Origin of the sequence: Allorhodopirellula solitaria (genome assembly GCF_007859855.1) — a bacterium.
Taxonomy (GTDB): Bacteria; Planctomycetota; Planctomycetia; order Pirellulales; family Pirellulaceae; genus Rhodopirellula; species Rhodopirellula solitaria.
Window position 1 is genome coordinate 24,515 of sequence record NZ_SJPK01000019.1, and the last position, 43,755, is coordinate 68,269.

Annotated in this window: 32 protein-coding genes and 1 pseudogene; 17 read left to right on the plus strand and 16 right to left on the minus strand. The window is 54.6% G+C overall.

Annotation, left to right across the window (positions count from 1 at the left end):
• Positions 1–481: hypothetical protein (locus CA85_RS25460; RefSeq protein WP_222435499.1), on the plus strand; the 481-nt coding region annotated here is incomplete at its 5' end.
• A 163-nt stretch (positions 482–644) separates the two neighbouring features.
• On the opposite strand, the gene CA85_RS21875 is transcribed toward CA85_RS25460, so the two are convergent.
• Entirely contained in the window at positions 645–947 is a 303-nt protein-coding gene (locus CA85_RS21875) for a hypothetical protein (RefSeq protein ID WP_146393494.1), read from the minus strand.
• Between the two features lie 3 nt (positions 948–950).
• Positions 951–6,590, minus strand: coding sequence for an RHS repeat domain-containing protein (locus tag CA85_RS21880; protein ID WP_222435500.1), 5,640 nt, complete (start codon positions 6,588–6,590; stop codon positions 951–953).
• A 28-nt stretch (positions 6,591–6,618) separates the two neighbouring features.
• On the opposite strand from CA85_RS21880, the gene CA85_RS21885 reads away from it, so the two are divergent.
• From CA85_RS21885 to CA85_RS21905, 5 genes are all read left to right on the plus strand, one after another.
• A complete protein-coding gene (locus CA85_RS21885) occupies positions 6,619–6,951 on the plus strand; it encodes a hypothetical protein (RefSeq protein WP_146393496.1) in 333 nt (110 codons plus the stop codon).
• 556 nt (positions 6,952–7,507) lie between these two features.
• Positions 7,508–8,299 carry a hypothetical protein gene (locus CA85_RS21890; protein WP_146393497.1) on the plus strand — a complete coding sequence of 264 codons (792 nt, stop codon included), beginning with the start codon at positions 7,508–7,510 and terminating at the stop codon, positions 8,297–8,299.
• A gap of 3 nt (positions 8,300–8,302) precedes the next feature.
• Positions 8,303–8,992, plus strand: a complete 690-nt coding sequence (locus tag CA85_RS21895) for a hypothetical protein (protein ID WP_186775125.1) — start codon at positions 8,303–8,305, stop codon at positions 8,990–8,992.
• A gap of 27 nt (positions 8,993–9,019) precedes the next feature.
• Positions 9,020–10,384, plus strand: a complete 1,365-nt coding sequence (locus CA85_RS21900; protein ID WP_146393499.1) for a hypothetical protein — start codon at positions 9,020–9,022, stop codon at positions 10,382–10,384.
• A 58-nt stretch (positions 10,385–10,442) separates the two neighbouring features.
• Complete coding sequence (locus tag CA85_RS21905; RefSeq protein ID WP_186775126.1) at positions 10,443–11,855, plus strand: hypothetical protein; 1,413 nt, start codon at positions 10,443–10,445, stop codon at positions 11,853–11,855.
• 126 nt (positions 11,856–11,981) lie between these two features.
• On the opposite strand, the gene CA85_RS26225 is transcribed toward CA85_RS21905, so the two are convergent.
• Both CA85_RS26225 and CA85_RS25170 read right to left on the minus strand, forming a co-directional pair.
• Complete coding sequence (locus CA85_RS26225) at positions 11,982–12,443, minus strand: alpha-1,2-fucosyltransferase (protein WP_391564935.1); 462 nt, start codon at positions 12,441–12,443, stop codon at positions 11,982–11,984.
• Between the two features lie 190 nt (positions 12,444–12,633).
• The gene (locus CA85_RS25170; protein WP_186775128.1) at positions 12,634–12,804 is read right to left on the minus strand and encodes a hypothetical protein; all 171 of its coding nucleotides are present in this window, start codon (positions 12,802–12,804) and stop codon (positions 12,634–12,636) included.
• Between the two features lie 182 nt (positions 12,805–12,986).
• Here CA85_RS25170 and CA85_RS21915 point away from each other — a divergent pair, with 182 nt between their 5' ends.
• Positions 12,987–13,760, plus strand: a complete 774-nt coding sequence (locus tag CA85_RS21915; RefSeq protein WP_146393501.1) for a phytanoyl-CoA dioxygenase family protein — start codon at positions 12,987–12,989, stop codon at positions 13,758–13,760.
• A complete protein-coding gene (locus CA85_RS21920; protein ID WP_146393502.1) occupies positions 13,757–14,947 on the plus strand; it encodes a Gfo/Idh/MocA family protein in 1,191 nt (396 codons plus the stop codon). Before CA85_RS21915 ends, CA85_RS21920 begins: the two co-directional genes overlap by 4 nt.
• A gap of 943 nt (positions 14,948–15,890) precedes the next feature.
• On the opposite strand, the gene CA85_RS21925 is transcribed toward CA85_RS21920, so the two are convergent.
• The 3 genes from CA85_RS21925 to CA85_RS21935 form a co-directional block, all read right to left on the minus strand.
• Positions 15,891–16,967 (minus strand): transposase, encoded by a 1,077-nt coding sequence (locus CA85_RS21925; protein WP_146393503.1) that lies wholly within the window; start codon positions 16,965–16,967, stop codon positions 15,891–15,893.
• Between the two features lie 710 nt (positions 16,968–17,677).
• Positions 17,678–17,974: a hypothetical protein gene (locus CA85_RS21930; RefSeq protein WP_146393504.1), complete on the minus strand. Its 297-nt coding sequence runs from the start codon at positions 17,972–17,974 to the stop codon at positions 17,678–17,680.
• Positions 17,975–18,026: 52 nt separating this feature from the next.
• Positions 18,027–23,834, minus strand: coding sequence for an RHS repeat-associated core domain-containing protein (locus tag CA85_RS21935; protein ID WP_146393505.1), 5,808 nt, complete (start codon positions 23,832–23,834; stop codon positions 18,027–18,029).
• Between CA85_RS21935 and CA85_RS25175 the strand changes: the two genes are divergently transcribed.
• The 4 genes from CA85_RS25175 to CA85_RS21955 all read left to right on the plus strand — a co-directional run bounded on the left by CA85_RS25175 (position 23,800) and on the right by CA85_RS21955 (position 25,929).
• On the plus strand, positions 23,800–24,273 hold the full coding sequence (locus tag CA85_RS25175) for a hypothetical protein (protein ID WP_186775129.1): 474 nt from the start codon (positions 23,800–23,802) through the stop codon (positions 24,271–24,273). The two genes, CA85_RS21935 and CA85_RS25175, sit on opposite strands and share 35 nt — an antisense overlap.
• Before the next feature lie 438 nt (positions 24,274–24,711).
• Positions 24,712–24,990 carry a glycosyltransferase gene (locus CA85_RS26230; RefSeq protein ID WP_391564936.1) on the plus strand — a complete coding sequence of 93 codons (279 nt, stop codon included), beginning with the start codon at positions 24,712–24,714 and terminating at the stop codon, positions 24,988–24,990.
• The gene (locus tag CA85_RS25180; protein ID WP_186775131.1) at positions 24,932–25,273 is read left to right on the plus strand and encodes a hypothetical protein; all 342 of its coding nucleotides are present in this window, start codon (positions 24,932–24,934) and stop codon (positions 25,271–25,273) included. The genes CA85_RS26230 and CA85_RS25180 overlap by 59 nt, the downstream gene beginning before the upstream one ends.
• Before the next feature lie 467 nt (positions 25,274–25,740).
• A complete protein-coding gene (locus CA85_RS21955; protein WP_146393507.1) occupies positions 25,741–25,929 on the plus strand; it encodes a hypothetical protein in 189 nt (62 codons plus the stop codon).
• Between the two features lie 166 nt (positions 25,930–26,095).
• Here the strand turns inward: CA85_RS21955 and CA85_RS21960 are convergent, their stop codons facing one another.
• From CA85_RS21960 to rfbB, 4 genes are all read right to left on the minus strand, one after another.
• Positions 26,096–27,121, minus strand: coding sequence for a glycosyltransferase (locus CA85_RS21960; RefSeq protein WP_146393508.1), 1,026 nt, complete (start codon positions 27,119–27,121; stop codon positions 26,096–26,098).
• 250 nt (positions 27,122–27,371) lie between these two features.
• A complete protein-coding gene (locus CA85_RS21970; RefSeq protein WP_146393510.1) occupies positions 27,372–28,244 on the minus strand; it encodes a sugar nucleotide-binding protein in 873 nt (290 codons plus the stop codon).
• 157 nt (positions 28,245–28,401) lie between these two features.
• Positions 28,402–29,295 carry a glucose-1-phosphate thymidylyltransferase RfbA gene (gene rfbA, locus CA85_RS21975; RefSeq protein WP_146393511.1) on the minus strand — a complete coding sequence of 298 codons (894 nt, stop codon included), beginning with the start codon at positions 29,293–29,295 and terminating at the stop codon, positions 28,402–28,404.
• Positions 29,285–30,343 carry a dTDP-glucose 4,6-dehydratase gene (gene rfbB / locus CA85_RS21980; protein WP_146393512.1) on the minus strand — a complete coding sequence of 353 codons (1,059 nt, stop codon included), beginning with the start codon at positions 30,341–30,343 and terminating at the stop codon, positions 29,285–29,287. Before rfbB ends, rfbA begins: the two co-directional genes overlap by 11 nt.
• Before the next feature lie 355 nt (positions 30,344–30,698).
• Between rfbB and CA85_RS21985 the strand changes: the two genes are divergently transcribed.
• On the plus strand, positions 30,699–31,298 hold the full coding sequence (locus tag CA85_RS21985; protein ID WP_146393513.1) for a class I SAM-dependent methyltransferase: 600 nt from the start codon (positions 30,699–30,701) through the stop codon (positions 31,296–31,298).
• Between the two features lie 410 nt (positions 31,299–31,708).
• A pseudogene (locus CA85_RS21990) lies at positions 31,709–32,845 on the plus strand (ISAs1 family transposase).
• Positions 32,846–32,935: 90 nt separating this feature from the next.
• Here the strand turns inward: CA85_RS21990 and CA85_RS21995 are convergent.
• Together CA85_RS21995 and CA85_RS22000 are read right to left on the minus strand one after the other, a co-directional pair.
• On the minus strand, positions 32,936–33,751 hold the full coding sequence (locus tag CA85_RS21995; protein WP_146393514.1) for a hypothetical protein: 816 nt from the start codon (positions 33,749–33,751) through the stop codon (positions 32,936–32,938).
• Between the two features lie 433 nt (positions 33,752–34,184).
• Entirely contained in the window at positions 34,185–34,832 is a 648-nt protein-coding gene (locus CA85_RS22000) for a hypothetical protein (RefSeq protein ID WP_146393515.1), read from the minus strand.
• 1,241 nt (positions 34,833–36,073) lie between these two features.
• Between CA85_RS22000 and CA85_RS22005 the strand changes: the two genes are divergently transcribed.
• Positions 36,074–37,558, plus strand: a complete 1,485-nt coding sequence (locus CA85_RS22005; RefSeq protein ID WP_186775132.1) for a hypothetical protein — start codon at positions 36,074–36,076, stop codon at positions 37,556–37,558.
• Between the two features lie 475 nt (positions 37,559–38,033).
• On the opposite strand, the gene CA85_RS22010 is transcribed toward CA85_RS22005, so the two are convergent.
• The 3 genes from CA85_RS22010 to CA85_RS22020 all read right to left on the minus strand — a co-directional run bounded on the left by CA85_RS22010 (position 38,034) and on the right by CA85_RS22020 (position 41,370).
• The gene (locus CA85_RS22010) at positions 38,034–38,276 is read right to left on the minus strand and encodes a hypothetical protein (protein WP_146393517.1); all 243 of its coding nucleotides are present in this window, start codon (positions 38,274–38,276) and stop codon (positions 38,034–38,036) included.
• A gap of 982 nt (positions 38,277–39,258) precedes the next feature.
• Positions 39,259–40,326: a site-specific tyrosine recombinase XerC gene (gene xerC / locus CA85_RS22015; RefSeq protein ID WP_146393518.1), complete on the minus strand. Its 1,068-nt coding sequence runs from the start codon at positions 40,324–40,326 to the stop codon at positions 39,259–39,261.
• A gap of 129 nt (positions 40,327–40,455) precedes the next feature.
• Positions 40,456–41,370 (minus strand): hypothetical protein, encoded by a 915-nt coding sequence (locus CA85_RS22020; RefSeq protein ID WP_146393519.1) that lies wholly within the window; start codon positions 41,368–41,370, stop codon positions 40,456–40,458.
• Positions 41,371–41,639: 269 nt separating this feature from the next.
• Here CA85_RS22020 and CA85_RS22025 point away from each other — a divergent pair, with 269 nt between their 5' ends.
• On the plus strand, positions 41,640–42,209 hold the full coding sequence (locus tag CA85_RS22025) for a hypothetical protein (RefSeq protein ID WP_146393520.1): 570 nt from the start codon (positions 41,640–41,642) through the stop codon (positions 42,207–42,209).
• A 284-nt stretch (positions 42,210–42,493) separates the two neighbouring features.
• Positions 42,494–43,693 (plus strand): DDE-type integrase/transposase/recombinase, encoded by a 1,200-nt coding sequence (locus tag CA85_RS22030; RefSeq protein WP_146393521.1) that lies wholly within the window; start codon positions 42,494–42,496, stop codon positions 43,691–43,693.
• Positions 43,694–43,755: the final 62 nt, after the last annotated feature.

Genomic DNA, 43,755 nt, shown 5'->3' on the forward strand with positions numbered 1-43,755 from the left:
GGCCAAGAAGAGCGGCGCGAAATGCTTCTCCAAATTTCGCACCAATTCGGCCAACACGCCAAAATCACCGCCAAATCCCTACAGTCTCAATTCGGCCAAAAATGCGACATCAAAAAGGCCGGTAACAGATGAATTGGGTTGTGTGCTGCGCATTCATCGCCATCGCGCGACCCACGATCCAGTGCGTAGTGCCAACCAAAAAATGGAGGCGATGCGTTCCGAAACTTCGCCGTATCATGCCAGCATCGAGGCTGTGGAATCACTTACCGTCTGCCGCCATGTTCGGCTGATGGAATTCCAAAAGCGATACCGGGGACTAAACTGTTACCCGCCCACCGCGTTGGTACGAGTCCGAAGCGTCTCAGTCACAAGGGTGCCGTTCAAGCGCTCAATGCCTTTGCAGAAAACCTTCAAGCTGAAAGCGAACGTATTGATGCGCTCGAACAGGCATTGCTGCACTCGATTGCCGACCATCCGATAGGCGACCGAAAACCGAGAATTCATCCCCGTGAAATTAAGCGCCGACCCAAACCATACCCCACGATGAAACAGCCACGCCACGCCTCCCGAAGGTCAGCGGCATGAAGGACTTACGGCTAATACTCGCGGCATTCACGCATGACCCATTTGGCTTCTCCCGATACTCAGAATCCTCCTTTGACAGTAACTGAACCGTCTTTCTCGATCTTGCAGAAAAGCTCATCACCAATTGTGGCAGGCAAAAAACGGTAATGAACGGTCCATCCTTTCTTTCCACGATACAATTGGATTTTGTAATCGCGTCCTTTACGTTCCTTCGCCGTTGCGTTCAGGGTTTTGGCAAACATCTCGACAATCGCTTTGTCCGAAGGCGATAGTTTAACGTGATCCTCGTTCGTCGTTGCAGCATGTGCAGGCGCGAACAACATTGTTGTTAGCATGATGCAAATGATGGTTGTTTTGAACATTGATTAGTCTCTAGTCAAGATATGAATACAATTGACGGCTAGCCAATCAGTGAGATCGTCACGTTCATCTTTCATCGCTTCCTTGCATCTTCCTTCTGGCGCGCCATCGATAGCGCGAAGTAAATCTTGAACAGATTGAATCCGAAGCTCACACTCCCTGTCCTTCATGTTAACTTCAGGTTTCGGCATTCCTCGATCGATTCCTTCCTTAGGGCATTCAACATCTTTGAAGTGCTCTCGCTCGTGATCAATTACGATTCGCTCCAATGCTGGACACTGGCCTGGCATGATGTTGCGTGCTTTGATCCCGAAAAAACAAGGGCATTTGAGTCCATCGTTGCAAATGACTGTTCCAACACTATTCTTCCTTATATTAGGATCGGCCAAAGCAACTCTACAAGCTTCATCGCAGTCGATTTTATCAGAGTAGTTACAAGCAGCCGCTGGTTCCATTGCTTCAATTAATTCAGTTGACAATCCTGCCGAATCGGAATAGATAACGGGCGCTGAGCTGAGGAATTCGTACAAGCCATAGGGACTCCCCTCATACCCGATGGGGTCTCTGGAGCTAAACCTGCCTAGCAACGCGTCGTACCAACGGTTCCGGAAGTAATACAGCCCAGCAGCCGGTGTCCACTCGCGGCTGGTGTGCGTGTAGTGGACGCCGTAATTGCTGATCGCTCGCGGCGTGAAGTTGGCTTCAAAGATGCTGAGGTTGCCGTACGGGTCGTACTCGTAGCGTTCTTGCACGCTACCTGAATCACTCACAACCGCCGTCGTATTCCAGTTCGCATCGGCAAGGTAGTACAGTCGCTCGGTCAAGAGTCCTCCCGACGGCGAGATGTCACGGTCGCGGAGTACGAGATCATCTATGTAACGCATGCCCCACACATATTGTCGGCGAGGCGTGTTGGAGGTGTCGACGTGTTCCTCGACACACTGCCAGGCGTCGGTGAAGTAGTACTCACGCGTCCGAGCGAGTGTTCCCGAGGTGTACTCCTTGGCAGCGACGCGGAAGTTGCGGCCGTCGAACTGGTTTTCTAGGAGCACGTTCGATGTCGCGTCATCAACCAGCTTCGTCATTCGGTTCCACGCATCAAACGTCGCAGTCATCGTGGCGTCGGTACCCAGGTCAGGCCGAGGGTTGGTGGTCGTGTTGCCATTCTTGTCATAGGCAGGCGTGGCCCAGATGTCGCTTGGCGTGTTGCTGATGTCGGTGATCTCGTTGACTTCGTTCGCCGTCCGCGTTTGATTGAAATCCCAGGTACCGTCCCCGTTCTCGTCCTGCCGGAATTCTTTCCAGTTACCAGTCGGGTCGAGCGTCCAGCATTGGGCGGCGTCGAGCGTCGTGATCGCGGTGTGCGTGCCGTTGAGCTGGCCACGTTGAGCGGACTGCAGGCGATGGAGCCCGTCATACTGATACAGCCAGTCGTGCTCTCGATTGGGATCGGATGGGTTTTCTCGCCAAGTGCGGTTACTGGCCCGGTCGTAGCCGTATTCGACCCGGGACAGATCGGTGCCTGCCGAGACATCTCGCCAGCGAACGCCCTTTACTCGACCGAAGCGATCCAGACCGCTGTAGATGTCGCCAGTGTCGGGGTCGGTCGACAGGGTTGGCGAGATCAGCGTGTAACGTAGATCGGCCTGTGTGCTGTCCTGTTGGACGAAGGTGCCAGAACCCAGGTATTCGTAGGCGGCTAAGACGGTCGAATCATCATCGATCAGGCTGGACACCTGGTTCAGTTTATCGGTGATCGAGCCACTGCTGCCGTAGTTGAGCGTGACTTCTCGCCCGTTGGGATAGAGCGTGGCGGTGGGACGCAGCACGTTGCCGCTGCCATCGGTGTACGACCGTCCCACGCTCGGTGTCGAGGCGGGGTTGACCGCGCCGCTGTGCGACTGGAACGTTTTCGTCACTTGTCCGAACCCATCGAACTGCCGGGTGATTTGATTCTCGATCGATCCGCTGCCGACCGACGAGTTATTATAACACGTCACCGCCGAGACATTCCCGCGAACGTCGTAGGTTTGCTCCACCCGGCGGATGGTTCCGTCGACGCCTGCACCCAAGGTCGTCACTCGGTCCTGCGTCTGACGACCGAGGGCGTCAAAGTCGTACTGGCGGGTCGAACCGTTTTGATCCGTGAGGCTGGTCCGCTGGGACTGGCGGTTATACGTGTAGCTGACGCTATCAGACGTGCCGGTTGAATCCGGGTAGATTTCACGACGCAGCAGACTGCTCGACGCGATCGCGCTGTCTGACAGTGTGGTCCCGTAGATGTACTGCGTCACCTGATTGCCGGTGGAGGCGTTGACGGCGGTGAGTGTTTTGAGATCACCATCGGGTGTGTAGGTGAACTGCACGGTTTGGTTCTGATCGTCCGATGCTGTGCAGGCAGTGCCGGTGCTCGAGCTGGCCGGTGGATCGACCAGGTTATCGATCGTTTCGCTCTGGCGACTGGCCGCATCGTAAATTGTCCGCGAAATCTTGCCGGCAGGGTCGATATTGTCGCGCCGTCGACCCGCGTTATCGTAGACTTGCCGGGAGACGAGGATCGTATCGCTGCTGGAGGGGATCGTGGCCGAACGGGTCAGGGCCGTGCCACCGTTGGTTCCATACTCGGCCGAGGCGATCATGCGGCCCACGGCGTCCGGATAGCTCGCTGAGTACTGAACGCGTGCATTCGGCGTCGCCGAGGGAGAGCCCAACTCACCGGTCTGGGCGGCCGAAGCATTGTGGTATCGCTGCCGCCTGGAGGCTTGGATCGAGTTTCCCGCATCGTCGTAAGCCATGTCCGTTTGCGAGAGGATCACGTCGCCGGTGACGTTCAAGGCATCGGCATAGGTCGTGTCGTTGCCATAGCCGGTATACGAGTGGACCATCCAGCCCGTGCTGTCGAAGACCTGTTTGGTAAAGCGGCTCGAACCTCCCGTCATGGATTTGACCGGGTTGCCGACCGCATCGAACCAGGTATTGCTAGTGATCGGGTTGCCGACCGTGCCCGTGTTGGGATCGACTGCATAGCGAATGGACTGGTAAACCCGTCCCAGGTTGTCGTACTTGGTTGCATTCCGGGAGACGAGATTACCGCTGGCGGAAGTATCGTAGCGGTCGGACTGGATCACCCGGTTCAGGTTGTCGTAGGTGACCCGTCCAAAGGCATCGAGTTCCCCGTTGGTGTCCACGCGGCGATTGCGCCAGTCATAGGTGTACGCGGTGGTGCGGGTGTTGACGCCATCGACGTAAGCGATCTGACTGGTCAGGTTGTTATCGCCCCCGTCATTGCCGTTGTCGAAGACAGAGCCGCTGACCTGCACCATGTTGTTGCCCGAGGCACCGCCGCCGGTCGGGTCGGACTCGGTGGACCCGGTGTCATTGGTGCCCACAAAGATCGCGATGACGTTGTCGCGAACGTCGTGAACACGTTGGCTGATGGTGCCGCCGGGGGAAATCTGCAGGTTCTGCCGCTTCTGGCTGTCGTAGCCGTAGGTTGTCTGGTTGTAGTTGGTCCCACTGGTTCCTTCGCCAGAGGCCGGGATGGTGTGATAGATGCGAGTCGACGAGACCAGACAGCAATCCGTGTACTGCCAGCTGGTCCAACGGGTGAACGAGGCCTGTGAGAATGTATCGGTCGGCTGCAAGCGGCCCGAGGTTGATCCACGCGACACTTGGATCTGCTCCAGAATATTGCCGCGTGCATCCCGTTGCTGGATGTTGACTGGGTTGATCAGCGTGTTGGTGTAAGCAGGTGCCGTTCCAGTGGCATAACCGCTGGCGGTCCAGGTCGCGTGCTCAGCATCTTTGTAAACCGTCCAGCGGGCACGTCGCACCGCAGTGGCTGTACCGCCGATGTCGATCGTGTGGACAGGGCCCAGTTGTTGGGTTGTGCGTCCCCGTGAATCGATCTCGTAATCAGAAATCAAGTGTTTTCCACCGCCGCTCGGTGTGCTCCAGCCCGCTGGCACGCCGGAGAGCATCGAGGTGTCGGCATCGTTAATTCGCTGCAGCATCGCTCCGAGAACTTGATCGTAGAACATTCGCGTGATGAACCCGCGGGCGTCCATGGACCACGTCAGGTTACCCCGTTCGTCAAAAAATTGCTTTTGAGTCGTCGCGGTATTGGGACCGTTCTGTGCTGTCGTCACCACAGGTAACGTCGCCGTTCGCTGCTTGACTTGGACCGTGTCGGTATACCACTCATAGGCGTAGGTCGTAGCAAGTCGATCCGCACCGGCATCGTCGCGGAACTGAGTTTGCTTGGCGATCGGGTAGATTGTAGCTCCGCCACCCGTTCTTTCGGTGTATTCCAGTTCGCTTTGGATGACCGGTGTGCCGCCGCTACCCTGCTTCAGCGATGTCGACTTCAGATATCCAGCAGCGGCACCACCGCCCGTCGTCGAGTAGTAACTACGCAGCTTGATAAGGCCCTCATTGGATCGCAGCGTAATCCCTAGGTCCGCCTCATCAGGGTCGTAACTGACGACAGACGAAGGCAAAGCTGTCTCGATGAGTCGCCCCGCGTCATTATACTTATCAGCCGTCAACCACTGATCTGACCCGGAGGTGAGCACACTGAGCAGGCCCTGTCCGATGAAGTTGGTATAGACCGTATTCACGGAACCGCCTGGACGAGTCTCGGTGGTCTTGCGGCTCCAGTGATTATAATCATCGGTATTCAGACTCTGCTCATAAGCAAAGCTATACGTGAGTGAGCCGCGATCAACGATCTCTTTGGTCACCCGACGCTGCGCGTCATACTCAAAGTAGTACTTGGAATACTGCAGGAGCACACTGTTGCTGACCGCGGTGGGGTCGAGTGAATCGGCCAGCAGATCTTCGTAACCATCCGGCTCGACGACGTATCGCAAGCCGTGCTGGAAACCTTTCGGATCGGATGTTTTGTAGTAGCGATAATAGCTCTGCTTGACATTGACCCACGTCGCCCCGGACGGCTCCTGGATGCGAACACGCATCAGGTCACCCGAGGAGCCGAAGCTGTTCGAGCCGTCGTAGTATTCATACGTCACACGGCGGATGTTGATCCAGCCGTCCGTGTTGACCTGGCGGCGGTAGGTCACCGAGGTGGTGAGTCCCATGCCATTGAATTCATATTCAAATTGGGTTGTGGTGGTGTCGCTGCCCACTACAGTTTCACGCTGAATGGTCTGGATCCGACCAGATGCAGAGTATGCAACTACATCGGTCTGCTGTCCCGATACGTCAATCATCCCGGTCAATTGACCAGGCAGCGGCTGCGCACTAGAAGCAGCCGAAGAGGATGAAGACGAATCACACGGTTCATCACCAAAATCTTTAAAGAACCAGATCTCACCGGAGGGTTGAGCCAAGACGTATCGACGCGAATCACAGTCGTGCGTCAGCGTGGATTTACCGCCGTAACGCGAAACGAAGGAGACGTCGCCACCGGATTCGACGCGGTCAAACCACAACGCGTTGCGTGTGCTGCGAACAAACGCGATAGCCCCGCCTGGCCCTTTGAGCAAGTAAGGCCAAGCTTCGAGGAGCCAGTTATAGCCCAGGCCTACGTCACTCTGACCTTGCAGTTGATTGCTGTACTGACGCCGCTGTGCCCAGGGACCGCCCGCACCCATGGCTTGCATGTCAGTGACTTCAAGCTGCAATTCACCGTTAAAGTTGCGAACGGGCCGCTTGCTGGTTGAATCAACTCCTCCGCTTGCCTCATCACACTTTTTACATTCCTCTTCGCCACTTCCTTCGGACGGCAAATCGCAGGTTTCAGGTGGCGTCGGATCAGGCTCAGGCCCTGGACCTTGCCAATTACTTGACGATGAACTCGACAGCCAGGAACTGCTCGACGAGCCTCCGCTCGACGAAGAGCTCGCATGCGAACTCGATGAAGAACTTAGCGAGCCGCTGGAGGATGAGCTACTCGAATTGAGTGAACTGCTGGAACTCGAAAATCCGCCACTGCTGCTGGAACTCATAGATCGACTTTTCCGACTCAGGGAACTGCTTCAGTAAGCACCAGTGTTGAGGCATGATGAGACAAAGTCAACCGATAAAACTGGCGGGGGGTGGCGTTTTCTTAAGAATAGCATCCAGGTCCAGTGACGACGGGGCTCTTTAACGACGCATTCCGACGGGGCAATTGTCCCGATTTCGGCGAGAAATTGCCGCCTAGTCAAACCCACCGATTCCGCTGACACCGCCTCATTTTAAAGTATCTTGATCAAAAAACCGACGTCATCCACCGTGAATCCGAGCCAACTGACAGCTCCACTTCGGCAAGGCGCGGTTGTCGTGACATAGGATCGTCCGTCAAGCCAGATCGAAACCCACCAAGCTACGCCAACCGCCACGGTGGAAGCCCCAGTCGCACACGACAATTCTGCTCGCGGCGCACGCTGGCAAGCTGTAGCGATTATACCAGTACTTCACCGGCTGATTGGGTGGGGTAGAGATTTATCGCGTAAACTGATTGCGCCAGCCGCGCCGATTGTCGATGACTTGCCTTAAGAAACAGTCCTACGGATTGGATCGGATATTCAGGGATTTGAGTGCGTGTTGGATTGGAAACATGAAGCCAAAATTTGCCCCCGTAGTAATTTTGCTGGGCATGATGACTGGATGCACTTCGGTAACCAGCACGCTGCTCAATCGAATAGAAACTGATGAACTCATCGGCAACTCGAATGGAGTTCCTAAGAAGCATTGCGAGACTCGACCTTACAAGGGAGTCCCCATTACGATGCGTGTCCCAACGCACGTCGATATCGCCATCTACGAGAAGATCTACTTCTCGTTGGAAGACGCTACACTGCGTCCACTCTTTAGTGAGAACCGCCATCTTGGTCTCGTTACTGATCTAATCTACACGGACAAGGTCTTTACCGTGGATGTGAAGCGTCCCGCCGCGGGCACTTCAGACTATAAGATGGAGTTCGGCGAGAAAAATGACCTCAATGACAATCGGCAGTACTTCAAAACGCTGGAAAACAAAATCGTTGACGAAACGATCAAGGATGTCACGGGCGCCATCAACACCATCTTCGAAGCAATTCCCACGGCAACAAGAACTGGGACCGACAACGGGCCCCCGCCAGCAGTTCTCTACTTCACGGAAGATCGCATGGTAGCTTGGAAAAGATTCGACATTGACACGATAGATTTTGAAGATCAAGTCGCCTGCTTCGTCGCCCAGCACATGAACAACTGCCATAGGTGTGCAACCGATGTTTTTGAAGGAGCGATTATCTCGGCGTCCAATGACGCAGGCCCGAACGACGATGGCATACTTTCTTTGCCCCAGGATATGGTATCACGTCGGATCGAAAGCGACCAATACGCACCAACTCAATTATTGGAGTAAGATATGCGATCCACTATTACGCTGACTGCCAGTTTACTCGCATTGACATTAAGCGGGTGCATGTCGTTTAGCAGCACCGCCTTGAATCGATTCGACGACAATACTTTTTCCGCCGAATCCAATGGACAGGAAAAAATCTTCGGTCAAGCGAGGCCATTTAAAGGAATTCCGATCACGTTGAAGGTTCCTACACACTTAGATATTTACGTTGACGAAACGTACTTTGTTAAACTTTCAGCGGAAACCGCCACCGAGCCACTTGAGGGCAAGGCTCGACTGCTGAGCATTCGCCCGGAGGTAGTCAAAAGTGACAAAGTGTTCATCGTTGATTTTAAACGACCGGGTAGCGGAACGCTGGATGTCAAAATGACCTTTGACCAGGACGAACAGTATTTCAAGTCGATCACAAGCTCGCTAGAGGACACCACGATCACAGATACTGCCGAGTTGGTGAGCACCGTGATCAAACAATTTGGAGCCTTCTCGGTTTCCACCGGCGCGGAGCAAAGTACCGTCGACGCGCTGAAAGCCAAGGGCATTTACCGCGATTCTCGAGTGGTCGCCTACAAACGGTTCGACATCAATTCACAAACGTTCGAGCAAGATGTTGAATGTTTTGTCGAGACGCATTTGAACTCCTGCGATCGCTGCGGCACTCGACCGGATTATGATCAAACGGTAGATCTTCGATAGTTATTCTTGCTCGATGAGGCTAATTACATGGCACACAAACAGCCCCTATCGATCTTAGATTGGTTGCTAGAGGTCGATGGCATTGGCGAAAAAACCGCCCAGGCTATTCTCGCGGAATATGGGGAAAATACCTCGCAAGCACTGATTGAGGATCCTCACGCGGTCGCCAAGGCAATTCGAGGGGTATCGCTTTCGCGAGCCAACAACGCCGCGAAAATGATGCGGAAGATGCTCGCGACAAGCGGCGAGCCTGCCAGGACTGATGGCCGACAGGATGAAAGCCAAATCCGCGATTCGCTGAGTCAATTTCATCAGATCGATGCGATTGACAATGCGCCCGAACGGCCGCTTGACAACGATGCGGTTCGGACGGCCATGCTGGAGCGTTGGGGGGAAATTTTTGCCGAACGCCGTCGCGCCCAAGAGGTATTTTCTCGACATAAACACGAATTGATGGAGCGACCCAACGTGCGCGGTACGCATGTCGGATTTCGTCGGCGAAGGTTCGGCGGAGATAAGGCGATGATCTCAAGTGATCTAGAATGTTGCATTCGCGTTCATGTCGAATTCAAACTTGATCCAAACGACCCTCGGTTCATTGATCCACGGATAGCTCAAATGCTTCCAAAAGAAATTGAAGGCGTTCCAGTTGACGTTGTGGAGAGATCCTACGTTACTTTTGATCCACCGAATTCATCCGCGTCCGCAGCAATCGCGACGGGCTACGAGAACCCCATTGTTGGTGGCATTCAGATTGCCAGGGACAATAATCATCAAAACGCTGGTACTTTAGGTGGAATTGTCTTTGACGGATTTCGCCCAGTATTCATCACCAATTTCCACGTCGCCGGATCGGAAGGTGAGGCAATCGTGCAACCGGCCGACTGCCAAACGCCCGATGGGAGTTCGGCGATCATCGGCAAGGTGGTCCGCGCGAGCGTCCCCTCGGTGGATGGCCAGCGGCAAGTTGATTGCTCAATCATACGCCCAGGCCCCATGAATCGCGAGTTTAAGCGAACGATCAAAAACATCGGCTTACCTGACCAGTATCTCAGCACGAAATTGACGTGGCCGGACGAGCACCGCACTTTTGCGTTCAAGATTGGCGCGGTCAGCGGACGGACCAATGGCATCGTACAGAGCGTCAATGCCACCGTTCGATTGAATGGCATTGATATGGACAACCAGATATTGGTTGAGTCGGTCGACGATAATCCCATGCTGCTGCCAGGTGACAGCGGATCTTTGTTGTTAACCGAAGCAACGGATCATTCCGTCTTCTACGTGGTTGGCCTCGTTCACGCAAAAACCAATGATTCGGGTGCTCTCGTCGCATCACACATTGATGATGTCGAGTCAACCATGGGCGTCAAAGTCTCGCTGGCTCAATAAGCATCGTTGTTTTCAGTACGCAGTCAAAACCCGGCAACACTTTCGACGGATGGAAATCATGACAAAGATTCACGACGCGGACTTGCGTCTAGCGCCATCGGTTGTGTTGCTTTTTTTGTTGACTGGATGCCATATCGGGGGAGTTCGACAGCGACCGTTGTTGCTGAAACATTCAACTCAGCCATCCGGTACGGTGACGACCGGCGGAACGTTTGCGGAAGCGAAGACATTGGCAATCGGCGACGAGGGGATGACGTTATCTGAGGCAATTCAGAAGTCTATTCGACCAGGTGTCGCCGACCGTGTCTCGCGGCAACTGGCGGGAGGTGCAGATCCCCGGATGTTGCCGGGGATTTCTAGCGCAGAGTTGACGGCGGCAGAGGCTCCAAAGCCAAATTTCAAGGTAGCCAGAGCATTGGACAACTTAGTGATAGCTGCTGAGCAGGGCGCGTTTGATGGTGACGTGACTCATAATGAGCGTTTCGTGATAATCTCCAGCATTTTTGAGGGCGTCGTGCCAGCTGAGTCGTCGGCAGAAAAAACCGAGAAACTCGCAGAGTTGATCGATACGCCAAAGAGTATCCAAACGCTGCGATCGGAGCACCGGCCTGGTGAACTAAACAGTCAACAAAATGCTCTTTTGAAGGAGATTGCCGCGATCATTGCTCCAAGTGCCATGGGTGAGCAGTCCGCAACCGTTAGTACTGACGCTTCCACCAATGTTGTTGTTGGTTCATCTCAGAGCGAAAGCAGTGCGAAGGCGGAACTCTGGCGTCTTCAGAATGGACTCTACTCTGAATACGATAACGTATATATCGTTCAGTTGAAGCGTCAAGGCGATCCCGTTCGCAACTTTCCTTTGGAACTCATTCGGATGACTCCGGCAGGCGACATTGAATTGATTGCGGGCGACCATGTTGGCTTGGTTGGCTATAGCCAGACCTCACTGGGTCAACGCAATCAGACTGGCGGCATCAGCAGCAGGCAAACGTCGGCAAGACTAACTGGCTTCGTGAAACGTGAAGAGCCGATCGGTTCAGCGACCACGGTTTCAAGCATTTCATCGAGGGCAAGCGAATCGAACTACGGTTCCATCATCGATCTGATGGTTTTGCGGCCAGTCCTGCCTAACGGCGGCAACGAAGAATATTGGTTTCCTCGCGTAAGAAGCGGTGTCTATACATCGCTGACATCATTCCAACAGGACAATCCGCAACGCATTATCGGCGGGGACGAGGTGCAGTTCTCAGCACTGCGGTTGCATCCTCTTGTTCGTGGTAGCCAAATCCGAGGCCGTGTTCGAGACCGGATGTCGATCGAAGCCGAGAAAGGAATGTTGCGAGAAGCCCTAGACCGAAAGTCAGAGTACGAGAAGAGTTTCGTTGAGCGGGCGAGTGTCATCCCTGGCGTTCCGGCGATAATGGAAGCTTGTAGTCAACTGAGTGGTATGCTCCCGGGTTTTGGTGGCTAATTCGTTTCACTGCGTCGAACTACATCGCGAACGTTGTCCCTGCGAAACGTCAACGCGTCATCTTGACTGTAGTGAAGCAGGCCATGTTGCGTTAGCCTATCCCACTCCAGAGTACAGTTTGCGAGATTAGCTTGAGTGGATAGTCCATCGCGAAGGCCAAAAGTCTTTCTCGTCTTCCTTGCGAGCATCGCTGAAGTTTCGTAGCGGGCGAATAACTCGGGACCCATTCCGCTCTCCAAGCCACGCTTGCCACCACGAAAAGGTGGAATTGCTGATAATAAAATCATCGCAACTGGCACCAAGACAAAGTTGCTCGATCGCCGTGAGGCCCTCCGCAAACACGAATCCGAGTCCATCGAATGCGTCTCGGCAATAATTAAAATCGTCACTGGTTACGAACACTTCACGGTCATTGCCCAACGACGCCAATGCCTGGAGGTAAAAATCTTTGCTTAGCTGAAAGTATTTCCAGTTGTTGACGAAATCACCACGCCGCACTGACAGCAACGTTCGTCTTTGACCCGCGTTCCTAAATCCCGCCAACGTTGCGCGAGACAATTCGTCAGTGAAACGAAACTGACTCTTCACGATGTGCGTAGGGTAGCGTCTGGTAGGACTGCTGCTGGCGGCGCTCGTTGACGCGGCGAAATTCAGCTCTCGCTTATCTTCAGTGTAGCAAAGTGTAGCTAATCTCCGTTATTTCATCTTAATTTGGGTCACTTTGCTGCAATTTGCAATCGCCGAAAATCACGCTGGAAATGCCTTTTTCGTGGCGTTTTCATTCGATCATCGTTGCGAAGCATCCCTGATCGTCGGTCAAAATGAACACCACGTTGCGAGGTTTGACGTCGTCCCGCTTGTCGACCGGTGGCAGGTCGGCCGCCCGCACACCCTGTGATGTGGCAAACAAGAGAGCGAGCGTGAACGGAACCGTCAGATGCAAACGCATGCGAATATATCTCTAGTAGGATCTTGGGGAGTCAACGGCATCGTCGCCTGTTGAAGAATCGTGCCGGATCCAGTGTACGCTCTGGTGAGTGCGCGCACAAATCATCTGCGGGCGAGGTTCACGCATGGAATCAATCGAGATACAATCCGAGCCCACGGCCGAATTCTCTCACAGGTGGTCAGATGCCTAGTACCGAACAAATCCAGGCTTTTCAACGCGATGGGTACGTGTTGTTACCCGCTGTCTTTGATGCCGACGAGATGGCCGGATTGCTGCGTTATTCGAAGGCCGATCGCGCGCTCGATCGCGAGGCGAAAACTCGTAAAGATGCAACAGGCGGAGAGAGCCGCTTGGCCGTTCGCGACGACCTCGATGACGAATCCATGTACACAGCCGTGGTGCGTTCACACCGAATCGCTGACACGATGGAATCACTGCTCGGGTCAGAGGTGTATCACTATCATCACAAGATGATGCTCAAGGAACCTCGTGTGGGCGGAGCCTGGGAATGGCATCAGGACTACGGGTATTGGTACAATTTCGGTTGCCTGTATCCCGACATGGGCAGCGCCTTGGTTGCCGTCGATCACGCCCATCGCGAGAACGGTTGCCTGCAGGTGCTCAAGGGATCGCACAAGATCGGTCGTGTCGATCACGGCAAGTCCGGCCAACAGGTCGGTGCCGATATGGAACGCGTGGAACATGCGATGAAGCACCACGAGTTGGTCTACTGCGAGATGCAGCCCGGTGACGTTCTTTTTTTCCACGCGAATCTGTTGCATCGCAGTGACAAGAACGAGAGCGAGCACCCGCGTTGGTCACTGATCTGTTGCTACAACACTCGCCACAACGACCCCTTCGTCTCGGGAAAACATGCCAGCTACCAGCCTTTGCAGCGGTGGGATGACGAGCGAGTGCGAACACGATTGACGTCGCCGTCGGGGTGCTCCTCATGACCGGCATTGCCATGCTCGGGACCGGCTTGATCGGTTCCTGCTACACACAGGCATTGCATGGCGGGCGGAGTCGCGACCATGTGGACCTCGTCTATTCTCGTTCGGCAGAGAAAGCGGCTGCGTTTGCCTCCACGTGGAACGTGGCTCGCTCGACGACGAACTTGGCCGAAGCGGTCAACGACCCGGGTATTGATGTCGTGGTAGTGGCGTTGCCGAACGATCTGCACGAGCAGGCAGTCACCGCTGCAGCCGGAGCTGGCAAAGCCGTGCTGTGTACCAAGCCGCTGGGACGCAACGCTGCCGAGGGGCTGCGGATGCTACGCGCGGTGGAAGATGCAGGCGTCTTTCATGGCTATCTGGAAGATCTCGTCTATCCACCGAAAACCCTCAAGGGGCTGCAGTCTGTCCAGGCCGGGGATCTCGGCAGAGTCCTCTGGGTGCGATCCCGCGAAACCCACCCCGGCCCACACAGCGACTGGTTCTTTGACAGGGCTCGCGCCGGCGGCGGGGCCATCATCGACATGGGCTGCCACTGCATCGAAATCGCCCGATCTTTTATTGGAAAAGAGGTACGCCCAGTCGAAGTCGTGTGCTGGGGAGATACCCAAGTCCATCCGATCGAATCCGAAGACCATGCGGTGGGGATGGTTCGCTACGAAAATGGTGCCATCGGGCAATTCGAAGTGAGCTGGGCATTCCGCGGCGGCATGGACCTGCGGGATGAAGTCGCCGGTACCGAAGGCACCTTGTGGCTGAATCATTGGCTGCGAACGGGCATGGAAATGTACTCGGCGAAAGAATCGACGCAGTACGTTGCTGAGAAGTCCGAGAGCAGCAGAGGATGGATGTTCCCCGTCGGTGATGAAGTTGCTGCGTTGGGATACACCAACATGTTCGCCGACATGCTCGATGCGTTTGAGCAAGGGCATGAGCCCGCCGAAACATTCTACGATGGCTATGTTGTCAATGCGATCATGGACGCGAGCTATCGGTCCATCGATACCAAACGCTGGGAACCCATCGACCTGCCGCTCTGGCACGGCCAGGGGGCCAACGAAACAAGCCGTCTCTCGCGAGCATTCGACAAAGATCACGAACTGGTCAAACGCGAGCGGATGCCCGACGGCAAAACCAAGCTGATTCTCCGCAACACTTTGACCGGCGAGATCAGCCAACGCGTGCAGTGAACACCACGCCGCCGCCCATCGCATGATGTCCTTCCTCCAATCAGTCGGAACTGTCCGGTTTCGGATCCAGGGCCGAATAGGGGATTTTCTTGGCTCATCCGACGGAAGCGTGCGCGGAGCACAGGGGGAAGGTTTTTTCTAGGCATGGCTCAAGTATCCAATAATCTTACAAAAATGCGTCCCTGACGAACGAATGTCCGCCAGGGACCGGCAACACCATTGGCGTACCATCGACCGAGATATCCCTTGCCAAGCCAGCACCTCTGCAGAGCTCGGCTCGAATGGCGTGGACTTAGGGCTTTTCTGGTGGTTTCACGGGCTCGACCGCGATCCGCTTGGCTCGGCTGGGTCGAGGCTTTTTTAGCTTGGGATATTTTGATTGATTTCGGCGTTTGAGCTCGCGAGGTTCCTGGCGACCGGGGCGATCTCGGACCAGCCGGGAAGTTGCCGACAGCACGATCCACATTAAATCGTTGGACGTTTCAAGCTTCCCATCGCAAAACCCACAAACGGGCTCTCCAAAATACTCAGCAATTCGGCAAAACGACCAATTCGGGCCTCAAATCCATACAGTCATAATTTGGCAGAAAGTGCGACCGCAATTCGGTCGGTAACACTTAGGTCGGGGGCTTTGCGCCGTTTTGGCAAGATGCTTGCTGCTGACAGACCCTCTGAGCGGTCTACTTCGCGACTGAACTGCTTTCAAACCGATCGCATCGCATCATGCTTTCGAAATCGAAATTTCCGTCAGCCAAGATCAGCCGACTTTTGTCACGCGTGTCTCCATGCGGAAGGCACGCGACAGACAATTGAAACCAGGTGCATCACTGGCGAAATCGGCGATCTGATACGGACGGCGCCAGCAAAAATTGCTGAACGGTTACTGACCGCGCAGCGGGCACCGCGACGGCTGACTGCGAAATCAAAAGAATGGGGTGTCGGTTCAGACCGAAGAGAGGCCTAGCGGGTTTTCGCGGGCACACAACCAGCCCTGACCGCGACGGCACGCTTCACCCGCGAGACTCTCCGGCGTGCCCGCCGCCCGCTTGAAGATGCGACCAAACTTTCGCACCACGTCGCACCAACCGTGAGTGTCCAATCCGATCCGCTGCAAGATCGGGGTCAGGTGATCTGGAATGCTACCGATCTTATCAGCACGTAACTGGCGTCCTGTCCAATCGAGCAATTCCAAATACCTCGCCATCGATACCGGTAGGAATCCCTTGCTGCTGGCCCGACGCCCCGAAGTTTCAACAGCAGGCCCCGTCGCATCGGACTGTTCGTCAATCTCGATCGGACTCATCCAACCGCTACGTCGCCGTCGACGACTCCGCTCCCACTCGTGAGTGCTGGGCCGACTGCGATCCTCCCGTTCGCTCAGATCGTCGATCCGATCCTTTGCTCCGGTGTAGTCGCTGGTCTCCGGAGTTTCCGCCAAGGCAGCACGAATCGGATTCAGATCAACGTACGCCGCACAGACGAGTAAACTGGATTCATCGAGCAAAATTTGTGCTCGGTATCTTCCTTCCCAAAAGTGGCCGGTAACTGAATCCTCGGCGTTGCTACGTCGAGCAATATTTTCAGCCGTGCAGCGCATCCACCAACTGATATCGGACAGTCGCGAGCGTCTTTCAGCCAGCACTTCAGGCTGATTGAGAATCATGTCCAGTTCCGGCTTGCTGGGGTCGGCGGGCGAACCGTCATCATTTCGCCGCCGAGGAAACAACCGCAACCAACGCCGGGCCACCTCCTCGTCGGACCAGGCCGCCACAACGTCTGGGCGACTGCGAAGAACGAGGTGAATATGGTTATGCATCACCGAAAAAGTCAAGCAATCCACAGCGAAGACCGAAGCTAGGAACTCTAGCCGATCACGAATCCAACCTCGCCGGTGCTCGTACGAATTGCCCGTCAACGGGTCGTCTCCACAGAGAAACGCTCGGCGCACACATCTCTGAATGCAGTGAACCACCTGGACTTCGGATGGATCGAGAACTTCACCACGAGCTTGACGAGGCATCAGATCGACTCCACAAAGAGGAACATCAGGGCCGCATAACCGTTGCGACCACCCTCATAGTACGCTCTTGAGCAGGACGGTCAAGCAGAAATTGCCTGTCCCTTTTTGCTCTCCTTCGGTGCGGTCTTCGTTCGTCGCAAAGCCTCCTCACTGCGCCTTCCCTGCGCTGCCGTCGCTACGACCCGGCGAACGCGGCGTCGGCCTCGCTTCGCTGGCCTTCCTTGACCGCGTTCGCCGGGCGGCATCCTGCCGCCGGGCTTAAATCATGCGGCGACGTCCTGTCGCCGTCGTTCAGCGATCTATCGGAGGGTGGCGGCATCCAGCCGAAACAGCCGCGACGCACTTCGTGTGCGTCGGTGCGTCCGCTTCGCTTGTCGGAAGAACCAACGCCTGAGCGGCTTCGTGCCGCAAGTGTGGCGGACTTCCTGTCCGCCAACGAAAAACGGCAGCCTGTCGGCTACCGCTTCAATGCTCAACTCCGGTGCAACTAGTGGCTAATCGGTGTCCGACACCTTTGGTCTCTCTAGGAAGACGAGGGAAGCCATCAGCAACCACTGAGTGCGCCTGGGCCGGGCCAATTTTGCCGGGTACGTAGAGAGAACGCCGCTTGCTACGCTTCAGGACCCTGCGAATCCGCCGAAATGCTCGTAAAACAGCGTAGACAATGCCATTCGTACCGGACACCTTAATCTTATTTAATCTTCTTCGCTTTAAACGGCTACTGGCACGAGCATATAGATCGCAAAGATGATCGCGGCGACAATAGCCGCTACAAACGCTCCAAGCCAAGCGACATCACCACTAGAATTTTGATCATACGCGAAGCTCGCGGCACTCAAAAGTATGCCGATCGGAAAAATTGCAAGAACTCCAACTCCCACAAAAATGCTTGCAATAGTCTTGCTTCTCATCGGACCATCCAGCAAAGGCACTGAACCCGAGGCAAACGCAAACATTCCTGAAAGCGTGATCGCTAGAATGACAAGCGTACGAATACTATACTTCACCGTAAGCACCTTTGCGCCCGATCCACTCGAAAGCGAACGAGGTTGACACCAGTTAATACACGGAGAAAAAACCATAGCAATGTTCATCGATTAGATCCCATACCTCCTGAATCCGCGCCTCAATCTCTGACTCGCAAATTGCGTTCCCTCCGCATCTGCGGATATTACTCTGGAGGCAATGCAACTCAACACGATATGCACTGCACTCCGATTTATTCAAATTCCACCGATGAACCCCACCTCGCTTTAGCTCGGTCACATTCGAGCCTGTTTTGCAATTAACTGCTCCAGGGACATGGTCGTTCTCGTGCGCCTTGATACAGTCGACGCGAATTTGCTGGACAATCGGCATCGTGATAATGCGTGGAATATTTTGTTTCCAAGCACAGGACACTGTCCGACCATCACAGCAAACAATGCCACCTTGATCCGTTCCGGCAAGTCCGCTGTTAAAGGCCTGATCGCAGCATTCTTTTTCCGTTCGCCGGGGGGGCTGCCGCCCTCCACCAAAAGCGATTGGGCAATACTTAAAGAACTCGTTGATAACCGGGATTGGGATGCCGGTTTGTGGCTCGGTCCACTGCTTTCCACTTGGGTCAGTCCTTCTCAGTGGATTTGAAGAAACATACTGATACAAATCACAGGAACCGCCTCTGTACCCGATAGGGTCTCTGGAGCTAAACCTACCCAGTTGCGCGTCGTACCAGCGGTTCCTGAAGTAGTACAGCCCGGCATCCGGCGTCCACTCGCGGCTAGTATAAGTGTAGTGAACCCCAAAGGTGCTAACAGCTCGCGGCGTGAAGTTGGCCGCGAAGATGCTCAGGTTACCGTACGGGTCATACTCGTAGCGTTCCTGAACGCTACCCGAATCGCTCACCACCGCGGTCGTGTTCCAGTTCGCATCGGCCAGATAGTACAGTCGCTCGGTCAAGAGTCCACCCGAGGGTGAGATGTCGCGGTCACGCAGCACGAGATCGTCGATGTACCGCATCCCCCACACGTATTGGCGACGTGGCGTGTTCGACGTATCGACGTGTTCCTCGACACACTGCCAGGCGTCGGTGAAGTAGTACTCACGCGTCCGAGCGAGTGTTCCCGAGGTGTACTCCTTGGCAGCGACGCGGAAGTTGCGACCATCGAACTGATTTTCTAGGAGAACGTTCGAAGTCGCGTCATCAACCAGCTTCGTCATTCGGTTCCAGGCGTCAAACGTCGCCGTCATTGTCGCGTCGGTGCCAAGATCAGGGCGGGGGTTGGTCGTCGTGTTCCCGTTCCTGTCGTAAACGGGTGTCGCCCAGATGTCGCTTGGCGTGTTGCTGATGTCCGTAATCTCGTTGACTTCGTTCGCAGTCCGCGTCTGATTGAAATCCCAGGTACCGTCGCCGTTCTCGTCCTGCCGGAATTCTTTCCAGTTACCCGTCGGATCGAGCGTCCAGCATTGGGCGGCGTCGAGCGAAGTGATCGCGCTGTGCGTGCCATTAAGCTGGCCACGTTGAGCGGACTGCAGGCGGTTGAGTCCGTCGTATGCGTACAGCCAGTCGTGCTCCCGGTTGGGATCCGACGGGTTTTCTCGCCACGCGCGGTTACTGGCCCGGTCGTAGCCGTATTCAATTCGGGACAGGTCGGTGCCTGCCGAGACATCTCGCCAGCGAACGTCTTTTACCCGACCGAAGCGGTCCAGACCGCTGTAGATATCACCAGTGTCGGGGTCCGTCGACAGGGTTGGCGAGATCAGCGTGTAACGCAGGTCTGCCTGCGCGCTGTCCTGTTGGACGAACGTAGAGAGGCCCAGGTAGTTGTAGGCGGCCAAGACGGTCGCATCATCATCGATCAGGCTGGACACCTGGTTCATTTTATCGGTGATCGATCCACTGCTGCCGTAGTCGAGCGTGACTTCTCGCCCGTTGGGATAGAGCGTCGCGGTGGGACGCAGCACGTTGCCACTGCCGTTGGTGTACGACCGTCCCACGCTGGGTGTCGAGGCGGGGTTGACCGCGCCGCTGTGCGACTGGAATGTTTTCGTCACTTGTCCGAACCCATCGAACTGCCGGGTGATTTGATTCTCGATCGAGCCGCTGCCGACCGATGCATTATTATAGCAAGTCACCGCCGAGACATTCCCGCGAACATCGTAGGTTTGCTCCACGCGGCGAATGGTTCCGTCGACGCCTGCGCCCAAGGTCGTCACCCGGTCTTGCGTCTGACGACCGAGGGCATCGAAGTCGTACTGGCGTGTCGTACCGTTTTGATCCGTGAGGCTGGTCCGCTGCGACTGGCGGTTATACGTGTAGCTGACGCTATCGGACGTGCCCGTCGAATCCGGGTAGATCTCTCGACGCAGCAGGCTGCTCGAGGCGATCGCGCTGTCTGAGAGTGTGGTCCCGTAGATGTACTGCGTCACCTGATTGCCGGTGGAGGCGTTGACGGCGGTGAGTGTTTTGAGATCACCATCGGGTGTGTAGGTGAACTGCACGGTTTGGTTTTGATCGTCCGAGGCCGTGCAGGCAGTGCCGGTGCTCGAACTGGCGGGTGGATCGACCACGTTATCGATCGTATCGCTCTGGCGACTGGCCGCATCGTAAATTGTCCGCGAAATCTTGCCGGCAGGGTCGATACTGTCGCGCAGTCGACCCGCGTTATCGTAGACTTGCCGGGAGACGAGGACCGTATCGCTACTGGCGGGAATCGTGGCCGAACGGGTCAGGGCCGTGCCACCGTTGGTTCCATACTCGGCCGAGGCGATCATGCGGCCCACGGCGTCCGGGTAGCTCGCTGAGTACTGAACACGTGCATTCGGCGTCGCCGAGGGCGAGCCCAACTCACCGGTCTGGGCAGCCGCAGCATTGTGGTAGCGCTGCCGTGTGGTGGATTGGATCGAATTTCCCGCATCGTCGTAAGCCATGTCCGTTTGCGAGAGGATCACGTCGCCGGTGACGTTCAAGGCGTCGGCATAGGTCGTGTCGTTGCCATAGCCGGTATACGAGTGGACCATCCAGCCCGTGCTGTCAAAGACTTGTTTGGTAAAGCGGCTCGAACCTCCCGGCATGGATTTGACCGGGTTGCCGACCGCATCGAACCAGGTATTGCTGGTGATCGGGTTGCCGACCGTGCCCGTGTTGGGATCGACTGCATAGCCGATGGACTGGTAAACCCGTCCCAGGTTGTCGTACTTGGTCACATTTCGGGAGACCAGATTACCGCTGGCGGAAGTGTCGTAGCGGTCGGACTGGATCACCCGGTTCAGGTTGTCATAGGTAACCCGACCAAAGGCATCGAGCTCCCCGTTGGTGTCCACCCGTCGATTGCGCCAGTCATAGGTGTATGCGGTGGTGCGGGTGTTGACGCCATCGACGTAAGCGATCTGGCTGGTCAGGTTGTTGTCGCCCCCGTCATTGCCGTTGTCGAAGACAAATCCGCTGACGTGCACCATGTTATTGCCCGAGGCACCGCCGCCGGTTGGGTCGGACTCGGTGGACCCAGTGTCATTGGTGCCCACGAAGATCGCGATGACGTTGTCGCGAATATCGTAAACACGTTGGCTGATCGTGCCGCCGGGCGAAATCTGCAGGTTCTGCCGCTTCTGGCTATCGTAGCCGTAGGTTGTCTGGTCGTAGTTGGTCCCACTGGATCCTTCGCCAGAGGCCGGGATGGTGTGATAGACACGTGTCGACGAGACCAAGCAGCAATCCGTGTACTGCCAAGTCGTCCAGCTCGTGAACGACGCTTGCGAGAACGTATCGGTGGGCTGCAAACGACCGGAAGTTGATCCTCGCGGCACTTGGATCTGCTCCAGAATATTCCCGCGTGCATCCCGTTGCTGGATGTTGACCGGGTTGATCAGCGTGTAGGTGTAAGCAGGTGCCGTTCCGGTGGCGTAGCCGCTGGCGGTCCAGGTCGCGTGCTCAGCATCTTTGTAAACTGTCCAGTGAGCACGTCGCACCGCAGTGGCCGTGCCGCCGATGTCGATCGTATGGACAGGGCCCAGTTGCTGGGTGGTGCGCCCCCGTGAATCGATCTCGTAATCAGAAATCAAGTGTTTTCCACCACCACCGCCGCTCGGTGTGCTCCAGCCCGCTGGCACGCCGGAGAGCAGTGAGGTGTCGGCATCGTTAATTCGCTGCAGCATCGCTCCGAGAACTTGATCGTAGAACATTCGCGTGATGAACCCGCGGGCGTCCATCGACCACGTCAGGTTACCCCGTTCGTCATAAAACTGCTTTTGAGTGGTCGCGGTATTGGGACCGTTCTGGGCTGTTGTCACTACTGGCAGCGTGACCGTTCGCTGCTTGACTTGGACCGTGTCGGCGTACCACTCATAAGCGTAGGTCGTATCAAGTCGATCGGTGCCCGCATCGTCACGGAACTGGCTCTGCTTAGCGATCGGGTAGATCGTGGCCCCGCCGCCTGTTCGTTCGGTGTATTCCAGTTCGCTTTGCAGCACCGGCGTGCCGCTGCTACCCTTCTTCAGCGATGCTGACTCTAGGTAACCGGTAGCGGCACCACTCCCCGTGGTCGCGTAGTAGCTGCGCAGCTTGATGAGACCCTCGGTGGATCGAAGTACGATCCCCAGGTCCGCTTCACCCGGATCGTAGCTGACGACAGCCGAAGGCGAAGCAGTCTCGATGAGGCGCCCCGCGTCATCATACTTATCAGCGGTCAGCCATTGGTCTGCACCGGAGGTGAGCACACTGAGCAGGCCCTGCCCGATGAAGTTGGTGTAAACCGTATTGACCGAACCACCCGGACGCGTCTCGGTGGTCTTGCGGCTCCAGTGGTTGTAGCCATCGGCGTTCAGACTCTGCTCGTAAGCGAATCCATACGTCAATGAACCGCGATCAACGATCTCCTTGGTCACTCGGTGCTGCGCATCATACTCAAAGCAGTACTTGGCGTATTGCAGGAGCACTCCGTTGCTGACCGTGGTTGGATCGAGCGAATCAGCCAGCAGGTCTTCGTAACCGTCGGGCTCGACGACATATCGCAAGCCATGCTGAAAACCTTTGGCGTCACCCGTTTTGTAGTAGCGATAGTAGCTCTGCTTGACATTGACCCACGTCGCCCCCGAAGGCACCTGAATACGCACACGCATCAGGTCACCCGAAGAGCCGAAGCTGTTCGAGCCATCGTAGTATTCGTACGTCACGCGGCGGATGTTGACCCAGCCGTCCGTGTTGACCTGGCGGCGGTAGGTCACCGAGGTGGTGAGCCCCATGCCGTTGAATTCATATTCAAATTGAGTCGTGGTGGTGTCGCTGCCCACAACCGTTTCACGCTGAATCGTCTGGATCCGCCCCGAGGCAGAGTAGGCAACCACATCGGTCTGCTGCCCTGATACGTCGATCATGCTGGTCAACTGACCTGGCAGCGGCTGGGTACCCGAATCGCTCGAGGATGATGTTGAGCCGCAGGGTTCGTCACCAAAGTCCTTGAAGAACCAAATCTCACCGGAGGGCTGCGTGAGGACGTATCGACGCGAATCGCAGTCGTGCGTCAGTGTGGATTTACCGCCGTAGCGTGCTACGAACGAGACGTCACCACCGGATTCGACGCGGTCAAACCACATCGCATTGCGGGTACTGCGAACAAACGCGATCGTCCCGTCTGGTCCCTTCAGTAGGTAGGGCCACGCTTCGACGATCCAATTATAGCCCAGTCCCACTTCGTTCTGACCCTGGAGTTGATTGCTGTACTGGCGTCGCTGTGCCCAAGGGCCACCGGCTCCAAACGCCTGCAGATCCGTGACAGCCAGTTGCAATTCGCCGTTGAAGTATCGGACAGGACGCTCGCTGGTTGAATCGACTCCTCCGCCTTCCTCATTGCATTTTTTGCACCCCTCTTTATCGCTGCCTTCGGCTGGCAAATCGCAGGTTTCAGGCGGAGTCGGATCGGGCAAGGGTCCTGGGCCTTGCCAGGGACTGGATGATGAACTCGACGGCCATGAACTGCTTGACGAGCCCCCGCTCGAAGACGAAGAGCTGAGCGAGCTACTGGACGATGAGGATCCTGTTGAACTGCTCGAAGAGCCACCACCCGAAGAAGAGCTCGAGTACGAACTCGATGAAGAAGAACTGAGCGAACCGCTCGAGGATGAGCTGCTCGTTGAAGGAGAGCTACTCGAAGACGATGATCCAGATGAAGAACTACTGGAACTCGAAAAACTGCTACTGCTGCTGGAACTCATCGATCGACTCTTGCATCATGCGGAAGGCTTGGTTCGCAGCCAGTGTCAAGGCGTTAAGGAGCGGTGTCAAGCGATAAAGCTAATGGGGGGTGCGTTTTTCCGCAAAATAGCGTTTTAATTCACGACTGCTGCTTCGGGACACTTGTGCAGAAGACGCATCGCCTGTGAGAATCGCATTCAATAACGGGCCACCAACTTAACGAGATAGCCACGCGGCTCGCGGTGACCTAAGACTGTCTCTGGTGAGATTGACACCCGGCTTGGCGACTGCGAGAGTAGACGCCCTTCTGGCTCGACGTGGCGAAGCCCTGCCGTATAAAGCAGGCACAGGGGCACCGTTGCTCATTGCCCTCGTGATCCCTGAGCCAATATCGCGTCCGTGCCATTTCGTGTTCTTAGCATGCAACCACGACAGACTGACCACTCTCTCTCGCCAATTTCGGAGCTGTCGGATTCTCAGAAAGTGGCTGCATGCCTGTCCACGGGTATCAAACCAGTGGTGTCGGCAATCATGCCAACGTTTGGACGCCCTGAGTTAGTCAGCGAATCCGTTGCGATGTTTTTGGCTCAAGACTATCCGCAAAAAGAGCTCATCATCCTGAACGATTGTGACGGACAGATTTTTCGCTTTGACCATCCGCAGGTGCGCGTCGTCAATCAGTCTCAGCGGTATGCAACACTGGGCGAGAAACGCAATGCTTGTATCAAGCTCGCCGAGGGGGAGGTCATTGCCGTATGGGACGACGATGACGTTTATCTGCCGTGGAGATTCTCAGATGCAGTGTCCGAAATGTTGTCCCGCCAAGGGTCCTGGGCCTTGCCAAGGACTGGATGATGAACTCGACGGCCATGAACTGCTTGACGAGCCCCCACTCGAAGACGAAGAACTGAGCGAGCTACTGGACGATGAGGATCCTGTTGAACTGCTCGAAGAGCCACCACCCGAAGAAGAGCTCGAGTACGAACTCGATGAAGAAGAACTGAGCGAGCCGCTGGAGGATGAGCTGCTCGTTGAAGGAGAGCTACTCGAAGACGATGATCCAGTCGAAAAACTGCTACTGCTACTCATCGATCGACTCTTGCGTCATGCGGAAGGATTGACTGGCTGCCATTGTTGAGGCATGAAGGAGCAGTGTCAAACGCTAAAGCTAATGGGGGGCGTTTTTCCGCAAAACAGCGTTTTAATTCACGGCTGCTGTTTCGGGACACTTGTGCAGAAGACGCATCGCCTGTGAGATAAACGAGCACCGGCAAGTCAACTGGCATCTCTCAATGAGCACGAATCAGTTTGCACGCCATCGGATGCACAGATAAAAGACGACCGGGGCGACTGGGTTCCACCGGTTCGCTTGCTCACTATCGCATTCAATAACGGGCCACCAACTCAATGAGAGAGTCAAGCGGCTCGCGGTGATCTGAGACTGTCTTTGGTGAGATTGACATCCGCCGCAGTCGGTCCTTGGTGTATCGCTTGTTGAGCTATCGGCCATCGGTCGATGTGCTGTTGTTGATTGATTCAAACATCCGTCGCCCACTTCGTTGCTGACGGGCATCACTTCAACGAAGTCAGTGTCTGAATGCACTGATGCCGCCGCCAACGCCCAACCCAAAAAAGCCACTCGACGATGAGCAACTCACCCACCAAAATTCGCCACCAGCGTCGCTGGGGCGGTGGAAGTTGCGCGCTGAGAAAATCCGCCGCCAGCCGCAAAACCTTCATCAAGCTTCGCTTGATGAAGGGCAAGAACTCATCAATCAGATCTCATTGTTGTAGCACGGATCATTCGAATAACGCTCATTACGAGGACGCTGAAGCGGCAGAGTCAACCGATGCGGTTGGCTGCAGCGGAAGTTTTCCTGAAAACCTGTCGGAATCCCCAGCTCGATCGAGACTAAAATACGCACAGTCAAGATGATTTCCCACTTCCCTGTTCCATGAATCATGCACCGGAATACGCCGCCAATCCCCGGAAAAAGTTTTTCCAGTCACCCAACGTTGACTCCATCGACCAGTGCGCCGCGAGCCATTTGCGGGCTTCACGGATCATCGCGTTCCGCTCGTCGAGTTCGTAGGCGGCTCGCGATGCGTAGTAGACAAACTCGCGTTGGTCCGAGCAGAGGAATCCAGTCTTGCCATGCTGAACCAATTCACGCCAACCACCTCGATCGTCCACGATCAGCAGGCATCCACTCGCCATCGCTTCGAAGCCCACACGCGGAAGGTTTTCGTACGTCTCAGTTGCCTGGATGATGCAATGAGACTGTCCATAGACCGTCTGCGGAGTCAACTCTCCTGGCGGATAGGCGCGAATCCAGTCCGGTTCTTGACCAATTTTTGCACGAACTCCCGCGTCAACGCCCAGCATGATCCCACTTTTCAACACGGGCGCCACCATGGTTTCATAAATCCACAACTGGGCAGGATGAAATTTCCCTGGATCGGCGCGAGAAAGACGAGCGAATCGAAACGTGTTTTCATCGCGATGTTCGATAAACGGGAAGGCATCCAAGTGAAAATGTGGACGCACCTTTACCGGCCGGTAAGTGTCGTTGATCGATCTCAGCTCTGTCGACACCTTTTCCATGGCGTGGTCCGTTTGGTATAGAAAGAAGTCGATCATGCCACGGGCGTGCATCGCTTTTTCCTTTTCAAATAACCACGTCATGCAGTTGACGAAGGTGGTCGATTTGGCGCGCGAGCGGATCGCATCGAGGTTATCTAAGAATCCCGCATTGCAATACGAAATGACGTGCTTTCCCGCACACACGCTCCAGTCGCACGGCTCGTGGACAATGCATCCGCGTTCGCTCATCCCCATCAGGTGGCAATTGTGGTCCATCGGACCGGTATGAACCAGGTGAACCTTCACGCCCAGCTTCTGCCAAACGTAAATCTGATGATCCAGTTCCGTGTCAGCCCCACCTAGCCGCGATGGAAACCCAATTACGCAAATTTCATCAATCAACGACCTCTCCCTATCTTCTGCGGTGAGACTCTTTGTGCAAGATGGGCCTCTGACACCGCCTCAGGGTGCATGCCACGTCGCCACTGACGTGACACGCCCATTCCAAACCGCAATCCTAAGTCGCCAGTTCGATTTTGGATATGCCAGCGTCGAGAAACGTGATACGGCGGTCGCTGTTGACACACCGACGCGACGCCAGAAAATTGATTTGGCTCGTGGCACGCCGCCAGGTTCCGCATGGTTGATTGAACTATCCTGACTTCCAATCCAATAGCGAGGCTCGCAATGCTTCGCGTACTGGGGAAAGGTTGAGGCCGGCTGCAACAGCCTTGGCACTATCGAGCACACAATTCGATCTCGGTGTTTTTGCGGCCAACTGCATAAACTGCTCTTCGCTATCGAAGAAACGGAAGTCCTTGTTGGAAATTCCCGCCTCACGAATCATCGCTACCACCTCCGACGTAGTAACACTCCCAGGGTTGGTCAGGTTGTAGATGCCAAAAGGAACCTGAAGCTCGAAAGATCTGATCGCCGCATTAGCAAATTCCGTCAGGTGCGACAGACTGTTCTCGGCCTCCAAGAGCATGTTGTATCGCATCAGTTTCGACAGGTAATTCCGCGACGAATCGATACGCGAGAATGGAATACGCAGCCGCCAAATGTAACCACCGTCAAAATCCGCCAACAACTCTTCGCCCATCGCTTTCGTTCCCGAGTAAAAACTGCAGTTATTCTGACGGAAACTGAAATTGGGTGGGTCGATTTCACAAAACCCCCGACCGTCCTGGCGTCGCCCTCTATAGATACAGCCAGACGAAACGTGTCCCCACGGCACCGCAGTACGCTGGCACGCCGTAGCGACAATGCTAGGCAGTACCGCGTTTCCTGCCAAGCAATTTACTTTATCGCTCTCACACGCATCAACGTTGGGTTTGCCCGTGTAGCCCGCGCAGTTGATCATCGCGTCTGCCGAAACCTCCCGAAGAAATCGCGAGATCGCATCGGCGGAGTGGAGATCGCATTGATCACGGTTGAGGGGGATTAGTTGATGGCCCCACGCGATAATCTGCCTCGCAAACTCCGAGCCAACATAACCCGAAAAACCGAGAAGTACGAATCGCATATTGATCCAATGAGCAGGGTGAAGCTGAGAAGTTTCAAGACGCGTCACGTTCCATAGAAATACTAACGGATGAAAGACGCTAGATTCAACTCCAGCGATTCGCTCGGCCTCGCTGACGCGACGACCACCGAGCCTGGACTCATTGAGCAGCAAACTTTCAATTCGCTGCTAAGATCCCGAGCAGATAGACTCCGTATTCGTTTTTCATCCCCTCAGCGAGGTCTCGCAGTCGCGTGTCCTCGATGAACGCCATCCGCCAGGCGACTTCTTCGAGACAGCCGATCTTGAGCCCCTGACGCTTTTCGATCGCAGCGACAAAATTACAGGCGTCCAACAACGAATCTAAGGTCCCCGTATCGAGCCATGCGAAACCGCGACTGAGCCGCTCAACGGAAAGCTGATTCCGCTTGAGGTAAATTCGATTGACATCGGTAATCTCCAGTTCCCTTCGCGCCGAGGGTTTGAGCGAATGTGCGATTTGGACGACGTCGTTGCCATAGAAGTACAGGCCTGGAATTGCGAAGTTTGATCTTGGCCGGGCAGGTTTTTCTTCGAGCGAGATGGCATTACCGCTGGCATCAGTCTCGACGATTCCGTATCGCCCAGGGTCACGGACCTTGTATCCGAAGATCGTCGCGCCGGTTGGACGCGCGGAGACCTGCTGGAGCTGGATGCTGAAACCTTGCCCGTAGAAGATATTATCGCCCAGTATCATCGCGACCGAACTATCGCCGATGAAATTCTCGCCGATGATGAAGGCTTGAGCCAGTCCATCAGGGCTGGGCTGCTCGGCATACGACAATTCGATCCCCCAATCGCTGCCGTCGCCGAGCAGGCGTTGAAAGCCCGGTAGATCGTGCGGCGTGGAGATCAGCAGAATTTCCCGAATGCCCGCTAGCATCAATGTCGACAGGGGATAATACACCATCGGCTTGTCGTAGACCGGAATCAGTTGCTTGCTGATTCCTTTAGTGATCGGGTGCAACCGCGAGCCCGAGCCACCAGCCAGAATGATGCCTTTGCGATTGATTCTGTCGAGTTCATTTCCCATTGCTGGCTCCACCAAGGCGTTCCATCCGGTACGCTCCACTGAGCATGTGATCAGTCCAGGCCGGGTTATCAAGGTACCACTGGATTGTGTCGCGAATCGCGATTTCAAAGGTTCGTGCAGGCCGCCAGCCTAATTTATCACGGATCTTGCTGGCGTCGATTGCGTAGCGATGATCGTGACCTGGTCGATCGGGTACGTGGGTGATCAACGACCTGCAGTCATGAGGCAGGTAGGAACACAGTTCATTGACGGTACGGCAGATCGTGTGGACAATGTCGAGGTTAGTGCGTTCGCAATTCCCACCAATGTTGTACGTTTCGCCCACGTGACCCGATTTCAATACCGTCTGAATCGCATCACAGTGGTCGCTCACGTACAGCCAATCGCGAACATTCAGCCCATTGCCGTAGACGGGGAGCGGCTTACCCGCGATGGCATTGAGCGTCATCAGCGGTATCAGCTTTTCAGGAAACTGGTATGGTCCATAATTGTTGCTGCAGTTGGTGATCAACGTCGGCAATCCAAAGGTGTGGTGCCATGCTCGGACGAGCATGTCGCTGGACGCTTTCGAGGCAGAATAGGGCGAGCTGGGCGCATAGGCGGTCGTTTCCGTAAAATATCCTTTCGCGCCCACCGCCCCGTAAACTTCGTCGGTGGACACGTGCAGAAACCGGAACTGAGCTTTGGCGTCCCCCGCGAGGCCACTGAAGTGCTGGCGAGCGGCAGTGAGGAGTTCATAGGTTCCGTTGATATTGGTCCGAATAAACTGATCGGGACCGTCAATGGAGCGGTCCACATGCGATTCAGCAGCAAAATGAACCACCGCGTCGGGAACGTACTGCTCGAACACCTGCGTCACCGTGTCACGGTCGGCAATGTCGCCCCGTACAAAAACATGTCGGTCGCTGTCTGCCGGAATCGATTCGCGATTACCCGCGTAGGTTAACGCATCGAAGTTAACGACTCGCACTGTATCCGATTCAAGTACGTCGCGAACGAAGCAACTGCCGATGAATCCGGCGCCGCCGGTAACAAGAATGGTTTTCATTGGTTCTTCACTAGTGGATCTTGCCAGCATGCGCCTGCGAAAAAAATGCCGGACGGTGGAGTCAATGCTAGCTGAATCGCGTTACGCTGCTAGCGTTTGCAATCTGATTCCATCGCTTTGTCCGCCACGCAGGCGTGTTGAGAGAAATTTCGGCGACTCGATTTCGCATCAAATTGTCAAGAATACCGGACTGGGTTGACGTGCCGGTGAGTGCGTGGATACTGATACACTTGTCCTGGCGAGCGATTCATCGCGCGGGCCGACTTGGGTCCCAGAGGAACAATATCGAAGACTACCCTGGGATTGCGAGGGCGATTTCATTCAGTGCATTGCGGGCTTACTCGAGGGCGAGCGATTGAACCGAACGACGATTATTAATTCGCTGATTTTGCAGTATAATTACCAGTCGTATCTGGAAATCGGTCTCGGTTCAGGGTGCAATTACCAAGACGTGCGATGTGACGACAAAACTGGTGTTGATCCAACGCCCCCTCCGCGGCACGCAATGACTGGTAGCATTCACGCAACCACATCTGACGAGTTCTTCGCGGTTAACGAACGTTGTTTCGACATTGTCTTCATCGACGGGCTGCATCACGCGGACCAGGTTTACAGGGACATCGAGAACAGTCTGCTGTGGCTATCTGAGGGAGGGATCATTGTCTGCCATGACATGATGCCCGTCACGGAACTGCAGCAGCGGGTGCCTAGAGAAACGAAAGCCTGGACCGGGGACTGCTGGAGGGCTTTGGTGCGCGCGCGGGGCAATCGGGAAATCGAGGTATGCGTTGTCGACACGGACTGGGGCTGTGGTCTCATTAAACCGGCTGAGCAACCGGTATTCCAGCCGAAAGAAGAGCTTGCGTTTGAAAATTTCCAACGGTGCAAACACGCGTGGCTTAACGTGATTTCCGTAGCCGAATTTAAGATTCGCTACCTGCTGTCGCAGAACTGATGAGAGAACAGTTCGAGAACCCGAAGATCTACGCTTCTGACTTTTATTATTTATTATCTGTGTAGGCCCACGATCATCGGTGTTGCCATGCTCTCGGACATCGACCAGCTAACAACTTTGCGGCTTAACGAATCGAGTGCCACAGCGAGAGATAACGTTGTTTGACAATGAAGTCGTTCGCGCTCTGCTTCAACTCAGCGGTGAACGCCCGTCGTTTCTGTTTTTATTTTTCTGACACTCGAATCTCCAGAGCGATTTTTGAAAAAAATCATGTGTCCGTCAGTCGTGGGCCACGGCCATCGCATCAAATCTACGGATAGTATTGGCGTGGGGCTTGTCTGAGTCCACAGTAGGTGCGAAAGATTGCGGTGTTAGGATTTTTGTTTCACGCTGCACGGATGGGTTTTGCAATGGCTGTCGATCAACTGGTTTCGTTTGAATCTTGCTTCGAGATTGTCTCGGATCCGCGTGTGCAAGGACGCAGCTATCACCCACTCAATTCAGTGCTGTTTCTTGTGGTAGCGGCGGTCATCTCTGGAGCCGACGGGCCTGCGGAGATCGAAGACTTTGGAAAGGAATGACAAGACTGGTTGGAGCAGTTCATTGAGTTACCTTGTGGCATCCCGTCACATGACACGATTGGTCGAATCCTGTCGATCATCAAACCAGCGGAGTTTCAAAAGGCACTTCTTGCTTGGCTCAGTGAACTGCGAAGGATTCCTGATGGCGATTCGCCCATTGTGGTTCCGATCGATGGCAAAACCGCTCGTGGTTCGTATACCGATGCGGAGAAGTCCAACGCAATTCACATCGTCAGTGCTTGGGCATCGGATTATGGAATCACGCTGGGGCAAGTCGCGGTCGATTCAAAGTCCAATGAGATCACAGCGGTTCCGCAATTACTTGATATGATGGAACTCAAGGGAACGATCGTCACGCTCGATGCGATGGGCTGCCAAAAAGCCATTGCAAAGAAGGTGATCGAAGGCGGCGGCGACTTCACATTTGCAGTCAAGGACAATCACCCGAAGCTTGCTGCCGCCATTGAGCAAGCGTTCTTGGACGCCTATGAAGCGGGTCTGTTGGAGTCGGGATTTCGATCGAAGACTGTCCGCGAAAAAGGGCATGGCCGTGAGGAAATGAGAAGCTATTGTGTGGCATCGGTTCCTGAATCGATGAAGGCGTTGACGAGAGCGTGGCCAGGGATCCAAAGCATTGGTCAGGCGATCAACGTCACGACCAATGGCGAGAAGGAAACCAGCGAAACCCGCTATTACATCAGCAGCCGAGCACCGAAGGTTGGTGAGTTCTCGCAGTCGGTCCGAAAGCATTGGGGCATCGAAAGTATGCACTGGATACTGGATGTCGTTTTTGGCGAAGATGCCAGCCGGATCCGCACCGGGCACGCGGTTGAAAACATGAGTTTCACAAAGAAGTTCGTCATCAGCCTACTGAAGCAAGACACTTCCAAGACAAGTTTGAAGGGCAAGCGGAAACGTGCGGGATGGAACACCGATTTCCTTCAAAAACTCATGTTCGGTGAATAATTTGGTGCGATGGCCGTGAGTCGTGGGCCAACGCAGTTCCGAGCATGCTATGTTTTTAAGGTCTAAAATATCATTAATTCTGTGAAACATCTAATTTATATGCAATGGTGTGAATTCCCTGTCTGTAATGAGAACTTCAAAAAACGTATCGTCAGACAGTATCCTACTGAAGACATTGTCGCTAATTTTCCTGTAAATTTCGGTCATTTCTTTCGCCATAACCTCATCGCTTGCGGAGTAGCCCAAGGCAACCCGATGCACATCGACGGTAGGATGCCTGCTTCCACAGCCATGATGATAAATCAAGTTGCCGTACACACCAAATAATACTGGCATCACATCAAGAACATTAGTCCTAAGTAGAGGGGACCATCTTAAGTTCGCTCTATCGATGCAGTACGTCAAGCATCCTACAGCATCTTTTTTATGAGGCATGTATCTGTTGCGAACGCCATATGGAAGCCATACTGACTTAGAATCATTTGGCAAAAATCCGCTGAGATACCGCACAGTCTTTTGCTTCAGCATGATAAAGGCAGGATGACAATAGTAATCTCCATTGTCTGTTCTCTGGATGCCATAGATATTTTCGATGTCCTCAACAATGCATGCTATTAAGGAATCAATATTTGCGATAGGAAAAGCATCAGAGTCTATAATCAATAAGACGTCATCATTATCTAAGAAACCAGATATGCTCTCGTGCATGGCCCTGATGCTCAAAGAATGATCCATGCTTCCCCATTTGCATTTCTTTTCAACCAGTAGTGGTTTGCAAGCAAAGATGCTTTCTGCCATCAGCTTATCTTCGCGATTCTTTACGACAACGTGCCAGTTGATTTTATGGGTGGTATTTTTGTCAAAGAAGCGTTTCTGTATCTTCATCCATTTTTGCGAGGTGTGCACGGTGATTATATTGATCGTTGACATAAATTTATGCAAACCTCGGATACAAAAAGAGTGTTATCTACGGAACTGCGTTAGCGGAGTATTGATTGCTATAGCCAAGCGGCCACGCAAGTCAGTGTCGGCGAAAAGTGCGATTTGGAAGTTAGGGAGTGTCTGGGCAGTCGCGAAGCGAAGGTCAACGAGTTAGCTACGAGCGTTCGAAGTCACTGAAGCGTGGAGTCGATGCACTGCGGCTCGGATGTCGTGTTTTATGACCACGCGAGCCGCCGTCGCTCAAAACGCGCGAAATCGCGTTTTAAGTTCGTACCGGGTTGCGAGACCAGACTTCTGGAGCAGGGCGCTTGCAGAACAAGTCTCAAGCAGAAGCGAAAGAAACAAACCACATCGGTCGAACATAAGAATCGCGCGCACACCAAATTTTGGCACCACCTCACACAATTCTCCGAGATTTTTGGGATGCGGAATGCGATTCGATAAAGGAAATGGCATCGTCGATCATACGTCTGTCGCATTTGAGCTCTAGGTGCTCTACGAGACTAAGGATAGTGGCTTCCGGCGAAGTCAGCATTTTCGAATATCCAACGCGATAAAGCGAATAGTCTTGACTCGCCTCCTCTAGCGAATTCCAGAGAGTTCGCTGAATGCGATCAGGAGATTCCCAGTTCCATCGGGCACGAACGATCGAGTCAATTGATTGATCCAGTTCACGCCATGACCAAATGAATTTAGTCCTTGGTCCCCATGCCTCTTCTAACTCGGGGCACGACAACGAAAGCAGAGGATGCTTGGCGCCGACGTTCGATCGTCCCGAGCCGCACTGATCTAGCAACCATTCCTTCAGGAACGTGACCCGTTCGTTACGATTGCAAGTTGGAATGAGCTGCGGCTCATGCCAAAACTCACGAAGTCTCTCAGCAAGTCTAACTTCCTCATAGTGGTTCCCCCAAAACTGCACGCCCATGTAGACGCCAAGGCGATGCAACACACCGGCTAAGGCACTTGATCCCGATCGATACAGGCCAACTACCGCGATAGGTGATACGTTCGGCTTTCGCATTTCTCCAATGATTTGATTCATTTCCACTGTAACTCCCGAACACTGTGGCTTCCTTATCTCATGCCGCATGAGAGTTCCGTTGCGCCAGCTCCAAGCATCTTTTGAGCGATTCCAGGCTGTTCTCAACAGACGTTCTAACCGCAGAAGGGCCGCCCGTTCCAGCGATCACGGATGGGGTGCAAATGACAATCAACATGTTGAGTCGATGGTGGCGGTCAACGGTCGATTTTGGGTCATCGAGATCACCAAATCTTTGCAAGACTGAAAAAGCATCATCGGAAAAGTTTGTCCCAGGTTTTGCGTGATCATAGGCAATCGCAGCACTCAGCAAATGAGTTGTCCTTCATTCCTCAAATCATCACGAAAATCAAGTTGCTCTATCACTCGCTACTTGACTAAAGCATGTCGTGCTGGTGCGAAGCAGGCCTCAGTGCTTAGCGATGGAATTCAACTGCCACCGCCATCGGTGGGAGACTGGTTGTTTGCGATCTGGTAACTCTATTGTAAAAATTCGATCGTCCATGCTACCGCGTCGCGAACCCAGACCATTTTCTCTACGCCCTTTGTGCAACGATCAGGGTAGCACGTGGGATCGGGTTCGTAAAGATGGACTCGCCCACTCGTCATTGAGAGGATTCCATGTCAGCTATTGTGGCGTCACGGATCAGTGTAAGAACGCCGATAGGAAATCCGGGGTATCTTCCGCAAGATACGGGGATTTGTTTTGATCCGGTAGTCTTTCAAAGTCGCACATGGATTCGAGACAAGGGGCGTCGGAGAAAAATTGGCAGAGATAATCGGGGATGCTGCTGGCGTTGGTGCTCAGATTCCGGCCACCGAGCAGCGGCCAGGTGTTACGATTTGTGACCAGATTGAATCGCTTGCTCATGCGAGCCGTAATCGTGATAAAGAACGTCGTTGGGCATCCTGTGTCAACCAATACGATCGAACGCATCGCACTTGAAGTCGGCAATGATCTCGAAGCCGCCGAGCGGTCTGGTAGGCAGGACATTCTCACCGGCGAAGTGCCCGTGCCACTGCTTGCGATTCTTTCGGACGCCAACACGTCAGCTACAGCCTGCTTGTGTGGTACGATTGGTTTGCGAGTCTCGCTTCCTATGAGGTGCCGCGTCGTCTTTGTTCAATTTAGCAGATACTCGAATCCCAACTGTCCTGTTGCTCCAGAGGCTTGCGCGAGAATGAAAGTCAGTCCAGCTAAGATGCCGTTTGGGTGCGATCGACTATCTCGATGTCGCTTAGGGATGCTCACTGTCATCCTCCCGAGGATGGAGCTAGGGCATTTGCGGGAATGGCTGCGTCACTACGCCGCTCGCGGTTTCAGACATTTCTGGATTTTTTCCATAGGACATGTCGTTCTGGATCAACGCTTCGGAAACAACGGAGAAAAATATTGGAAAAAACAACCGGAGGCGGATTATCGGTTAGACCTGAGCAACGATGACATCGACCAATGTCTTGAGAATATCCTGGAAGACGCTCGACGCGACTTTGGGCTGAGCATTTCGTTTGAGCGAGTGTCCGCGAATCCGAAGGGAGTCGGTACTGTTCAGAAACAAGCGGCGAGTAGCGTTCTAAATCGTGCGATCAGTGATGTGGACTGGCTCGGTTTTTTTGATGTGGATGAACTGCTTGTCGGTGATCTGAGTGTCTTCGATGAAGTGCCAACTGATGTAGCCGTCCTTGAAGTTCATCAACGAGTCTTTGAGACTCGCTGGCAGAACGGAAGCTGCCGCCCAATGAGTGCGGTGCATCGTCACTATGGAAATGTCGAATTCAATCAAAAGCTATTTGTTCGTCCTCAATTGATTCAAAATTGGTCGCGCGTTCACGCTATTCATGCTTCGGATCGCCACGGAAAAGTTGAGATCGCTGATAGCAAGCGGCTTCGGTTTGGGCACTTTCGCGGAAAGCCAAAGCACAAAGTAGAGACAGACGCTCATGCTTCGCCTTCGTTAGAACACTACGCACGACTGGCTCTTCGGCCTGAGAGCGATACGATGCACAGACCACCGTTTGACGTGATTTTAGGTGTGATGCGAAGTGGTTCTACGCTGCTGGGGCACCTATTGAGTTCGATGGGTTATGGAAGGTATGCAGGAGAGACTCACACAAATATTTCTCATGAGCGAGGCGTTCAAAACGCGATTAAGATAATCGACGAAAAAGTGCGCGTCTCGAAGCCACTTTGGTTGCCGACGATTGACAAAGTACTTCATCGAGAGCACGTCGGTGGCGCGAGGTTCTTATCAGAACGAGTCGATACAGTCTATCTGCTGCACCGACATCCAATGGTCATCTGGCGTTCGTTAAAAGACACGGGCTGGGAAAGAGCAACACTCACCTATCTCCTCAGCCATGCTCGTTGGCTCAACGAAATCACCGAGATCGTGCCGGCGCATAAATTGATTGGCATCTCCTACTACGATATCGTAGATCCGTCGAGAACCCACCGGAAATTCAATCGAGCTTTAGATGCCTATGAGCTTCTACCGACGACCGGGAAACGAGGTTGGGGAGATCCGATTGGCGTCATCGCAGATGGGCGAATCAGAATTGGTTGCGAACAAGAGGATTTGGCGGATGCGGCTAATGCAATCGGTGATATCCCGCCGGAACTGGAACAGGCAATCACTGAACACGAGCAATTGATCAAAAGACTTCTTGCGAATGGCTCAGAGAGGCAGTTGCTCGCTCCTCCAGCCAGTCTCAACATTTCTCGAACATGAGCGGGGGTTGACTCGGTCGCTCCCATCGCACAGCCCACAAACACGCTCTCCAAAATCCTCAACAATTCGGCAAAAGGACCATTTGAAGCTCCAAATCCCTACAGTCACAATTCAGCAAAAACTACGACCGCAATTCGGTCGGCAACATCCAGCCGAAACAGCCGCGACGCACTTCGTGTGCGTCGGTGCGTCCGCTTCGCTTGCCGGAAGAACCAACGCCTGGGCGGCTTCGTGCCGCAGGTGTGGCGGACTTCGTGTCCGCCAATAAAAAACGGCAGCCTATCGGCTACCGTTTCAATACTCAACTCCAGTGCAATCACTGGTTAATCGGTGTCCGATACCTTTGATTTCTCCAATGAGAAAGGCCACCTTGCGGTGGCCTCGTTTCACTCCGGTGCAGTGTCTGGATTCCTCATCTAAGAGACTAGACCCATTAGATAGTTCATTAGATGGTTCCCTTACTCTTATCCGCTTTTTAAAAAAAGCCATAAAATAGCAGTGGGAGGAGCATGCAAAGAAAAATCAACGCCATTGTCATCTTCTTAACGAATCCTACCAGTAGTGGATCCCGATTGAACATCAGCATGACTCCTAGCATACCAACGCCCATGTTCCAGAAGCTTAAATAGATCAAACTACTCGGGTACAGCACCACCTGCATTTGACCAACAACGGCAAGTAATACCATTGCGATTGGCCATACGCCATTTCGGATCATGGGAGCAATCATTCCTTTATACAACGTTCACATCCTGCAACACACCCAGCAGTATACGTCGCTATTGCTGTCCCGACATCCATGAAACAAGCTATGCGGCCAGTGCCCGGTGGGAATGCCGCGCACGCCGAGAATCCAAGAGTGCCTATTGAGCCAGCTACACGCGTGCACTGGTCGCGGCATTCGCTTGCACTGCAATCTCTAAACAGCTCACACGTAGTCGGCGGTTTGTACGATTCTGCCCCGTCAATTTCAAACCCTCCATCCGGATTGTACCAGTCTGGTCCCACGTCCGCGCACGCATCGCGGCAACAATCTTCGATGTTCCCAGCACACGGTACCGTAACAGTTTTCTTCAGCCCCCATGGTCCGGTGCTATTGCACGTGCAAGTTACGTTCGTCGGCTTAAAAGGTGGAATCCCACCTTTCTTTGGCGGTGGAAGCGGTGGACGCACGTCATAAATTGTTTTCGGCGGCGGCAAATGCCAATCCATGGGTGGCGAGCCCATGCCTGGCGGCGGTCCATCGCCAAAGGTTTGTAAACCCATGGGGTCCATATATTGAATTGGCACCGAGCTTACATACTCGTACAGGCTCCACTCACTCCCCACATACCCGATGGGATCTCTGGAGCAAGACTCCAATCGTCGGCAACTTTCGTAAACGCAAGCCGGTTTGCTAGTGCGTTTTGCGGTCGTTTCGCACGAAGCTCGGCGCGATCGACAGCGCTCCACTCTCGCGCGTGCGCGAGTGCGGTTTTTCAGGTTCGGGCGGCGGATCGTAGATGCGGTTTTCACGCCTCTGATTGTAACCGATGACGCGGCGGTGGGGGCAACTACGAAGCCAAAAAGTTTTTTCTTTAGCTGCCCGTCCACCCACCGTCATGACGCAGCGGGCGGTGGATCGAGCAGCTAATAGCAGCTAATAGCAGCTAAAGAAGAAGTTTTATTCAGCGCGATGGCGCGGGCGTGGGCGCTTTGATTTAGACGCGCGCGGGTGAACCAGCAGGATCGTCGTCAGGGTCGCTGTCGTCGTCGCTGTTGGCTTTCAAGTCGTCGGGGTCGGGTTCCTCTCGGTCGTGGTCGGCCGGATGGGTCAGCTCGTGGATCTGTTGAAGTTTTCGGATCGGGACTTGAGTGTAGATTTCCGTCGTTGTCAGTTTCGCATGACCAAGCATCGCTTGGATGTAACGGATATCGGCACCGTGTTCGAGCATCAGCGTTGCCATCGTATGGCGGAACAAGTGACATGATCCTTTCTTGCCGACGCCAGAAGACTCGATGTAACGGCGGACGTATTCAGTCAGCGAGTCGGGGTTGATTGGCCCGCCGTCGTTGGTGATGAACAGCGTTCGTTCACTCATGTTCATCAAGAGTTCATTCCGCGCTGATTCGATGTAGACCGTGATCCACGACAGAGCGCGGCGACCGATCGGAATGACTCGATCTTTTTTTCCCTTGCCCTCACGGATCATCAGCGTTCGACGTTCACTGTCAACGTCTTCGATCTGCAGTGAAGCCAGTTCACTGCGTCGGATTCCCGTTGAGTACAGCGTTTCTAAGATGGCCCGATCACGGATGCCAAGCGGTTGCGTGATATTGGGTTGCGATAGGACTTGCTCGGCTTCATTGGCCGTTAGGATCGCTTTAGGGAGTCGATGGCCGAGCTTGGGTAAGTCGAGTTCACTGGCCGGATTGAACAGCAAGTAGTTTTTTCGGGCCAGCCATTTGAACCAGGCGCGCAGACTTGAGAGGTGCGTGTACTGCGATCGGAACGACAGCGGTTTGTCTTGCTCGGTGCGATGATGGAACAGGTGACGTTGGAACCGTTCCAAGATTGGCTTGGTGATTTCATTGGGTCTTGAGATGCCGCGAGCCAGGCACCACAGCGCGAAGCGACGAACGTACTTGGATCGGTTGTCGATGGTTAGCTCCGAGTAGTTGCGGGTTCGCAAGTCTTCAACATGGATGTTGATGAAGTGCTGGAAGCCGTGTTTGTCAGTGGCATCATCGACGGGTTGAATTGGTTTGCGTTGGCGTTTCTTGGACATGGTTTTCTCCACAGAAGGAAGGATCGGAACGGACGTCAGCGGGAGCGGGAACGACAACGGCTTCTGATTCTTTGAAGAACCAGAAGCCGTGATCGAGTTGACAGTTTGGGGTGCAGTTACGACGAGGAGCTAAGCGGCGTCCGCTTGCTCGTTTTCGTCGTTTTCCCGACTACTTGGCGGAAGTGGCGTCTTTTGCCGAGTCGATCGGTTTTCGGCGGGGGCGACTTCTTCCGTTTTCTCCCCGACTTCTACCGACTTTGCGGCTGAGTTGTCGGGGGTCGGTTGGGAGTTGTCGGGGCTTCGTAGATGTTTGACGTCGATCAGGCCGGAGTTGATTGACGTGGTTTGATCGTGGTCGGGATCGTAAGACAGCGTGTACTCGACCACTCGGCCTTTGCCGCCACCGGCTTCGACGCGCAGGTATTCGTAATCGACCAGCCGCGCCAGATGTTCTTTCAACTGCGTGTCACCGAACGTTCCCCATCGTCGGACGTCCTTGCGCGAGAAGCGTTGTTCATGCAGTTCGATGCCTTGGAACTCGCAGAGACTGCGAAGCCCACCGATGAGTTGTTCCAGGAGGATTTGAGTGCGTTCGGGAAGTTCGGCGAACGAGCGTTCTAAGAAGTGATCGGCCAGACGGTTGGCCAGTTCGATATCTGCGAGCGTCGTTTCAATGAACGTGCATGGTTCGCCCGCCTCGTTGGTGAACGTGCCTTCGGTTCGTTGATGCTGATGCAGCAGCGTTACCGATTCGATCAGCGTGAGGTAATGATCGTGGGCGCGGCGGCTCTTGGTCTTGTCGCTGCGGAAGGTCAGTTGCTCCGCGTAATTGTTCACCACCGTGAGCGGACGTAACAGACGCTGCGAGTTTTGATGCAACGCCCGGATAGCACGTCGTTCGTGTTGCACTTGACGTCCGCCCAGCGTGCGGCGCGTTCGCTGTTGGCGGTGGATCGCTTCGGTATGCTGGGCGTGTTCGCACACGCCCAGCGTCACGCAGCGATTCTTTAGCTCGGGGTCGGTTTTGTCACTGGTCGTCGTCAAAATGTTACCGGCCTCGCTTTGGTCGCACTTCCCGCCGGTTTTGGGCCGAATTGTTGTCGCAAGTGGCAGTGATTGTTACACCGCTAATTCGGTACAGTCTCGCCCGCCCTCGCAACCCGCAACTCGCAACCCGCCTTTCTGAAGAATCAATCGTACCTCGCCTCGACCCCGCCCCTTTGGATGCGCGCAGTGCTCCAAACTGAAACCCGGTAGGCTGGCGCTGATGCCCTGCCATTTCGATCCAGAGCCTCGGGAACTTCAGCAGTATCGTGTGGATTTTCGCCTCCAAGGAGCAGCGTGACCGGCGACTCGCCCTGCTAAAGTGCCTGCCCTGTCCTCACTGCAAACACACCGGGGCACTGAATCGACATGGATTCCTCAAAGGTTATGACGAGCTGAACTTCAAGCAAAAAGCCATCCGGGCGATTCGCGTCTTCTGCTCCGATCGTGCAAACGCTGGCGGCTGCGGCAGAACCTTCAGTGTCTGGATCGCCGACAAAGTCAAAAGACTCTTCCTCGATACCGACAGCCTGTGGCAATTTCTTGAACAAGCCGCTACGACGGGAAGTAAGTCCCAGGCTTTCAGAGACCTGCAAAGCTCACTGAGCGACTCGGCACCCTACCGGATCTGGAAACGATTTCTGCAAGCCCAGGCGGCGATACGAACCGCTCTGACGGCGATCGGGCCGCCGCCCAAGCATGTCCATCAAGACGGAGTGCCGTCGCCTGCCCAGTCCGCTGCCCAAGGGACCATCGCCCACCTCAAAGCAGCCTTCCAGGATTCTTCCAGCAACCCCATCGCCGCCTTCCAGAACGCGACACAGCGTTTCTTCATCTGATGGCAGTTCTGCTCTGACGGACATCCCGCTGAGACAACGGAAATCTCGCGCCATGATCTGACGCGGTGGCCCCACCACCGGCAAAGTCGGCACGGTCGGCGCGCCGCCGACGCCGACTGGGCCGATTTGATGTCGCACCGGATCGCGACGAAAACTCGATTTCTACCCAGCAACACAACCCGACGATTGAGTCACCGCCAGACGCTTCTAAATTCGATGCCGGTCGAACTTCCGACCGCTGCCATTGGCACCGAAGTCCTCACCCTCATCACCGGAGCGTCTGCATGAAACGTCCATCGATCTATCTCAAAATGAAAGTCCTCGGAGCGATCGACATCGCCGAAGGGAAAACGAGTGACGCACGCATCAAGAACGTCGCCGAAATGACATTCACCGACGAAGAAGGAAAGCCGCATCAGTTCACCTGGCGAACCATCCAAACGTGGCACTACCGCTACAAAAATCACGGCATCACCGCGATGCAAAACCAATCACGGTCCGACAAGGGACGCACACGCAAAGTCACCCCCGAAGAAGTTCTCGAAGCGATCAATGCGGCGCTGCCTCATTTTCATGGGAAAACACCGGGCAAAACCGCTATCTATCGTTTCTGTATCGAGAAAGGCTTGCTCAACGCAAACCAAATCGCACGAAACACGTTCAGCCGGATGGTGGGCAAGTACGAGTTCCTCAAAGAGGACTCCGGCGAGAGCCGTCAGCGTCGGGCCTTCAGCATGCAGTACGCTAACCAGCTTTGGCAGGCCGACACGATGTTCGGGCCGCACATCGCCGGCCGACAAGCCAAGCTGATTGCGTTCATTGATGACGCCAGCCGTGTGCTGTGCCACGGCGAGTTCTTCTTTGAAGAGAACGTCGACTCGATGGTCAAGGCAATCCGCTGTGCGTTTTACAAACGCGGTCTTCCCGAACAGCTCTACGTTGATAACGGCTCGATCTACTGTTGCCAGGAAATCACGCTGATAGCGGCGCGTGTAGGCTGCATCCTGCGTCACACGGCGGTGCGCGACGCGGCAGCGAAAGGGAAAATTGAACGCTTCTTCCGCCGAGTCCGTGACCAGTTCTTGATCCGCAACCTGGATCTCTCTTCGATCGAAAGCCTTAACAAACAGTTCAGTGCATGGGTCGAAGGCGACTACAACTCGACCGTTCACTCAACCCTGGGCATGAAACCGATCGACCGCTTCGGCGTCGATCTTTCACGAATTCGTTTTCTCACACCCAGTGAAGACACTGACGAGTTGTTCTATGCCGAAGCGGAACGTCAGGTCAAAAAAGACAACACGTTCAGCTTCCGCGGCACACGCTACGAAACGCCGATCGACCTCCGCGGTCGCAAGATTGACTTGCGTTACGAACGTCATCGCGACGGTGCCGTGATCGTCTACCAAGGCGGTCGCTGGATCGGCAAAGCGCGCCCATTGGATGCCGTCGCCAACGGCCTGTTGAGGCGAACGGAATCGTAGTTGGTTAGCTGTTAGCCAACCAAACCTCACGCCTCATCTTTTCAAACTTCACCCTTCACCCT

Bases quoted from the DNA above. Each gene is read 5' to 3' on its own strand.
- CA85_RS21875 (WP_146393494.1), bottom strand. From the start codon at position 947: ATGTTCAAAACAACCATCATTTGCATCATGCTAACAACAATGTTGTTC.
- CA85_RS21890 (WP_146393497.1), top strand. From the start codon at position 7,508: ATGAAGCCAAAATTTGCCCCCGTAGTAATTTTGCTGGGCATGATGACT.
- CA85_RS21895 (WP_186775125.1), top strand. From the start codon at position 8,303: ATGCGATCCACTATTACGCTGACTGCCAGTTTACTCGCATTGACATTA.
- CA85_RS21900 (WP_146393499.1), top strand. From the start codon at position 9,020: ATGGCACACAAACAGCCCCTATCGATCTTAGATTGGTTGCTAGAGGTC.
- CA85_RS21905 (WP_186775126.1), top strand. From the start codon at position 10,443: ATGACAAAGATTCACGACGCGGACTTGCGTCTAGCGCCATCGGTTGTG.
- CA85_RS25170 (WP_186775128.1), bottom strand. From the start codon at position 12,804: ATGCGTTTGCATCTGACGGTTCCGTTCACGCTCGCTCTCTTGTTTGCC.
- CA85_RS21915 (WP_146393501.1), top strand. From the start codon at position 12,987: ATGCCTAGTACCGAACAAATCCAGGCTTTTCAACGCGATGGGTACGTG.
- CA85_RS21920 (WP_146393502.1), top strand. From the start codon at position 13,757: ATGACCGGCATTGCCATGCTCGGGACCGGCTTGATCGGTTCCTGCTAC.
- CA85_RS21925 (WP_146393503.1), bottom strand. From the start codon at position 16,967: ATGCCTCGTCAAGCTCGTGGTGAAGTTCTCGATCCATCCGAAGTCCAG.
- CA85_RS26230 (WP_391564936.1), top strand. From the start codon at position 24,712: ATGTTTTTGGCTCAAGACTATCCGCAAAAAGAGCTCATCATCCTGAAC.
- CA85_RS25180 (WP_186775131.1), top strand. From the start codon at position 24,932: ATGCAGTGTCCGAAATGTTGTCCCGCCAAGGGTCCTGGGCCTTGCCAA.
- CA85_RS21955 (WP_146393507.1), top strand. From the start codon at position 25,741: ATGCCGCCGCCAACGCCCAACCCAAAAAAGCCACTCGACGATGAGCAA.
- CA85_RS21970 (WP_146393510.1), bottom strand. From the start codon at position 28,244: ATGCGATTCGTACTTCTCGGTTTTTCGGGTTATGTTGGCTCGGAGTTT.
- rfbA (WP_146393511.1), bottom strand. From the start codon at position 29,295: ATGGGAAATGAACTCGACAGAATCAATCGCAAAGGCATCATTCTGGCT.
- rfbB (WP_146393512.1), bottom strand. From the start codon at position 30,343: ATGAAAACCATTCTTGTTACCGGCGGCGCCGGATTCATCGGCAGTTGC.
- CA85_RS22000 (WP_146393515.1), bottom strand. From the start codon at position 34,832: ATGAATCAAATCATTGGAGAAATGCGAAAGCCGAACGTATCACCTATC.
- CA85_RS22005 (WP_186775132.1), top strand. From the start codon at position 36,074: ATGCTCACTGTCATCCTCCCGAGGATGGAGCTAGGGCATTTGCGGGAA.
- CA85_RS22010 (WP_146393517.1), bottom strand. From the start codon at position 38,276: ATGATCCGAAATGGCGTATGGCCAATCGCAATGGTATTACTTGCCGTT.
- xerC (WP_146393518.1), bottom strand. From the start codon at position 40,326: ATGTCCAAGAAACGCCAACGCAAACCAATTCAACCCGTCGATGATGCC.
- CA85_RS22030 (WP_146393521.1), top strand. From the start codon at position 42,494: ATGAAACGTCCATCGATCTATCTCAAAATGAAAGTCCTCGGAGCGATC.